We start from the raw sequence: 57671 nt of genomic DNA, 5'->3' as shown, positions 1-57671 counted from the left end.
ACCAGCAAGTCGACATGAAAGCGCGACTTCCCTGCCTCTGTAAACGATGTGGACGCCTCGCCGCGTTTCATGGCAGGGACCGGCACGAAGTTAATTCCAGTCTCCTTGAGCATCGCGAGCAGTCCGCCTTCGGGAAGATTGACGAGCGCGAGCTGATGCCGGCGCGCGATATCGATATCCTCGGTCTCGTATGAGACGGCCTTGATGCCGAGCGAGTTGAGAATCACGGCGTAAGCGTGCGAGCCGACCAGCACAGCCCCGGCCTCGAAAAGGCCGTAATTGTAAAGAACGCCGACGGTAGCGTAGGTTTTGTTGTCTGCCAGTTGAAAACCCAGCTTGCCGAGATCGCGGATTCGCGAGATGAGATCCTTGCTCAGATCGATGCGTTGCCGCACCTCCTCCACCCGGCTATCCACCTCTGGATCGCCCTTTGGACCGCCAAGGCTCTCCTCCTGCTTCTTGCCTTCCGGCCCCATGTACTGACGGGCGTAGTAGATAGCCCCGCCCCGTTTATGTTCGATAACCGTTCCGGGCGCGCCCATCAGGACCTTGTCCTGAGTGGCCGCGGCCTGTTCGATGTTGGCGAACTGGGAGCAGTAGGCTTGCTCTTGCTGCTCGTAGAGAGGAAAAGGCGGCATGGGACCTTTCAGTAATTTTTTATATTTTACTGAAAAATGCCCGTCTGTGGTTTTTTCAGTACTTTTTCACGAATTACTGAAAAACGGAGGCCAGGCGACCAGCCAGACTCCGAATGACGAAAGCCCCTGTTCGTCATAGACAAACAGGGGCTTCGGACACATCAGAAAACCAGCCTCCACGCGACAAGGCCGAGCGAACTCAAACCCTTATCGCCGGCGGCACATACTTACACTCATACCGCTTCCTCACCGTGCCATTCTCATCGACGCTTTCCAGGTAGACGTCGAACTGCCACAAGCGCGCCATGTGCTTGAGCACTTCATCGCTGTCGCCGGACAGATGCCGGTTGTCGCTCATGAAATGCCGCAGCGTCAGACTCCGGTCGCCCCGCGTATTCACCGCCCACACCTGGATATTCGGCTCCCGATGATGCATGTCGTACTGCCGCGACAACGCCTGACGCACGTACTGATACCCGCTGTCGTCATGAATCGCGGACACTTCGAGCGCATCGCGCATGTCGTCGTCGAGCACCGAGAACAGACGCATCTCACGGATCAGATGCGGCGACAGATACTGCGCGACGAAACTCTCGTCCTTGAAGTTGCGCATCGCATAGTGCATTGCCTGCAGCCACGGGCTGCCCGCCAGTTCGGGGAACCACTTGCGGTCCTCCTCCGTCGGCGATTCGCAGATCCGGCGGATATCGCTCATCATCGAAAAGCCGAGCGCATACGGGTTAATGCCGCTGTAGTACGGTTTCGTGACCGGCGGCTGGTAGACCACGTTGCTGTGCGAATGGAGAAACTCCATCATGAAGCCGTCTTCCAGCTTGCCCTGGGCATACATCGTGTTGAGCAAGGTGTAATGCCAGAACGTCGCCCAGCCTTCGTTCATGACCTGGGTTTGCCGCTGCGGATAGAAATACTGGCCGACCTTGCGCACGATGCGGATCACTTCCCGCTCCCACGGCTCGAGCAGCGGTGCGTTCTTCTCCGCGAAATACAGCAGGTTTTCCTGCGGCTCCGGCGGATAACGCTCCTCGATTTCCTCCGGCAACGGCGTATGCCGGGTCGGCAAGGTGCGCCACAGTTCGTTGACCTGCGATTGCAGATAAGCCTCACGTTCGCGGCGCGCCGCAAACTCCTTTTCCAGCGACAGTTTCTGCGGACGTTTGTAGCGGTCCACGCCGTAATTCATCAACGCATGGCACGAGTCGAGCAGCTCCTCCACCCGGTCAAGCCCGAAGCGTTCTTCGCACTCCGCGATGTAATTCTTCGCGTAGACGAGGTAATCGATGATCGCGTGTGCATCCGTCCACAGCTTGAACAGATAGTTGCCCTTGAAAAACGAATTGTGGCCATAGGCCGCGTGCGCGATGACGAGCGCCTGCATCGTCATCGTGTTCTCTTCCATCAGGTAAGCGATGCAAGGGTTCGAATTGATGACGATCTCGTACGCCAGCCCCATCTGCCCGCGACGGTAGCTCTTTTCGGTGGAGAGAAAGTGTTTGCCGAACGACCAGTGACGGTAGTTCACCGGCATGCCGACGGACGCGTAAGCGTCCATCATCTGTTCGGCGCTGATGAGTTCGAGCTGGATCGGATACACGTCGAGTTCATATTGCTCTGCAACACGGGCAATATGCGAGTCGTACTCTTCGATCAATTCGAAGGTCCAGTCGGACGGGCACGGCAGAGGCCGTCTATCGGCTACGTTCATACGGACTTCCCTTTGCCCCTCAGTGGGCGTTCCGGTGTGTCCCCGTGCTGCAGCGGCGTCGACTGCTCCGGCTGCGGCGGCTCCCGTATCGTCCGCCTTCGCCTCGGCATGCCCCGACTGTTGCTGCTGCGGCACGCCTTTCCCGCGCGCCGGCTGATCGCCGCGCGCTTCGTTGTGCAGGGGCTTTGCCGTCATGAAGACGCCACCTGCTTTTCAAACAACTCCCGAAACACCGGATAAATGTCAGCCGCGGTCTCGACCTTCTTCATCGCCATGTGCGGCTGGCTCAGCGCCAACTGTGCATATTCGAGCCACAAGTTCTGCTCTTCCGGCGTAACCTGGATATACGCAAAATAGCGCACCTTCTCCAGGATGTCATCCGAAAGTATCTTGCGGCACTTGGGCGAATCGTCGGTCCAATTGTCGCCGTCAGAAGCCTGAGCGCCGTAAATATTCCATTCAGTCGGCGAATAGCGCTCGTCCATCACCTTCTGCATCAGCTCCAGCGCGCTCGACACCACCGTGCCGCCGCTTTCCGTCGAATGAAAGAACGTGTCTTCGTCGACCTCTTCGGCGCGGGTGTGGTGGCGAATGAACACCACTTCGATCTTTTCGTAGTTACGCTTGAGGAACAGATACAGCAGGATGAAAAAGCGCTTGGCGAGATCCTTGCGCTGCTCGTCCATGGAACCGGACACATCCATCAGACAGAACATCACCGCCTGGCTGGACGGCGTGGGCTGCTTCACCCGGTTCACGTAGCGCAGATCGAACGGATCGATAAACGGAATGCGCCAGATGCGCCCGCGCAAATGGTGGATTTCCTCTTCGAGCAGTTTGATCTCCTCGCGCCGGTCGTCCGGATCGGCCTTCATCACTTCGAGTTGCCGTTCCATCTCGTGCAACTGATTGACGAGCGGCGCACCAAGCGCAATCCGGCGGCCGAGCGCGCTGCGCAGCGAACGGACCACGTCGATATTGTTTGGCGTGCCTTCGGCCGCCCAGCCGGCGCGGATGCTTTTCCACGTGGGCACGGCCATCAGATGGGTTTTGACGAGACGCGGCAGTTCGAGGTCGTCGAAGAAATACTGCATGAATTCTTCGCGGCTCAGCTCGAACACGAAGTCGTCCTGACCCTCGCCCTCGTTGCTCGCCTGGTTGCCCCCGCCTCCGCCGCCGCCCCCTTGCGGGCGCTGGATCTTGTCGCCGCGGATGTAGTCGGAATTGCCCGGATGCACCATTTCCCGCTTGCCGCCGGGACCATGCCGGAACGACGGTTCCGCGATGTCCTTGCGCGGGATGGTGATGCTCTGGGTGTTCTGAATATCCTTGATGCTGCGATCGCGAACCGCTTCCGAGACGGCGCGACGAATGTAGTTTTTAACGCGACGTAAAAAACGCTCGCGGTTTGCAATGCTCTTGTTCTTACCAGCTAACCTGCGGTCGATGATTTGATGAAGCACGCCCGGTCTCCAGTATCGACCGGAGTTGGCGCTTCAGCGCTTACTCCGGTCCTATGCAGTCGCAATTTCCGCTGCGCGAGACGCACGTTGCAATAGGCATGTCCGCAAACACAACGCTATGTCCATGCAACTTGCGCTTCGCAAGGTGCCCGCGCGGTCGGACCGCGCGGGCGGCACGCAGTGCGTATCATGACGACTTGCGCACGCGCAGATACCAATCACACAGCAAGCGCACCTGCTTCGGCGTATAGCCCTTCGTCACCATGCGATTGACGAAGTCTTCGTGCTTGCGTTGCTCTTCCGCCGAACCCTTGGCGTTGAACGAAATCACCGGCAACAGCTCTTCCGTGTTCGAGAACATCTTCTTTTCGATCACGACGCGCAGCTTCTCGTAGCTGATCCACGCGGGATTCTTCCCCGCATTCGCAGCCCGCGCACGCAGCACGAAGTTCACGATCTCGTTGCGGAAGTCCTTCGGGTTGCTGATGCCCGCAGGTTTCTCGATCTTCTCCAGTTCGGCGTTCAGCGCCGCGCGGTCGAAACTCTCGCCGGTGTCGTGGTCGCGGAACTCCTGATCCTGAATCCAGAAGTCTGCATACGTCACGTAGCGATCGAAAATATTCTGACCATACTCGGAATACGACTCCAGATACGCGGTCTGAATCTCCTTGCCGATGAACTCGGCATAGCGCGATGCCAACACGTCCTTGATGAACGACAGGTACTTCTGTTCGGTTTCCGGTGGGAACTGCTCGCGCTCGATCTGCTGTTCGAGCACGTACATCAAATGCACAGGGTTCGCCGCGACTTCCGTCGAATCGAAGTTGAATACGCGTGACAGGATCTTGAACGCGAAGCGGGTCGACACGCCGGTCATCCCTTCATCCACGCCCGCGAAATCACGATACTCCTGATACGACTTGGCCTTCGGATCGGTGTCCTTGAGATTCTCGCCGTCGTACACCTGCATCTTCGAGAACAGGCTGGAATTTTCCGGCTCCTGCAAGCGCGTGAGCACCGACATCTGCGCCATCATCTTCAACGTACCCGGCGCGCATATCGCACTGGCCAGCGACGAATTGCGCAGCAGCTTCTCGTAGATCTTGACCTCTTCACCGTAGCGCAGGCAGTACGGCACCTTCACAACGAAGATCCGGTCGAGTAGTGCTTCGTTGTTGCGGTTATTTCGGAACGCCTTCCATTCCGACTCGTTCGAGTGAGCGAGGATGATGCCATCGAACGGGATCGCGCCGAAGCCCTCCGTGCCCTTGAAGTTGCCTTCCTGAGTCGCGGTGAGCAGCGGGTGCAAGACCTTGATCGGTGCCTTGAACATTTCGACGAACTCGAGCAGGCCCTGGTTCGCAAGGCACAGGCCACCGGAGTAGCTATATGCGTCCGCATCGTCCTGCGCATACTGTTCAAGTTTGCGGATGTCGACCTTACCGACCAGCGACGAAATGTCCTGATTGTTTTCGTCACCCGGTTCGGTCTTGGCGATACCGATCTGACGAAGGATCGACGGGTAGCGGCGCACCACGCGGAATTTGCGGATGTCGCCGTTGTATTCGTGCAGGCGCTTCACCGCCCACGGGCTCAGAATGTTTTTCAGGTAGCGGCGTGGAATACCGTATTGCTCTTCGAGGATCGGACCGTCCTCGTCGTAATCGAACAGACCGAGCGGCGACTCGTTCACGGGCGAGCCCTTGATCGAGTAGAACGGCACGCGTTCCATGAGTTGCTTCAGACGTTCCGCGATCGACGATTTACCGCCGCCGACCGGTCCCAGCAGATACAGAATCTGTTTCTTTTCTTCGAGCCCCTGGGCCGAGTGCCGGAAGTAGGCGACCACCTGCTCGATCACTTCTTCCATTCCGTAGAACTCACGGAATGCGGGGTATACCTTGATGACCTTGTTCGCGAAGATACGCGACATGCGCGGATCGTTGCGAGTGTCGATCTGTTCTGGTTCACCGATTGCCGTCAACATGCGTTCGCCAGCCGTAGCGTACGCGGCGGGATTGTCTTTGCAGAGCGCGAGATACTCCTCGAGCGAGAGCTCATCTTCTCGCGTTTTCTCGAAGCGGGTCGCGAAACTGCTGTAGATATCCATGCTACCTCCTCGCCGAAGTCTAGACCGATGTCGTGCGCGGCGCGCTATTCGGAAACGACATCGCTCGAATTCATCCTAAACCCTTTTAAATTTTTTTTCACGAACTACGTTGCGAAAATCGCGCCGTACCCGCCTCCCAACATTCCTCACTTGGAAACACAGATTCGCTCACCTACAATCTTCCGCTCACATCACAGCGAATGTGCAGCGATCTCCGGCTCACGTTACTGCCTCTCCTGCGCCCTCTGCTCGCCATGATGACCAGCACGGCTCGCTATGCTCCGTTACACGAATCGTCTCGTTCATCGAACGATCCCACTGCTCTACCAGACGGCCTGTCTGCATGCGCACACTTTCTTGCATTGAGCACGGACGTCATGCGTTTTCTATGCCCGGAACCTTTTTTCATCAACGCGCGGCATCGCCATTTGGTCTACAGCGACATGCGCTGTGTTACATGTTCGTTCGCCGCGCTGACCTGAGACGCTGTTCACCGACGCATCTGCAAGCAGTTCGTCAACGCGCTGGCGGTATTGTTCCGCACTATTTCGCTTGAAGCGGGGTGTGTTGCCGCCCGCTTGCTGCCCATGCCTGCCTCGCGTAGTAACCGCGTCGGCGATATGGTTAGCCGCATGTATAACTGGATCACAGCAGCGCATCGGGTCGCTTCATAGGTGTATACGGCTAAGCGCGCAGTGCGGATGCTGCGGCAAATGTAAAACGGCCGCCCGTGGGCAGCCGTTTGCCTGATACTTCGTAATCAGCGGTTACAAGCGGACCATGACGAGCGCGCCGTTACAAGTACACGACGACACGCTCAGGTCAGTTCAATCTCCACTTCCCCAAGGCCGTCGATGTGGCCGCGCACGATGCCCGGTTTGTCCACATTGTGCGCACCGACGTATGAACCGGTGGTGAGCGTCCATTCCGGCTCGATTGTGATGCCCATGGCGGCGCAATGGTTGACGAACCACACCAGCAGTTCACGCGGGTCGCCGGCCGGATTACCCGTGGCTTCGTGCACCAGCGAGTTGCCGTCGAAACTCAGCTCGAGCTCGGGCGATACGAAATCGAAGCTGCGTGCAAGGCCCGCATAGGCAACCGGATGACCGGTGATCAACGCGCCGTTGTTCTGTGCGTCGGCCAGTTGCGCGAGCGGCGCGACATTGGGCCACTCGGCAAAGCGGCTATCGACGATCTCGATGGTCGGCAGCACGACGCCGACCTTCGACAGCACCTCGTCGCGCGCATAAGCCCGGCCGCGCGGCTCGATCGCCTCGGCGAAACGAAAGGCGACCTCCAGCTCCACCAACACCCGGAAAAAGCCGGTATGGGCCACCCGTCCGGGCGACGGCAGCACCAGCGAAGCCGGGATCGGCGCGCCCGCGGCGGCCCCGCCAGGCGCTCTGGCGCCGATCTTCCACGCGCCCGTCGAGTCGCCGAGGCCCACGATGACGGCCTGCTGGATCGCGTACGCGGTTGCCGCGTCAGGCGGCAGGCTGTCGGGTGGGGGCGCATCGATCGGGCGATGCTGCCGGCGGGCTTCGACGAGGCGGTGCGCGAGGTCGTATGGCGTCATGTCGGTCCTTTATGGCTGGCGCGTTGAGCGTTGGGTTGCCGCGCTGAGTTGCAGCAGTTGGGAAAAGCGGGCTCACGGTCCGCGCGCTGACTGCCTGTCGCGGCAAGGTTGCCGGTACAAGCGGTAGTCGCGCCCGTCAATGTACCGGATCACGACGCTTGCCAGGGTGTAGACAACGCTTGTGAACGTTACTTAGTCCGCAGACCATGAAAAAAGACCGCGGTTGCAGGCGCAATCGCGGTCTTTGTCGTCATGCGGCCGATCCGCACAAGCGTCGTTCCGTCTGATGCATCATCGGGAACGAATGTTGCAACGCTCAGAAGGTTTCCCAATCCTGATCGCTTCCGGCGCTCGCCGTTGCCCGGGCCGGTGTCTTCGCCGGCGCGGCGGCAGCCGGTGCCGGTGTCGCTGCGGGCGCAGCAGGTGTCCTGGCTACCGGGGTGGCTTGTGAGGCGGAATGTGACACCTTCCGTGCCGCCATTGGGCGAACCGGCGCAGTCACGCGCTTCGGCGCCGCGCTCACCGGCGCCTTGAAGCCGCTTTCTTCGAGCTGGAACACCGCGACCGCGGTACGCAGCTTGCCGGCCTGATCTTCGAGCGAAGACGCTGCTGCAGCGGCTTCCTCGACCAGCGCGGCGTTCTGCTGTGTCACCTCGTCCATCTGCGTGACGGCGCGCGCCACCTGGTCGATGCCGCTGCTTTGCTCTTCCGAGGCCGCCGCGATCTCACCCATGATGTCGGTCACGCGCTGCACCGCACCGATGATCTCGGTCATGGTGCGGCCGGCTTCGTCGACCAGCGCCGAGCCGGACTGCACACGTTCCACCGAGGTGTCGATCAGTTCCTTGATTTCCTTGGCCGCCGCCGACGAGCGCTGCGCGAGGCTGCGCACTTCGCCTGCCACCACGGCGAATCCGCGCCCTTCTTCGCCGGCCCGCGCCGCTTCCACTGCCGCATTCAGGGCCAGGATGTTGGTCTGGAACGCAATCCCTTCGATGATCGAGATGATGTCGGCGATCTTCGCCGAACTCTGATTGATGTCGCCCATCGTGCCGACCACCTGGCCGACCACCGCGCTGCCCTTGTTGGCAATCTCGGACGCATTGGCCGCCAGCGAGCTCGCCTGGCGAGCGTTGTCGGCGTTCTGCTTGACCGTGCCGGTCAGCTCTTCCATGCTCGACGCGGTTTCCTGCAGCGCCGAAGCCTGCTCTTCCGTTCGCGAGGACAGGTCGATATTGCCGGCCGCGATCTGGCGCGTGGCCGTCGCAATCGATTCACTGCCGCTGCGCACCGTACGCACCGTTTCGGTGAGGCTGCGCTGCATTTTGGCGATACCTTCGAGCAACTGCCCCATTTCGTCGCGCGAGGTGACCACGACCGGGCGGCGCAGATCGCCAGCGGAGATCGCGTCGAAATGGCCGAGGGCTGCGTCGAGCGGGCGGCCAATCGCGCGGCTGAGCGTCAGGTAGGACAGCGCGGCGGCAAGCACGCCGACCAGCAGCGCACCGGCGCTCACCATACGGAACACCTCGAAACTGCTTTGCGCGGAGTCGAAACCTTGCCTGGCCGAGACGAACTGGAACTTGCGCAGCGCGTCATCCGAGGTGGAGAGGTCGTTGTATGCCGCCTGCAAGCGCTTGGCACCGTCGACGATCTTGCTCTGGTCGTTCGCCGTGACGATTGCCGCAAACGAGTCCAATTGCTGATGCAGCGCGTCGCGTTTGGAGACGACGTCCTGCGCAAGACGGTCTTCCTCGGTGTCGCGCGGCAGATCCATATACTTTTTCCACCACATGTCGGACTCCACGCGCATCGCACGCGCGCGCTCCATCGTCGACGCCACCTCCGGCGTGCCGAGCATGAACGCGGCCCGGTCGAGCGCCAGCCGTTCGCGCGCCGCATAGAGCTCGGCGTTGCCGATATCGACCGCGCCCGGCATTGCGTTGGTGAACGTGTCCTTGTAAGCGTCATTCGAACGGCTCATGCCGAACAAACCGAAAACGCCGATGGCGACTAGCAGCGCGGCGAGAAAAGCCATCGTGAGGCCAATCCGCGCCTTGATCGTGATGCCTTTGTTCAACATGCTCGTTCCTGTACTTAACAAATGAGAAGCTGCGTGCGCAGCGCGGGGTAGCGTGTGGCTCTGCGTACATGGCGCCGATTTGAGGCCGCGCTCTAATAGTCGTGTTTACGGCATCTGATCTGCATACTTGAAGGATTTATATGGTATGAAGAAAGACGTTGTAAGCAATTGGAAGAAATTACAAAGCGCTGACAGGCCGCGCTCATGCGGATGTCACGCAGCGCTTCTGACATTCAGGGAATTGAATTCAGGCGGCTCGGAAGACCGAACGCGGATAGGCGAGACGGATTCAGGCGGGGTTCAAACGAGATTCAAGCGGGGTTCAAAACGGAACCCTCGACCTGCGGAGCGCAACGGCGCGCTTGAAAACGGGCACGAAGCACTCGCGCCCGAATCTGTGCCCAACTCCCGCGCACGATCCATGCATGGCGGAAAAGCGGCATCAAAACCGAACGCGAGGCTTTTCGGCTCGCGCCCGGCAACGCAATCATCGATATCAGGCCGCCAGATCGCGCCTCGCCACGCCGGCCCATGTCGAGGTCGATTCGCGCACGATCAGGCGCGGCGACACGACGCGCCGGCGCCCCAGCGCGCGCGGACTGCCCGACGACGTCCCGGCAATGCGTTCGATCAGCGTCTGCGCGGCCATGTCGCCAAGCGCGCGGACCGACTGGCCGACCGTCGAGAGCGCCGGATAGGTGAATCGTCCCAGTTCGATATCGTCGAAACCGATGATCGAGCAATCGCGCGGCACGCTGATATTGCGCTCCGCCGCGGCGCGCAGCGCGCCGATGCCCATCATGTCGTTGCCGGCAAAAATCGCCGACGGCTTCACCGTGTCGAACAGTTGTCCCGCCGCGCGATGGCCGCCCATCCCCGAAAAATCGCTTTCGACAATCGCCCCGGCCGGAATCTCGATACCGCGCTCGGTCATGGCGCGGATGAAGCCGTGTACCCGCATGGCGCTCACCGCCGTCTTCACGGGCCCGGTGATGCAGCCGATCCGCACGTGCCCCAGTTCGAGCAGATGCCGCGTTGCAAGATAGCCGCCCTTCTCGTGGTCGATCTGCACCAGATCCGCGTTCACACCCTCGATATTGCGGTCCACGACGACCAGCGGCTCGCGGGCGTCGGCAAGCGTCTGCGCCAGCACCGCGTCGTCGCCCGCGGAGGCGACGATCAGTCCGTCGATACGCTTTTCCTGCAGTACGCGCAGATAGTTACGCTGCTTGGCCGGATCGTCGTCGGAATTGCAGAAGAACAGGCAGTAGCCGTTGCGCGAGCAACCATCTTCGATACCACGCGCCATCTCCGCGAAATACGGGTTCGTACTGTTCGGCACCACCAGACCGATCGTCGCCGTCGCCCGCGCCTTGAGCGAGCGGGCCACCGCCGACGGTACATAGTGAAGCTGACGGATCGCGTGTTCGACCTTCGCGCGCACGTCGGCCGACACCGGCCGTGAGTTGTTCACCACGTGCGATACCGTCGTGAACGACACGCCTGCCACGGCCGCTACATCCTTGATCGTCGCCATAACCTGTTGCTCTCCTGCCTGTTGTTCCCGCCGGCCACGCCATCTGGCAACCCACCGGACGTCTTCCTCGAAGACAGACCACACCCATGAATACTTGCCTTACCGCACTGATTGGCGATCGCGCCGAACGTCTCGTACGTCAGAAAGGCGATCCGGCAGCGAGAACAGCACGATCATCGCCAGCAGTCCGCCGGCGAGGCTCAGGTAATTCGAAAAGCCGAGCCGCGTGCCGGCCGCCTTGTCGCTTACCTCTGGATTTAACGGCGGCTCAGCAGGTTTCTTGAGCGGTTATTGAATTGACGCGGATTCGCCTGTCTTGTGCCATGCATTCAGCAGGCAGCGGCGTGAGCGCGAGCCCGCGTGCCTCGGCGTGTTGCGGTGCTTCTTGCGAAGCGTATTTCGGTACTGACTGCCCGACGCTTACTTTGTCACGAGGTCGCACGGCGTTTCCACCACGCCGGACAGCTGCGACTGCTTCTTGCGCTCGCTGATCGCCTTCAGTGCGGTGTCGATACCGAACACGGCCTGCTTGGCGGCGTACTGGTCCGCGGTGGCGAGCACGCGACCGTCCTTGAGCATCGGCTTGATCGCGTTGATGTTGTCGTAGCCGACCACCAGCACCTTGCCCTGCTTGCCGGCCGCGCGTACGGCCGAGACCGCGCCGATCGCCATGTTGTCGTTGCCGGCGAGGAGCGCCTTCAGGTTGGGATACTCATTGAGCATGGCCGACGCCACCGCGTTGCCCTTGTCGATTTCCCATTCGCCCGATTGCACCGACACGACCTTCGCGCCGACGGTCTGCATGGCGTCCTTGAAACCCGCGGTGCGTTGCTGCGCGTTGGTGGTGGTCGACACGCCTTCGATAATGCCGACTTCATCGCCCGCCTTCAGCTTTTTGGCCAGATAGTCGCCGACCTTCTGCGCGCCCTTGCGGTTATCCGGGCCGACGAACGGCACGTTCAGGTCTTTCGACTTGAGCACGTCCGGGTCGAGCCGGTTGTCGATATTCACGACGATGATGCCCGCGTCGATGGCCTTCTTGACGACCGGCACCAGCGCCTTCGAATCAGCCGGGGCCAGCACGATCGCATCGACCTTCGAGACGATCATCTGTTCGACGATGCGGATCTGGTTCGCCGTATCCGTCTCGTCCTTGATACCGTTGGTGATCAGGTCGAACTGCGAGGCATTGTGTTTCTGGTAGTCCTTCGCGCCGGTTTCCATGGTCAGGAAGAACTCGTTGGCGAGCGACTTCATCACCAGCGCGACCTTCGGCTTATGGGCCGGCGTAGTTTGCGCGTAAGCGGAGGAAAACGGCAAAGCGGCGGTGGCGGTGACGAGAACAGCGGCCGCCAGCATGCGGCGGCGAATGCGATGGCTCATGCTTATCTCCAGGGTTTGTCGGGCTCGCGGGCGAGCCGTATTTTTAGTGACGCGCAAACGTTTGCGAGGCCTATTCTCAGCGTGCCCTTCTAGGAATGTCAACGATTCGCAGTGTTGCGGGGCACCGGCCCGCAGAAAGTGCGTCGATGCGATGCGCTCGATGGCTTCGGCGTAGTGTCGCGAATAGGCGCACCGGCAGGCTGTGTTCTGGCAACGGTTCCTCGCTCAGTTTGTGCGTGGCAGATTTACCGCCGGCTGCAAGCTTAGCGGCCGGCGGGCCGCCTATGCTGGACTTTTATTGCGCACGGTGCAAGCGGGAATTAAGCGCAGCGATGGGCTAACGGTGTGTCAAAGCCAGCCGGACTTGCGAAAGCGCCAGTACAGGATCAGATCCACGGTCGCCATCACGGCAAGACAGACTGGATAGCCGAACTTGTAGTGCAACTCGGGGATCGTCTGGAAGTTCATCCCGTAGATACCGGCGATCATGGTCGGCACCGCGAACAATGCGGCAAACGAGCCGAGCCGCTTGGTCACCTCGTTTTCGACAAGCGAGATCATCCCCAGATTGACCTGCACCGCGGTCACAACCAGTTCGCGCCGGCCATCGATGATTCTGACGATCCGCTCGAGATGGTCGTAGACGTCGCGGAAATAGGCTTGCATGCCTTCGCAGACGCTCGGAATCCGGCCGCCCGTCAATTTGCCGATCGCTTCCTGAAGCGGCGCGATGTGGTGCTGCAGGATCACGAGACGACGTTTCAGCGAATACAGATCCTCGATGATTGCCCGCGACGCCACCGAATTGTTGCGCTCGAAGATGCGGTCTTCGAGCGCCTCGATCTCGGTGTTCATCGCCTCGACGATCGGAAAATAACGATCGACGATGTCGTCCGCCAGCGCGTACAGCACGAACGCCGAGCCCTCCTTGAGCAATTGCGGCTCGCGCTCGCAACGGGCGCGAACGTTCTGGAACCCGGCGCGCGTACCGCGGCGCACCGACAACACATAGTTGTGCCCCACGAACACGTCGACCTCGCCGATCAGCAGCTCGCCCTCTTCGTCCATTTCCACGGTATGCATGACGGCGAATAGCGACTCGCCGTACTCCTCGATTTTCGGACGCTGATGGCCGTTTTGCGCATCTTCGATCGCGAGTTCGTGCAGGCCGAACTCGTGCTGCATCACGGCCAGTTCTTCGGGCCCCGGGTCTTTGAGCGCAACCCAGACGAAGCACTCGGGCCGCGCCACGTAGTCGCTGATGCTATCGATATCGATATCGGCCAGCTTCCGGCCGTCCTGATAGGCGGCGCAATTGATTAGCATGTTGGATTACCTTGAAAACGGAACAGATCGGCCGGCTTCGCACTATGCGTAGGCCTCACACCAAGTCTGCATAAACGGATACACGATGCCCGCCATGTTAAGGGCTCTGCGTGACTGTCATGTATCCAATTGTTAAACGGTCAGACTGGAAACATAGCTAAAGCTTGCTTGCGGCAGCGGGCACTGTTCGCCACTGTTCAACACGCGCCTGCCGCAATCCCGCGTTGTCAGACCCGGCCCTGCGCTATTGCGCAACCCTGCGCAAAGCGATGCCGTGATCGTCGCCGAAGGTGACCGACGCGCGGTTCGTGTAGCGTGTATCGGCCGTGACCGTAAAGCGCATTTCCACGACCGGATCGAATTGCGTGGAGACACCGATGCGATGCACCCCCGGGCTCAGATAGAAGACCACATGTTCGCCGTTCATCAGATCGGTGACCTGCTCGCCGTCGATATACACCAAGGCATCGCGGAACCGGACGATAACGTCGCGGGAACGCTCGCGCCGCACGTCCACGGCGACCAGTCCGGTTCCCGGCTCCGTGTAACCGGGCTGGACGATGCGCGCTTGCGGCACCTCCTTGAACGGGACGGGCTCGGCCGGTGTCGAGGCGCAACCGGCGAGCAACGCGATGGCCAGCGCAAGCAGCGCGGCCTTGCAGCGGAAGTGCGGACGCATCGGCATGCTGGGTCTCCCGTGTTGTTGGTGGTGTTGCTCCTGTTATAGGCGCATTGCGAGATCCTGGCCGAACGGCCAACCGTCTTTGCGCCCTCTTGCGCGCTGCCGCGTTCTTCTTCATGATCGCTGCAAAGCGCTGCGCTGTGGGCGCCGCGCGCTGCGGATTTACCCTCGGATCCGCCGCGCACTATCTTTATCCGCCTGCATGTTTGCTTCTCTGTACCGACTATGCGTACTGCCTCACCGGCTACCTCGCCGGACATACGATCAAGGAGACCGCGATGTGGTATTTCACCTGGATTCTTGGCATCGGCGTGGCATTGGGCTTCGGCATCATCAATGTGATGTGGCTGGAGGCCAGCGGCAAATTCGCGCGTGACCCGCAGCACGCCGGCAGCCCGGCCGCCGCGCCCGAGGACACGTCTTCGTGACCCACCTGGTTTTCTTCTGCGGTCACGCCGGCACCGGCAAAACCACCCTGGCGAAGAAGCTGATCGGCCCGCTGATGCAGGCGAGCGCGACGCCCTTCTGCCTGCTCGACAAAGATACGCTGTTCGGCGGCTACAGCGCGGCCGCCATGGCCATGCTGACCGGCGATCCGAACGACCGCGACAGTCCGCTCTTTCTGCAACATCTGCGCGATCCCGAGTATCGCGGCCTGCTCGATACCGCCCGCGACAATCTCGAGCTCGGCGTCAGCGCGCTGGTGGTCGGGCCGCTCTCGCGCGAAGTGCGCGAGCGGCGCCTCTTCGATCGCGCCTGGCTTGGTATCGGCGCGGACGTGACGCTGCGGGTCGTATGGGTCTACACGTCCGAAGAGATGGCACATCAGCGCATCGTCGCGCGTGGCAATCCAAACGATGCCTACAAACTCGCGCATTGGGACGAGTATCGGCAGCGCCGCTTCGTGCCGAGCGGTGACATTTGCGAAGACCTGTTGATGTTCGACAACACCGCGCCAACCCGCGCGGATTACGAAGCGTTGCTCGCATGCCTCGTAGACGAGCCGCCTGTGGCGCCTGCGATGCTGCCGCCGCTGCCTGTGTAGCAGCCTATGTCACAGCCAGTGCCGCTGCCTGTATGGCTCGGGCGTTTCAAACTAGCAGCGGCGTTTCAAACGCAAAACGCCCCGCATGGCGGGGCGTTCATCAAACGGCCTTCTGCGAGGCCTGCTTCGTTGCTCGCGGCAATCACTACCGCGTCGTCGCACGGCCCTCGGTATTGAGCCTCTTTTGCAAACTCAACGCGACAGCCGCGGTTTACACCGTTGCCATCGCATCCAGCGACTGCCCTTCGTACAACTGGCCAAAGCGGTTCGCGAGGAAGTCGCGCAGCGACACCTGTTCCTGACGCACGAAACCGCTTTGCGGCAGCTTCTGCTCACGGAACAGATCAAGCACCGCGCACATCGCGCCGGCCGTGGTGATCTGAATGGCGCTCATCGGCACGCCGCACACCGTCTTCGCGAAGATCTTGCGGGTGAAGACTTCCTGCACCAGTTGACCGTCACGCATACCGCTCACGGTGATGAACACCAGCACGACGTCTTGCGCGGTCGCAGGCACCGAGCGGCGCATGATGGTCTTGAGCGTATCGCGGTCGCTCGAAAGACGCAGGTCTTCCAGCAGGAACTGCATCAGGTTGCGGTGGCCCGGATAGCGCACCGACTTGTAGTCGAGCGATTCGACGCGGCCTGCCAGCGTTTCGCATAGCGTACCCAGCCCGCCGGATGTATTGAAGGCTTCGTATTCGGTACCGTCGAGCGAGAAGTGTTCGAGGCCTTCCAGCGGCTGCACCCACTGCGTGCGGCTGTCGCGGATCGCTTCGCACGGCTGGCAGTACTCGTTGATGAGACCGTCGACGCTCCACGTCAGGTTGTACTTCAGCGCGTTGGTCGGGAACTCCGGCAGCGCACCGACGCGCATTTTCACGTCGCGGATTTCGGTGAAGCGGTTCGCCAGTTCATGCGCGGCGATGCCGATGAAGCCCGGTGCGAGACCGCACTGCGGCATGAAGGCGTGATCGGCGTCGTCGGCGATTGCACGAATCGCGCTGGTGGCGCGCACGTCTTCAGTCAGGTCGAAGTAATGAACGCCCGCACCCTTGGCGGCCGAGGCCACGTTCACCGCCAGGTAATACGGCAGCGCGTTGATGAGCGCGTCGAAGCCTTGAATGGCGGCACGCAGCGCGGCGGCATCGGCGGAATCGACACGGCGGGTCGGGATACCCTGGGCGGCGAGCTTGTCGAGCGCGTTCTGGTCGCGGTCGAACGCGACGACGTCGTAGTCGCCAGTTTCGCGCAACATATGGGCGATGGTGTGCCCGATCAAACCTGCGCCAACGATGGCTACTTTCATGCGCTTCTCCTTGTTCTGTGTATGCTGTCTCCAGCTTTGGAAGTGCGCTGCGCTTAGGCGCTGCGCCCGGCGGGCTGAACCCTTGAGACACAGTTTAGGGAGAAGCAAAAACAGTTCATACACGCAAAATGCTGCGCTATGACTATGAACTTCGACGTTATGACGACACAATTAGTCGATATGTCGAAAACATGTCAAAACGGCGTAAAAATTGGGCAGCGGGATCACACCATGCCGCGGTCGATCTTGCGCGCAAGAATGATCGACGTGGTGGTTCGCTCCACCCCTTCCAGGCCGCCGATCTCGTCGAGCAGATCGTTGAGGCGGTCGGGCGAATCGGCGCGCAGCCACGCGACATAGTCGAACTCGCCGCTGACCGCGCATAGCAGTTGCACCTCGGGCATCTTGCCGAGACGTTTCTGCACCGCCGGGCCGTACTTCGGCGCAATGATGATGCCGACGTACGCCTGGATGCTCGAGTCGAGCACATCCTGGCCGAGCCGCACGCTATAGCCGCCAATCACGTTGCTGCGCTCAAGCCGGGCGATCCGGGCGATCACGGTGGTACGCGCCACATCCAGTTGACGTGCGAGGTTGGCGACGCTCTCACGGGCGTTGGCTTGCAACAGCGCAACGAGGTTGCGGTCGAGGTCGTCGAGTTGGTCGAGGCGCGGAGGTCTCATCGAGGGCGAAAGAAGTTGGTCGGTAGTGAAGGATTATCGCGCGTCCTGGGCATCGGGCGGCAGGCAGAGGAACCCCGAACCATGGCAACGCGATGACGAGCGGCTAACAGCGAGCGGGAAGCGGCACGCAGGAAGCAGGAAATGCGGCGTAACAAGGCAAGCGGCAAGATCACGCCCCGAATCGCTCGATCACGAAATCGATGAAGCTGGTGAGCTTGGGTGTGGCGCGGCGGTCGCGTGAGTAGAGCAGATGGACGGGCGCGCCTTCGGGCAGATAGTCCTCCAGCACCGACACCAGTTCGCCACTGGCGATCTCTCTCGCAAGCAGCGCCTCCGGCTGCAACACCAGCCCGAAGCCGCGCAATGCCGCAACCTTGAGCGCCTGGCCGTTGTTCGCCCGGAACCGTCCGGCGCGCAACTGGTTTTCGTCCGCGCCCTCGCCGCCTAGCCGCCACAAGCCCTCGCGGCCCCAATGCAGAAAGCCGAGGCATTCGTGCTGCATGAGATCGGCCGGCGTGCGCGGTATGCCGGCCCGCTCCAGATAGGCCGGCGACGCGCATGCGCGCATCCGGTAAGGCTTCAACGGCCGCGCGACGAAACTGGAATCCGGCAAGCGACCGATGCGCACCGACGCATCGAAGCCTTCCTCCACGAGATCGATCACGCGATTCGACAGATCCAGTTCGAGGCTCACGTCCGGCCACGCACTCAGGTAGTCGGTCATCGCCGGGGCAAAGACTTCGACGCCGTAGGTCAGCGGCACCGTCACCTTCAGCACCCCGCGCGGCGCGGCCGCCATGGCCTCGGCGAGCGACTCCGCCTGCTTGACGTCGGCCAGAATGCGCCGGCACTGCTCGTAATATTGCCGGCCGATTTCAGTCAGGCTCTGACGCCGCGTGGTGCGTGTCAGAAGCCGCGTCGCGAGCCGCGTTTCGAGCGAGCGGATGTGCTTGCCCACCATCGCCGACGAAATGTCAAAGCGCTCGGCGGCCGCCGTGAGACTGCCCGCCTCGACCACCGCAACGAAAATTTCCATGCTGACGAATTTGTCCACCCGCTATTTCCTGTTCGTTTCGGTTGTAAGCGTTTGTCGCACAAGAGCCGCATTGTAGGGATATCGTGATACTAATAGCGGCGACGGCGAAGTGGGCAGCCGGCCGCCTTGCGTCGCTATGCGAACGCGCGTTTGGCCGCTCGCCATGCTCGCCTTGTCATAATTCGAACAGACATCAGGAGTTTCGATGAAAAAAGCACTCGTAATGCTGGCCACCGCAGTCGCCATGAGCGGCGCGTTCGCACAAACTTCCGCACCGGCCTCGGCACCGATGGGCGCCCCGGCTTCGGCGCCGGCCGCCAAAGCAGGCCACGAGCGCAATGTCGAAGACCGCATCGCCTACCTGCACACGCAGTTGAAGATCACGTCGGCGCAGGAATCGCAATGGAACGCGTTCGCCGATGTCATGCGCAGCAATGGCGAGACGATGGGGCAGTTGTTCCAGCAGCGCAAGGCCAACACGAATCTGTCAGCGATCGACGACATGAAGCAATACGCGACGATCGCGCAAGCGCATGCGGACGGCATGAAGAAACTGGTCGATGCGTTCGATCCGCTGTACAGCAGCTTCTCGCCTGAGCAGAAGAAACTGGCCGACGTGACGTTCCATCAGGGCGGCCCTGAAGGCGGTCATCGTCACCATGGCAAGGGCGACGCCAAGAAGGCACCGGCCGCTGCCGAGTGATGCGACTCTGAAGCCGTAAGAGATTAGTTACGCGGTTGGTGGCGCGCGGCGCGGGTTTCCGCGCTGCGCGCGCGGTTCTTTTGCCAATGGCAAAAGAAACCGATCTTCAAGTGCATCTGGCATGATTGCGAGTACGCAGCGTCGGGGCGCAAGGTCCCGGCCAGGCTGTCCATATCTCCACTCCCACTCGCGTCATGACCGAACTCAAAAATCTCGATCTGAGTCACGATGCCGACGCCCAGCGCGTCGTCAAAAACGAAACCGTGCGCGTTGAATTCGCCGCTGCCGAAGGCGAACTGATGAGCCTGGAAGGCCCGAACCGCTATGCCCGCGGCGACGCGCTGATCACCGGCTCGACCGGCGACCGCTGGGTCGTCTCGCGTGAACGTTTCGATGCCAAATACCTGCCGGAAGACACCGCCCTCGCTCACGGCGAACCGGGCGCATACCGCAACCGTCCCGCCGTCGTGCTGGCCAAACAGATGAATGAAGTGTTTTCACTGGCCCGCTCGGCGAGTGGCGGCGACGTGCTGCACGGCGCGGCCGGCGACTGGATCATGCAGTACGCCCCCGGCGACTACGGCGTGGTGCAGGCCGCCCGCTTCGCGAAGGTTTATCGGCTCGCGGACTGAGTCACGGCCCATGACTCACAGCCTGTGATTTACAGCCTGTGACCCACTGCCGGTGGGTCGTGGCCGGCTGGGCGCGCTAAGCCCAGCGGCACTCAAGCCCGCCTTCTACCCAGGGTCTTGAGTCAATCGCTTCAGGCAAACTCGTCGCCGAGATCCACCGTCACATCGCGCGGCACCGCCTCGCCGTTCGCGTACTGTTCTTCAAGCGAGCCAATGCTCGCTTCGACATATGCACGCAGCACGGCGAAACTCCGACCTCGCAGCCGCGCCGGCAACGCGCGATAACGCGCCAACGCCGTCGGCGCAATCACCACGGTCATCACGATACGGCGCGCGGTTGCACCGAAACGCATGGCCACCCAGTGAATCGCCAGCGCAGGCGTGCTGTCTTCGCCCGCACGCTGGATGAACTGCGTCTGCTCGGGAAACAGATCGCTGATAACGCGCGCCAATTCCTCGAACTCGGGATTCGCGCAGTCGTATTGGTAAGCTTCTTCCATGAAATGTGCCGAAAGGATGAGCCTGAACGGCGTACCGCAAGGGTACGCCGAAAGTTAGAGAATCACGGATGGCCGGTGTAACAAGCGACCCACAAGCGGCTCACGCGGCAAGCGCCGGGCGACGGAACGCTCTGAACAACAGGCCCGCGACGATCACCGCCCCCAGCGCATACACGCCGTCCACGGCAGCGAGCGGCACGAGCTGCGCCTGGAACAACGCAGCCGGCACGTCGACCAGCGCATGCAACACAATCGCGAGCGGCAGGATTCCACGCCAGCCCGCCCGCAGCCCACGCCACATCAGCACCGACAAACCGATCTGGAACACCAGCGCGGCCACCCGTTCGAGCGCGAAAATGCCGGCCGTCTGCGGCGTCAGGCTGGCGAGGATCAGGTGGATGCGCATCACCGAGTCGGTCGGCAGATTGCTCAGATAGCCATCCAGCTCGCCGCGATTTTCGAAGATGGCGAACAGGATCCATTGAATCTGCACCAGCACGCCGACCAGCCAGGCTTCAGCGCCGCCGTGGCCGAGGCCATAGGTCAGCGCCGTGCCGTCACCCGTGCCCGCGGCGGACGCGGACTTCGCTGCCGCACGCTTGAGCAGCAGCCGCATTCCGATGAACCGCCCCACTTCCTCGCAGATCCCCGCCGCCAGCGCGCCATACACTACGAAGGCCAGCGGATTGGACAGGAAGGTCGCGGTCGCTTCGTTCCGATGCAGCACGTAGTCGTTCAGCGCGCGCTCGATCACCATCGCGAACAGCGCGAACACGGCGATGCCGGTGATCGCGTCGCGGGGGTTCAGCGCGAGCGGCCGGCGCAGACGGCGGTAGATCAGGAACGGTAAGGCGGCGATGAACAGCGTCGCGACGGCGAGGCTCGAGAGGGTAAGCGGTGCAACAACCATGGGTTTCCTTGCGAAGACCGGCGCGCACCCGCTGCGCGCCGCAGCCCGAATGATCGCAGATCAGCGCGAAGTTGACGCGCGGACGATCAATTCGCCTGGCAAGAGGCAGTCGCGCGCGGTGGTCTGGATCCCTTCGATGCGCTCATGGAGGAACTCGACCGCGCGGTAGCCGATCTCGTAGGTCGGCTGGCGGATCGCGGTGATGCCCGTCAATTCGGCCCATTCGGGATCGTCGATCGACAGCAGCGCGACGCGCGCCTGCCAATCCGCACCGTAGCGCGCTTTCAGATGCAGGGCGAGACACAGCGCGACGGGGGCGTTGGCCGCGAACAAGGCGATGCGCCTGCCTTTGCCGCCGGTGCGATCTATGGCGCTGCGTGTTGCGTTATCTGTCACGCTGGCCGCGGCGCCGCCAAGGTCGCCAGCCGCGTCAATTGCGCGGTCGAGTTCGGCGAGAGCGCGCTCGACGGCTGCCGGCTCCGCAAGATTCAGTACCAGCGTATGCCCGCGCGCGCCGCCCTTGCCGCCTTCGTCTTTGCCGCTAGGGCCGTGCGCGCCACTCGCGCCGCCCACGCCGCTCATCACCTCGCGAAACGCCGCCTCGCGCAGTTGCCGCGAACTGACTTGCTCGAAGGGCTGCACGACAAACCAGATATCGTCGAAACCGTTGTCGAGCAGATGCCGCGTGCCGAGTTCGGCAGCCGCCCGGTTGTCCAGCCCAACCATGTCGGCGACGAGCCCATCCACCAAACGGTCGACCAGCACCGCCGGAATCCCCCCACCGCCCACCGGCCGCAGCGTTTCCTCGCGCACGCCGAGCGCGTTGACGATCACGCCTTCCACGCGATACGTGGTCAGCAGTTGCAGATAGCGCCGCTCCATTTCGACTTCGTTGGCCGCGTGACAGATGAGCGGCATCAACCCGAGCGCATGGCAAGCGGCTTCCACGCCTTGCAGTACTTCGACGGAATACGGGTTGGTCAGATCGGCGAGCAACATGCCGATCAGGCGATTGCGGCCACGCTTGAGGCCGCGCGCCATCTGGTTCGGCTGATAGTTGAGGCGCTCGATGGCCGCCTCGATGCGCGCGCGCAATTCCGGCGACAGCACACTCATCTCGCCGTTCAGATAGCGCGAGATACTGGTCTTGCCCGTACCGGCTTCGCGCGCGACGTCGGTAATCGTCGCGCGGCGCGGGGCGGCAAGCGGCGTCGTGCTCATTTCTTCAACACTTCGCGGTTGACGATGTTGGTCGCGAGCGTTCCGTCGAGCGCGGCAGCGAGGTTTTCCGCCGCGTTGAGCGCCATCGCATGACGAGTCTCGTGCGTCGCTGAGCCGATATGCGGCAGCGCGACCACGTTGGCCATTTTCAGAAGCGGCGAATCGGTCGGCAGCGGCTCGGTCTCGAACACGTCCAGACCCGCACCGTGAATCGTGCCGTTTTGCAGGGCTTCGATCAGCGCCTGTTCATCGACCGTGGCGCCGCGCGACGCGTTAATCAGAATCGCGCTCTTCTTCATCGACTTGAATTCGGCCGCACCGATCATGTGCTTCGTCTCGGGCGTAAGCGGCACTTGCAGGCAGACGAAGTCAGCGGTGGCGAGCAACTCCGCCAACTCGACGCGGCGCGCGCCGTATGCCTGTTCCGCCTGCGCGTTCGCACTGCGGTTCGTGTAGAGCACCTTCATGTTGAAACCGAGCGCCGCACGCCGCGCGACCGCGCCGCCGATCCGTCCCAGCCCGACGATGCCGAGCGTCTTGCCCTGCACGTCGACGCCGAAATGCGCGGGTCCGATGCTTTGCTTCCACTCGCCCGCCTTCACCCAATCCGCGAGCTCGACCACGCGCCGCGCCGACGCGAGGATCAGCGAGAACACCGTATCCGCCGTGGACTCGGTCAGCACGTCCGGCGTGTGCGCGAGCACGATGCCGCGGCGCGTGAGGTCGGCAACATCGAACTGGTCGAAGCCCACCGAGATGGTCGACAAAGCCTTCAGCCGGCTTGCGCCTTCAAGCATCGCCGGCGTGATTTTCACGCTCGAACCGATGCCGCCATCCGCGTCCTTCAATGCGGCGACGAACGTGTCGTGCTGCGCGGGATCGACCTGCACGACTTCCGCATGCTGTTGCAGATACGCGAGCACATCCTCGGGCAGCGACTTCCAGGCGACGATCTTCTTCATCAGCTTATTTTCCTTGCAACGGTGTAGCGAGCGTGGCGCCCTTGCTCAGCGGCTGTGCTTGTGCCTGCGGTTTGACGATCAACGTCAGAATCACCGCGGCGATCAGGGCCACGCTCATGAACGCATAGGATGCCGCAGGCGTTCCGGTCGCGCCGTTCAAATAGCCGACTACGTACGAACCGACGAACGAACCGAGTGCGCCCATGCTATTGATCAGCGCCATCGCGCCGCCCGCGACGTTCTTCGGCAGCAACTCCGGCACGATCGCGAAGAACGGCCCATACGGCGCATACATTGCGCCGCCGGCAATCACCAGCAACGCGTACGACATCCAGAAGTGCGTGGAGCCGAGCGCGTACGACGCGGCGAACGCGATCGCGCCGACCAGCAGGAACGGCCACACGAACACTTTGCGGCGGTTGAGTTTATCCGATGCCCACGAAGCCGCAAGCATGGCGATCGTTGCCGCCAGATACGGCAGCGCCGAAAGCCAGCCGGTTTCGACCATGCCGAGCGTCGAACCGTTCTTCAGGATCGACGGCAGCCACAACACGAAACCATACACGCCGATGCTCCAGCAAAAATATTGCGCGCACAGTTTGATCACCGCGGGCGTGCGGAACGCTTCGCTGTAATTGCGCATCGGTTTGATGGCGGCCTGTTCGGCGCGCAAGGTTTCCGCGAGGTCGTCCTTCTGTTGCTGCGTGAGCCACGATACCTGTTGCGGCTTGTCCTGCACGATGAACCACCAGCACACCGCCCAGAGAATCGCGGGCGCGCCTTCGGCGATGAACATGTGCCGCCAGCCGAACGAGTGCACCAGATAGCCGGATACCACCGACATCCACAGCACCGTCACCGGATTGCCGAGAATCAGGAAGGTGTTGGCGCGGGAACGCTCGCTCTTCGTGAACCAGTTGCTGATGAAAATCAGCATCGCCGGCATCACCGCGGCCTCGACCACACCGAGCACGAAGCGGATCACCATCAGTGAGGGAATATTGCTGACCATACCGGTCAGCGCCGCGCAACCGCCCCACAGGATCAGGCTCCAGAACACGAGCTTTTTCACGCTGCGGCGTTCCGCGTATATCGCGCCGGGAATCTGGAAGAAGAAATACCCGAGGAAGAACAACGCGCCGATTAGCGACGACAAGCCCTTACTGATGCCGAGATCCTGGTTGATGCCGGCGGCCGATGCGAAACCGTAGTTCGCGCGGTCGAGATAAGCCAAGCTGTACGTGATGAATACGATCGGCATGATCGTCCACCAACGGCGAATCGCAAGCGATGAAGTCATGGGAGTCTCCTTTGTCGACCAGAGTTGGCGCTTTAGCGCTTACTCTGGTCCCATGCAGTTGCGGTCGACCAGAGTTGGCGCTTTAGCACTTACTCTGGTCCCATGCAGTTGCGGTCGACCAGAGTTGGTGCAAAGCACTTACTCTGGTCCCATACAAGAAAGTTGCTAACGGCTTCCCGAAGCAATGATGGGCGGTCATGGGGCGCTGTTCGAGCGCTCTTGCTGTTATCGAGCCAGCTAATACCGAATCCGGCTGAGTGCGCCGGGCGCGGCTCATCCGCAGTCAGGCCGCGGTGGCGACGCGCGGCACGTCGGCGCGTTCGAGCGCGTCGAGTTCGGCGCGGCTCGGCAGGCCTTCCGAATCACCGATCACCTGAATCGCCAGGGCGCCAATGCGGTTGCCGCGCGCGACTGCTTGCGGCAATGTCCTGCCTTCGAGCAACGCACTGACCACGCCGACGGCGAAACCATCGCCCGCGCCGACCGTGTCCACCACCTTCGCAACCGGCTGACCGGCGATCACGGCGGCATCGTCGGCGGTGCGGAAGTACGCGCCTTCTGCGCCGAGCTTGATGATCACGCCAAGCGCGCCCTGGTCGAGATAAAACCTGGCGATGTCATCCGGCTGTGTGTAACCGGTCAGAATCTCGCCTTCGCCGATGCCCGGCAGCACCCAGTCGGCCAGTGCGGCGAGCGCATTCAAACCTTCGACCATCGCGGCGCGCGAGGGCCACAGCGTCGGGCGCAGATTCGGGTCGAACGAGATCGTCTTGCCAGCGGCACGCATTTCACGCGCCAGATGGAACGCGAGTTCGCACGAACTGGCTGAGATGGCCGGCGCCACACCTGTCAGATGCAAGTGACGCGCGGACAGCACGTAATCAGCCACGTAGTCAGCCAAGGACAGATGGCTCGCCGCCGACCCTTTGCGGAAATACTCGATGGCCGGATCACTGCCGTCGTCGTTCTTCGACTTCAACTGGAAACCGGTCGGGTAGCGATCGTCGGTGGTCACGCAGCGCTGGTCGATGCCTTCTTTCGTCAGCGTGTCGCGCACGTACTGGCCGAACGAATCGTTGCCGACGCGGCTCATCCAGCCCACCTTGAAACCGAGGCGCGACAGGCCGATCGCCACGTTCAGATCGGCGCCCGCGACGCGCTTGGTAAATTGCCCGACACCGGCGAGCGCGCCTGTTTCGGCGGCCACGAACATGGCCATCGCTTCGCCGTAGGTGATGACGTCGAGTGCTGCGTTTGTGTTGCTCATCCTTCGCTCCTGCGTGTTTCTGCGTGTTCCTGTTTGCTGCCTGTTTTTTGCGTGTGCCGCCTTGCGTGTGCTGCTTTGCTTGCGCTTCTCTGCATGCTTCCACCCGTACCGCGTGTACTTCTCCACACGCGCTTTTTGCCGGACGTTTTTTGGGTACCGCTCTCTCAGGTCCTGCGCGCCGCTTACGCAGCGGCCAGCCATGCGACGTAGTGCGCTGCGTCCGCATCGATACGGTTCGCATCGAACGGAAATTCAATGCCGCGCGGCACGTGGCGCGGCAGCTTGTCGAGCACCGCGGCGAACTGCGTGTCGCCGGCGGCCGGCGCGGCCGGAAAGCGCCGCGCGCCCTCGCCCACCGTCGTCTTGCAATGGATGTATTCGACATGCGCAGCCAGCGGCCCGGCGGCATCGAGCGGCGCGACATCGCGCCAGGCCCAGTTGCCGATGTCGAAGGTCATGCCAAGCAGACCAGCGTGGCCTTCACGCTCCAACGCATCGAACAGGCCGGTGAATTGCGCCAGCGAACCGCCTTCAGCCAGTTGACCGTTTTCGACGACGAGCCGCACGTCCGCGCAGCGCACGCAATCGGCGATCACTGCGGCGTTAGCCTCGGCGCCAAACCCGCCGAGTTGCAGCTTCACGAAGCGCGCGCCCAGCGCGATCGCTTCTTCAATCGAGACGCGCAGTGCGTCGGCGTCGAGCCTGCCATCCGGCGTGTACAGCGACGCGGGTGTCGAGTAGACGGACCACAGCCCGAGGGCCGCAATCTCCTTGCCGAGCGCGCGTAACGCCTGCGGCGCGGCGTCGGCTTCGTCCGCGAACAGTTCGCGACGCACTTCGAAGCCCGTGGCGCCGGCCTGTTTGCTCGCGTCGGCCCACTTCAGATGACCGTGCGTGCGAACCGCGTCCATCCCGAATGCGCTTGCGACGATCACCACGTCCACCGCGTCAGTCATGTCGAATTTACTCAAATCTGTCTCATGATCGGCATTTGGAACCGGTTCCAAACACGTTTCGAAAAAAAGCGCCGAGGCGCTTGCGATGCCCGAATAGTGCGCCGGACGAGGTGTCATGCACCATAGTGGAAATCCCCAGGAAACCTTGATCAGGGTCCGTCCGCAAGGCACAGCGCGAGGAACTGTTCGACCACCCGCGATGGCGCACTCGCATGCGGCACCAGAATCGACAGCCGCCGTGTCAGCGGTTCCGGGCTCAACGAGAACAGGCACAGCGCGCCGTCCTCATGCCGCATCGACATCGCCGAGACGAAACCGATGCCCATGCCTGCCCGCACCGCCTCCTTGACGCCTTCGACCCCGGCAATCTCCAGCGCCACGCGCATCGGCACGCCCGCCCGGGCAAAGGCTCGCTCGACGATCTGCCGCACGCCCGACCCGGCTTCGCGCAGCACCAGCGGATGCGGGCCGAACGCCGCCAGCTCCGCCCGGCCGCCGTTGATATCCGCTCGTTTTTCTACCGCCCCCGGCGCTGCGCCTTCTAGCGCTCCTGCCGTTCCGCTTTCTACCGCTCCTGACACTCCGACCCCGTCCGCCCCATCTGCCGCAACAGCCCTGCCCGCGCCACCCGCCAACGCCAACGCCACCGCCACCGCCAGCGGATGCGTGCGCGGCATGATCGCGACGATCTCATCCTCACGCCACGCGTGCACCGCGGTATCCGGTGGCAGATCCGAGCCGACCGGACCTTCGATCATCGCGATATCCACCGAGCCCAGCGCACCGACGATCTCCGTGGTGTTGCCATCGGCGGTATGCAGCGTCACGTCGGGGTAGTGGCGATGAAAATCCGCGATCAGGTACGGCAGCAGATAGCTCGCCGGCGTGGTGCTTGCGCCGATGCGCAAGGTGCCCTGCTCGAGGCCGCGCAGCGCGTCGCGATACGCATGCGCCTGTCGCCACGTATCGCGCAGCCGGGTCGCATAGCTGGCGAGTTGCTCGCCGGCGGGTGTCAGGCGCACGCCGCGCCCATCGCGCAGGTAAAGCGGCTCGCCGAATTCGTCCTGCAACTGGCGCAATTGGCCGGATACCGCCGGCTGCGATAGATGCAACGCCACAGCCGCCCGGCTGATGTTGCGATGCTCTGCGACAGCTGCAAACGTTATAAGTTGGTCCGGGGTCATGGCGGGCTAAATATCCGTTGAACTGATACTTCACATTCTAAATCACGATTTTTCATATCGATATATCTAATTTAGGATTGGGCCTATCGAATCAAGACAGTCATAGGAAGGCGCTACGCCATGTCCACCGCTCATCTCACCGCTTCCGCCGCACCCGCGGGGTCATCCACCCGCGGCCAACTCAACGGCATTCTGTTCGTTGCGCTGTTCGCCGCGGCCGTGACCCGCATCGCCTCGATCCCGGCCATCGCCGGCCTGGGCCTGAGCCCGCTGATCGTCGGCATCGTGGCCGGCGCCATTTACGGCAACGCGCTGCGTGACGGCATGCCCGAAAGCTGGGCGGCCGGAGTCAACTTCTCGGCGCGCAAACTCCTGCGCATCGCCGTGGCGTTTTTCGGGCTGCGTGTCAGCCTGCAGGAAATCGCCCAGGTCGGTTTGCCCGGTCTCGCTGAATCGGTGCTGATCGTCGTGAGCACGCTGGTGATCGGCACGTGGGCCGGGATGAAGATCATGAAGCTCGACCGCGACACGGCGCTGCTGACGGCTGCGGGCAGCGCGATCTGCGGCGCGGCTGCCGTGCTCGCGTTCGAGTCGACGCTGCAATCCAAGCCGCATAAGAGTGCGATGGCGGTAGGCAGCGTGGTGCTGTTCGGCACCCTCTCGATGTTCCTTTACCCGGTGCTGTTCAAGGCGGGCTGGCTGCATCTCGACACGGTTGGCGCGGGTCTGTTCTTCGGCGGCACGATTCACGAAGTGGCGCAGGTGGTCGGCGCAGCCAGTAACGTGAGCCCGGAAGCGACCCACATCGCGACCATCGTCAAGATGACCCGTGTGATGCTGCTGGTGCCGGTGCTGCTGGTCGTCGGCATGTGGGTGAACCGCTCGGCACGCAACGCAGCCGCCTCCGCAACGGCCGAAGACGGCAAGCAACACGCCCCGCGCAAGCTGGCGATTCCCTGGTTCGCGCTCGGTTTCCTGGCCTTCGTCGTGATCAACTCGCTGCACGTTCTGCCGGAAAGCACGACCAGCACGCTGAACATGCTCGACACCTTCGCGCTCACCATGGCCATGACCGCGCTCGGTATCGAAACCCGCATCGCGCAGATCCGTCAGGCCGGCCCCCGCGCCTTGACCACCGGCTTCATCCTGTATGTGTGGTTGATTGCCGGCGGACTGGGTATCACATGGACTGTCCAGCACCTGTTCGGCTAAGCCGTCCCCGCCTCGTCGCCAACCCCGCCGCGTGCGGGGTTTTGTGCGTTCAGGAGAACCAGCCGTCACTCATGCGCGGCATACTGGTTGCTGACGTTATCCGTTCACGCAAACCTGTTCATGCAACTGGAATGAGGACTGATCGATGAGCCTGGAACTTTACTATTGGGACGGCCTGCAAGGTCGTGGCGAATTCGTGCGGCTGGCCCTGGAAGAAGCCGGCGCAGACTACGTGGAAGTGGCGCGCGGCGAACCATCCGATGGCCTCGGCACAAACGCGATGATGACGCTGATGAAGAGCAAGGACGCGCCCTATCCACCGTTCGCGCCGCCGTTTCTGAAGGACGGCGATCTGGTGATCGCGCAGACCGCCAACATCCTGTTCTACCTCGGCCCGAAGCTCAATCTCGCGCCATCGGTTGAAAGCCTGCGCTATGTCGCCAACGGACTGCAACTGACGATCGCCGACATGGTGACCGAAGCGCACGACACGCATCATCCGCTCGCCAGTGCGTTGTATTACGAAGACCAGAAAGACGCGGCCAAAGTGCGCGCGCACGACTTCATCGACCACCGGATTCCGAAGTTCATGAAGTACTTCGAGCGCGTGCTGAAACAGAACCCTGCCGGCGACACGTTCATGGTGGACGACGCGCTCACTTACGTCGACCTGTCGATGTTCCAGTTGATCGACGGTCTGCTGTACGCGTTTCCGCGCGCGCTCAAGCGTTTCGGCGAACACTATCCGCGTCTTGCGGCCTTGCACGACGCGGTGATCGAGCGGCCGAACATCGCCGCTTATCTCCAGTCCGACCGGCGCATCGCGCACAACGAGGCCTGCATCTTCCGGCACTACCCGGAACTCGACAAGGCGGCGACTTGATCCGCGCCGCGCTCCTTCGCGACCCTTCCGCATCGCACCCGCTTCCGCCACCGGGCGCGATGCTGTTACCGTACGCGCATTCCATCCACCCATCACGCCCTCTCCTGCCGACGTGCTTTCATTCCTGCTGAAGCTGCGCACCCGCGCCCAAACCCTGTTCCGTCTCTCCGACGCCCATACGATGCTGGTCTGGTCGGTGGTGGTCGGCGTCGCGGGCGCGTTCGCGACGATTGCCTTTCGCGAAGGCATCGCGTTGCTGCAACTGGCGACGGTCGGCAAGTCCGGCAGTTTCGTCGAAATGGCGCGCAGCTTGCCGTGGACGGTGCGCGTGTGGCTGCCCGCCGCGGGCGGCCTGATCGCCGGCTTCTTTCTGCTGATCGCGCAGCGTCACGTCGACAAGTGCAATCACATCGACTACATGGAAGCGGTCGCGATCGGCGACGGCGTGGTGCCGGTGAAGTTGAGCTTCTGGCGCAGCGTGTCCTCGCTGTTCACGATTTCGAGCGGCGGCTCGATCGGCCGCGAAGGTCCGATGGTGCAACTGGCGGCGCTGGCCGCGTCGTTGATCGGCCGCTGGGTGCATTTCGACCCGCCGCGTCTGCGCCTGCTCGTCGCCTGCGGCGCGGCGGCCGGGATTACCTCCGCGTACAGTGCGCCGATTGCCGGCGCGTTTTTCGTCACTGAAATCGTGCTCGGCTCGATCGTGATGGAAAGCTTCGGCCCCGTGGTCGTTTCAGCGGTGGTCGCCAACATCACCATGCGCGAGTTCACCAGCTACAAGCCGCCGTACGAAATGCCGGTGTTTCCGCCCGTGGCGGGCGCCGAAGTCCTGTTGTTCGTTGGGCTCGGGCTGCTGTGCGGTGCAGCCGCGCCGCAGTTTCTGCGGCTGATGGACTTCTCGAAAGCAAACTTTCGCAAACTGCCCGTGCCGTTGCCCATCCGGCTGGCGCTGGGCGGTCTGATCGTCGGCATTCTGTCGGTATGGACGCCCGAGGTGTGGGGCAACGGTTACAGCGTCGTCAATTCCATTCTGCATTCGCCGTGGACGTGGAGCGCGCTCGTCCTCGTGCTGGTGTTCAAGATCGTCGCGACGTCGGCGACTGTGGGTTCAGGCGCGATCGGCGGGGTGTTCACGCCGACGCTCTTCGTCGGCGCGGTGGTTGGCTCGCTGTTCGGCCTCGGCATGCACGCGTTGTGGCCGCACGGCACCTCGGCGCCGTTCGCCTATGCGATGGTCGGCATGGGCGCGTTTCTGGCCGGCGCCACACAGGCGCCGCTGATGGCGATCCTGATGATCTTCGAAATGACGCTCAGCTATCAGGTGGTGCTGCCGCTGATGCTGTCGTGCGTGGTCGCGTATTTCGTGTCGCGCGCGATCGGCAAGACGTCGATGTACGAAATCACGCTACGCCGCAATCAGGAGGAACAGGAACGCACGCGTCTACGCGCGACGCAGATGCGCGAACTGATCCGTCCCGCCGAAACCGTCGTGCCCCCGAACGCGACCGTGCAGGATATGACGCGCGTGTTCCTCGAATATCCGGTGAAGTATCTGTACGTTGCCAACGAGTCCGGTGCGTTTCTCGGCGTGGTCGCGCTCAAGGACATCACCTCCGATCTGCTCGACAAGCGCGACACCTCAGCAAAAACCGCCGCGGATTACCTGCAGCCGCATTTCGATGTGCTCACGCCGGATATGCCGCTCGGCGTTGCGTTGCAGCACTTTATGGCGTTCCAGGGAGAGCGCTTGCCGGTCGTCGAAAGCACCGCGGACCCGAAGCTGGCCGGGGTGGTGTACAAGACTTCGCTGCTCGATGCGTACTTCCGAATGAATCCGACGCGCTGAGGCCGGGGGTCGGGCTTTCGGGCTTTCGGGCACTCCGGCTATCGGGCTATCGGGCTATCGGGCTATCGGGTGCGAAGTCGCTCGGTCGATTGCCGAGTCATTGGCCGAACCCGCGCGGCAATGCGCGGCGCCTCACCCACGCCGCCTTCTCAGCCCGTGCAAAGCGCGGCAGATTCTCTACAATGAGGAAACCGCTGCAGCGCTTGCGAGCAGCGCGCGTTACGCCAAGACGGGCGCACCGAGACGCCCGCCCTTCGATCGGAGCGAAGATGAGCGAACCGTCCCTCGATGCCGTCCGCCGTGATCAGGCCGGCTGGATTTTTCTGCATATCGAAGGCGAGCCGTACGATCGCGGCGAGCAGCATGGCCAGTTGCTCGCCACCGAAATCCAGAACGCGATCCGCACCGCCCGCTACCTGGCGAAATGGGATACCGGTGAAGACTTCGACACCTTTGTCGACGCCGCCGTGTCCCAGTTCGCCAACAAACTCGACACCGAATTCGCCGACGAAATCCAGGGCATCGCCGACGGCGCGAAGCTGCCGTTCGCCGAAGTGCTAGCCTGGAACGGCTACATGGATCTGCTGCAAAGCTGGTGGCCGAGCCACGCGGCGGCCCAGAAACCGCAACTCGGCCTGAAACCCTGGCGCGGACGCCGCGGCCATCACTGCAGCGCGTTCATCGCCACCGGCAACGCCACCCGCGACGGCCGCATCGTCATGGCACATAACTCGTGGGACCGCTACGCCGCGGGCGACGCGTTCAACGTCGTGTTCGACATCGTGCCCGATCGCGGCAACCGCATCCTGATGCAAGGCCTGCCGGGCTGCATCTCCAGCCTCACCGATTTCTGGGTCACCGAAGCCGGCCTGATGGTCACCGAAACCACCATCTCCAACTTTATCGGCTACAACGCAGCGGGTGCGCCGGAGTTCTATCGCTCGCGGCGCGCGTCGCAGTACGCCAACAACATCGGCGAATGGTGCGAGATGTTCGCGGTCGCCAACAACGGCGGCTATGCGAACAGTTGGCTGCTCGGCGACACCAAGACCGGCGAGATCGCGCGCTACGAACTGGGGCTGCACTATTCCGGCTTCGAGAGTACGAAAGACGGCTTCTATAGCGGTTACAACACCGCGACCGATCTGAAGATCCGCAACCAGGAATGCATCGGCGAAGGCGAAGACTATACGGACGTGCGCAAGAACGGCGCGCGCCGCTTGCGCTTCATGCAGCTCGAAGAAATGCATCACGGCAAGATCGACGTCGAACTCGCCAAAGAGATGATCGCCGACCATCACGACGTCTATCTCGACCGCAACGACAATCCCTGCTCGCGCACCATCTGCGGGCATCTTGAACTGGACGACGCGCGCTTCGGCGGTTCCGATCAAGGGCCGTTCAATCCGTGGGGCGCCAACGACGGCAAGGTGGTCGACAGCGAGATGGCGCGCAAGATGGCGTTCACCGCACGCTGGGGGCACCCGTGCGGCAAGCCGTTCGACGCCCAGGCGTTCATGAAGCGCCACCCGCAGTGGAACTGGCTCAACGGCTATATGCGCGACCGGCCGTCGTGGCCGTGGACGCGGTTCGACGTGCTGCGTTAGAAGCTCGCTCTTAACGGTCGCTGAACCGTTGTTCGCCCAGGCTGTTACCAGGCAGATTGAGGTTCGCACGCGATTCGGGCATCAGCCGCTTCCGCATCGCAACATAGACGCAGCACGACCGTTCGCGACTGCTCTGCCTTTTTCCTGCCATCATGTGAAATCTACAATTAGGTTTTGTTTCATTTGCGCGCGCGTCGCAGCCGTTTGCCATCTAAGATGGTAGATGCACGCCGCCCGCCTGTATCAACGCCGCGTGTAGGTTGCGCCGTCCTTACGACGCGGGGACAGCGTAACGCTTGCTCAACTGTCAGCGCCGCATGAGCTTAGGAGGTCGGGCGATGAAAACCTCGACACTGTTGACCATGGTGACGCTGTCAGCCTCGTGTTTTGCCGCGCCAGTTCATACCGCGCCGGACAGCACGGCCGCCAATAGTCTTGCCGAACGCGCCAACGCCGCACCGGTCGCTCCCGCGGCGCCGGACGTCGCTGCCACGGACGACACTCGTCCGCAACAATGGCAACACATCGCGCTGCCCAAGTCGCGGCATCTGGAGCGAAGCTTCACGGGCCAGAACGAGCACCTGCAGACCTGAAAACCTGAAAACCGCCCCCTTGGAGCGCTTGCATGACCGCATCGGCTATTCCCGGCGAATCGATTGATCTGCAGATCGCCGACGTTCTGCGCGAAGTCCGTTTCCCGACCTACAAGGACGCGCTAGTCGACGCCGCGCGCGAAGCCGGCGCGAGCAACGAAGTCGTGTCGATGCTCGACGGTTTGCCGGAGCAGGACTATGCCGACGTGGCGTCGGTCACGCGCCTCGTCGGCGGCAACTATGGGCCGGGTCTGGGGGCATGAGCGGAAAGCAGGTCTTGACGCCGAGTTCACTTTCGTCCGATCCGAAGCCCGCTGCCGACTGGATCCATCGCTCGCCGCATTCGGGCGGCACGAGCGGCATCGAGCGAATCGAAGCCTTCTTTCATCATGCCGGCTATGCGATGCACCGGCACGATACCTATGCGATCGGCCGCACGCTTGCTGGCGTGCAGAGCTTCCGCTATCGGGGCAGCACGCGTAACAGCTTGCCGGGCGGCACGATGGTGCTGCATCCCGATGAGCCGCACGATGGCCAGGCCGGCACCCGCGACGGCTTTCACTACCGGATGATCTATGTCGACCCGGCGCTGTTTCAACAGGCGCTCGGCGGCAAGCCGTTGCCGTTCATTGAAGGCGGACTCTCGAACGACCCGCGTCTGTTTGCTGCGACCGAGAGCCTGCTGCGCACGATGGATTGTGCGATCGATTCGCTCGAACAGGACGATGCGCTCTACGAACTGGCCATCGCGCTCGACGCCGTGGCAGGGGGCGCGGCGACGCGCCGTCCGGTGGATTACCTCGCGGCCGAACGGGCGCGCGAGTATATGCTTGGTTCGCTCGATAGCGCAGTGACACTCGACGAACTGGCGGCAGCCGCCGGCCGCGACCGCTGGAGTTTGTCGCGGGATTTTCGTGCGCTGTTCGGCACGAGTCCGCATCGCTATCTGACCATGCGCCGGCTCGATCTCGTGCGCCGACTCGCGATTCAGGGCGTGTCGCTCGCCGACGCGTCGGCGGCGGCCGGCTTTACCGATCAGAGCCATATGACACGGCACTTCAAGCGCGCGTGGGGCGTTGCGCCGGCGCATTGGCTCAAGATGCTGGGGCCTTCGACCCGCGGCGCGCGTTAACGGTAGCTCGACGGATATCCCACCGTCCATCGCCCGCCGCCCCCGCGCACAAACGTACAAGACCCGCTAGCGCCTCCCGCCCTACGCTCCTGCCTGACACACACCTACCCCTCAGGAGGGAGCACCGCGATGTCCACCCATCAAACGATTCAACGGCCCTACCGCGCCATCAATTTCGCTGAGAAGCTGGAGCTCTTCAGCGACCAGTGGCAAGCACGCGTGGTCGCGGAAATGAACGACTATCAGTTCAAGCTGGTGCGCATCGAAGGCGACTTTGTCTGGCACGAACATGCCGACACGGACGAAACGTTTATCGTGCTGGACGGACAGTTGCGCATCGACATGCGCGATGGCTCCGTGCTGCTCTCGGCCGGAGAAATGTTCGTGGTGCCCAAAGGCACGGAACACAAACCGTATGCCGAACGCGAGGTCAAGCTGCTGCTGATCGAACCGCGCGGCGTGAAGAACACCGGCGAAGAAAGCAACGAACGCACCGCCGCGAACGACGTGTGGATCTAGGTTTACCGCGCGCTCGTCAAAGCGACGACGATGCTACGATCCGCGCGCGCGAAACCGGGAGCGTCGGCCGCGCCGCGTCGCCCTGCAAAGCGGACACCGGCAGATCGTCGGCATAAACCGGCGAGCCGGCCACGGCACGCCGCGGCATCCTGGCACGGGGATCGCGCGCGTGCTCGTCGGTGCGCTGGAAATGCGCGACAAGGTGATCGATAAAGGTGCGTACTTTCGCCGGCAAATGAAGGCGGCTTGGATACGCGATCGTGATTTCGATTTGCGGCAGGCGGTAATCGCCGAGCAACGGCACAAGCCGCCCGGACGCCAGATCGCGGCCGATCAGGTAGCTCGGCAAAATCGCCACGCCCATGCCCAGCAAAGCGAACTGCCTCAGCATCTCAGTGTTGTTAGCCGCGATCGCGTTGGTGGGTCTCACACGGACCTCACCCAGCGGTCCGGTAAAGACCTTTTCGTCGCCGCCCTGCTCCGCAGGCCGGCTCAGACACGGATGCTTCAACAGATCCTCGGGACGGGTCGGCGTACCGTGCTGCTGCAGATAGGCGGGCGTCGCGCAAACCGTCATATAGCCGGTGGTCAATCGCCGCGTGACAATGCTCGCGCTGCGCATGTGCCGCGCGACCATAATGCCGACGTCAAAACCCTCTTCCACCAGATCGACATGACGATCCGCCAGCGTGACGTCAGGCATGACTTCCGGATAACGCTCGGCGTAAGACTGCACCACCGGCGCGAGGCTATGCAGCCCGAACACCACTGGCGCGACGATGCGCAGCGTCCCGACCGGTTCGTGATTACGCGCCACCACCATCTGCTCGACGCCTTCCAGGTCGTCGAGAATATGGCGCACGCGTTCCAGATAAGTCGTGCCGGATTCGGTCAGCGAGAGGCGCCGCGTCGTGCGATTGAGCAGCCGGGTACCAAGGCGCGCTTCCAGATCCGCGACGTGGCGCGTGACAACGGCAGTGGAAAGATCCAGCGCGCCGGCCGCGCGGACGAAACTGCCAAGGTCGGCCACCTTGACGAATACGCGCATCGACTGCAATTGATTCATGGGACGACTCCTGCCTCGATAAAGCCGGGCCGGCGCAACGCTGCCGCCTGTGTCGACCCGCGCGACAAGGCGCGCGCGGATTTGCCCAACGATTCGATTGTATCGACCCGATCATGTCCCAACCCTGACCTGAACATGACAATCCGGTCAGGTTTCTGAGGCGCTCGCGACGCTATTGCGAGGTTTATTGCGGATATTTGGTAGGTATAAACCCTTAGATGCTGGTAACATAGCGCCCGAAAGGAACACATCGCTATGCCACATCGTTTTCAGCTTTTCGAAAAAATCGCGTTTTCACTGGTTTGCTGGTCCGCGGCGGCCTGTTCGGCCTTCATCGCTTACGAGCGGTGCCCGGAAATCAAGGTTGTCCTGCACGTCGGTGAAGAAGTCCTGCGCTACAGCGGGCAGTATTCGTTCGTCTGCGCCACGCCGGTTGCTAACGCCTGCGCGCAGTTGCCGGCGAGCTGATCCGCCGGCACTCGTATTACGCGTCGCGCCCGAACACCACGCGCGCGAAAAATCCCGCCAGCACCGTTTCAGCCATCTCCGACGAGACGTTCTGCGGGTCGACCGCATAAAAGAACTGCACGCCGTCGCACAAGCCCATCAAGCCCATCGCTAGTGTCTCCGCCGGTAACGGCAGAGGCGTGCCGACCCGCGTCGAAAACTCGCGGATGTACGCACTCAACTGTTCGAGCTTTTCGTGCAGGAACGCGTTAAAGCGTATGCGGAAGCGGCCGTCGCGCACGGCCAGCAGCTTCGCCTCTACCCACAGCAGGAAACATTTGTTCTCGCGATGCAGGTTGCTGTAGTAGCGCAGCACGCGCTCTTCCATTTCCTCGCGCGAAGTCGCGTCTTCGAAAATGGCATGCAACCCCATCTGCATGGTCTCGTGGTCGCGCCGCAGTAGTTCGAGGAACAACTCGTTCTTGCTGCGGAAGTTCGAATAGAACGCGCCGCGTGTATAACCCGCCGCCCCGGCGATGTCTTCGACACTCGCCGCGACAAAGCCTTTCTTCATAAAAATTGCTTGCGCAGCGTCGAGCAGGCGCTGGCGCGTCTGGTCTTTGCTCTGCTCGCGTGTAAGTCGTTGCCGTTTCATGGGCGCAAGTCTAGCACCGAAAAGAATTCCAATTCACGTCAACATTCAAATACAGGTGTGTATTAGAATGCGACCAATCATTCGAAGTCAGATGCGTATGCCGATCGCATGTTTCGACCCTCGTGTCTTCGCTGGCGAGCCGCTGCGGCTTGCCGTGTTCGTTCGCTGTCTCCAGTTGGGGTAATTGTGAAGCGTCCCGGTCCTCCCGCATCGTCTGCGATGCGCCAGCAGTCCCATCGGTATGCCCGTTCTGCGCGTCTGCGCCGCGCAGCATTTGCCCTCGCGCTCGCCGGTATGGTCACGCTCGCCGCGTGCTCGAAGAAGGAAGCGGTTGCGCCCGCGCCGCGTCCGGTGGTCGCCGTCGCCGTGCATGCGGACGGCAGCGCGACAGCCGCGGCCTCGTTGCCCGGCGAAGTGCAGGCGCGCTATTCCACCCCGCTGTCGTTTCGCGTCGGCGGCAAAATCATCGAGCGGCGCGTACGCTTGGGCGACGTCGTGAAGAACGGGCAGATCGTCGCCCGGCTCGATCCGGCAGATGCGCAAAAGAATGCCGCCAGCGCGCAGGCTCAACTCGAAGCCGCGCAACACAGTCTCGTGTATGCGAAGCAGCAACTCGATCGCGACCAGGCACAGGCGAAAGAAAACCTGATCGCGCCCGCTCAGCTCGAACAGACCACCAACGCGTACGCCTCAGCCGCCGCGCAGCGCGACCAGGCCGCGCAGCAGGCGGCGCTGTCGAAAGACCAGTTGCAGTACACCACGCTCAGTGCCGATCACGCCGGCGTGATCACGGCCGAACAGGCCGACACCGGCCAGAATGTGTCCGCGGGGCAAGCCGTCTATAACCTCGCATGGAGCGGCGATATCGACGTCGTCTGCGACGTGCCGGAAAGTGCGCTCGCCGCGCTCTCGGTCGGGCAGACCGCGCAGGTCACGCTGGCCGCGCTGCCGGGCCGCAGCTTCAAGGCGCGCGTGCGCGAACTGTCGCCCGCCGCCGATCCGCAAAGCCGCACTTACCGCGCCAAGCTCACGCTCGACAATCCCGGTCCGGACGTACGCCTCGGCATGACCGCCGACATCGCGCTCGCCGCGCCGTCGCCCTCGGACTCATCTGCCGACGCAACTGGCAACTCAGCTGCCAACGCCTCGGCGAGCCAGAACGGTTCCTTTACTGTGCCCGCCACCGCCCTGTTCCACGACGGCGCGCGGCCGGCCGTGTGGGTCGTGCGCGCCGCGGACAACGCGCTGGAACTGCGCCGCGTGACGGTCACGCGCTATAACGAGCGCACGATTGTGATCGGCCAGGGGCTCAAGGATGGTGAGCGCGTCGTACTGCAAGGCGTGCATACCGTGACCGCCGGCGAAAAAGTCCACGTGATCCCGCCGCTGCATCCCGAGGACTTCGCTTCATGAGCACCACGCCTGAAGAAGGACGCTTCAACCTGTCCGCATGGGCGCTGCGCCATCAGGCGCTGGTCGTTTTCCTGATCGCGCTCGCTACCGCATTCGGCGTTCTCGCCTATACACGTCTTGCCCAATCCGAAGATCCGCCCTTCACGTTTCGCGTGATGGTGATCCGCACCTTCTGGCCCGGCGCGACCGCACGCCAGGTGCAGGAACAGGTCACCGACCGCATCGGCCGCAAATTGCAGGAAACACCCGCCATCGATTTCGTGCGCAGCTACTCGCGCCCCGGCGAATCATTGATGTTCTTCTCGATGAAAGACTCGGCGCCGGTCAAGGACGTGCCCGAAACCTGGTATCAGGTGCGCAAGAAAGTCGGCGATATCGCCACGACCTTGCCGCCAGGCATTCAGGGGCCGTTCTTCAACGACGAATTCGGCGACGTCTACACCAACATCTGGACGCTCGAAGGCGACGGCTTTTCCGCCGCACAACTGCACGATTACGCGGACCAGTTGCGCACGGTGCTGCTGCGTGTGCCGGGCGTCGGCAAGGTCGATTATTTCGGTGATCCGGACCAGCACATCTACATCGAGATCGCCAACACGCAACTCACGCGTCTTGGCATCTCGCCGCAGCAACTCGGCCAGGCGATCAATTCGCAGAACAGCGTCTCGCCGGCAGGCACGCTGACCACCACCGACGACCGCGTGTTCGTGCGCCCCACCGGCCAGTTCAAAGACGTCAATGCGCTCGCCGACACGCTGATCCGCATCAACAACCGCTCGTTCCGTCTCGGCGACATCGCCACCATCAAGCGCGGTTACGACGATCCAGTCGCCACGCAGATGCGCTCCGGCGGCAAGGCGGTGCTCGGCATCGGCGTGACGATGCAGCCGGGCGGCGATGTGATTCGTCTGGGCAAGGCGCTCGATCAGCAGATGGTCACGCTGCGGGCCTACCTGCCCGCCGGTTTGCACCTGGTCGAAGTGTCGAGCATGCCGAACGCGGTGGCGCGTTCGGTCGACGATTTTCTCGAAGCCGTCGCCGAGGCGATCGCGATCGTGCTGGTGGTCAGCCTGCTGTCGTTGGGCGTGCGCACCGGCATGGTGGTCGTGATCTCGATACCTGTCGTGCTCGCCGTCACGGCGCTGTGCATGTATCTGTTTGACATCGGACTGCACAAGGTGTCGTTGGGCACGCTGGTGCTCGCTTTGGGGCTATTGGTCGACGACGCGATCATCGCCGTCGAGATGATGTCGGTGAAGCTGGAGCAAGGCTGGACCCGCGCGCGCGCGGCTGCCTATGCGTACACCAGCACCGCTTTCCCAATGCTGACCGGAACGCTCGTAACCGTCTCCGGCTTCCTGCCGATTGCCCTCGCCAAGTCGAGCACCGGTGAATACACGCGTTCGATTTTCGAAGTGTCGGCAATCGCGTTGATTGCGTCGTGGCTCGCGGCGGTTGTGCTGATTCCATTGCTCGGCTATCACATGCTGCCGGAGCGCAAACGCCAGGCACACGAAGCGGAAGATCACGAGCACGACATCTACGACACGCGGTTTTACAAGCGCCTGCGTGGCTGGATCAGCTGGTGCATCGAACGGCGTTTCGTCGTGCTGGCGATCACCGTCGTGCTGTTCATTCTGGCCATGGCAGGCTTCACGCTGGTGCCGCAACAGTTCTTCCCGAGCTCCGACCGGCCCGAGTTGCTGGTGGACGTGCGCCTGCCCGAAGGCGCGTCGTTCGAAGCGACATTGCGCCAGGCAGAGCGGCTCGAAAAGGCGCTGGTGGGCCGTCCGGAAATCGATCATACGGTGAACTTTGTCGGCACCGGTGCGCCGCGTTTCTATTTGCCGCTCGATCAGCAATTGCCGCAGCCGAATTTCGCGCAGTTCGTGATCACCGCGAAATCCGTGAAAGATCGCGAGAAGCTCGCGCAATGGCTCGAACCGGAATTGCGCAACAACTTTCCGGCGATCCGCACACGCCTGTCGCGCCTCGAGAATGGTCCGCCGGTCGGCTACCCTGTGCAGTTCCGCGTGAGCGGCGACGATATCGCCACCGTGCGCTCGATCGCCGAGCGCGTCGCCGCGACCATGCGCGCCGACCGCCGCACCAGCAACGTCCAGTTCGACTGGGACGAACCCGCCGAGCGCTCGGTGCGCTTCGAAGTCGATCAGAAGAAGGCCCGCGAACTCGGCGTGACCTCCGAAGACATCTCGAGCTTCCTCGCGATGACACTGTCCGGCTATACCGTCACGCAATATCGCGAGCGCGACAAGCTGATCAGCGTCGATCTGCGCGCCCCGAAAGCGGAACGCGTCGACCCCGCGAAGCTCGTCACGCTGGCGATGCCGACGCCGAATGGCCCGGTGCCGCTCGGCACGCTCGGTCATCTGCGCAACGACCTCGAATACGGTGTGATCTGGGAACGCGACCGGCAACCTACCATCACCGTGCAGTCCGACGTCGCGCCTGGCGCGCAAGGGATCGACGTCACGCATGCCGTCGATAAATCCCTCAGCCAGATTCGCAGCACGCTGCCGGTCGGCTACCGGATCGAGATCGGCGGCTCGGTCGAAGAAAGCGGCAAGGGGCAGACGTCGATCAACGCCCAGATGCCGATCATGATCATCGCCGTACTGGTGCTCCTGATGGTCCAGTTGCAGAGTTTCGCGCGCGTGCTGATGGTGGTGCTGACCGCGCCGCTCGGCCTGATCGGCGTGGTGTTGACGCTGCTGCTGTTCGGCCAGCCGTTCGGCTTCGTCGCGATGCTCGGGGTGATCGCCATGTTCGGCATCATCATGCGCAACTCGGTGATTCTGGTCGATCAAATCGAGCAGGACATTGCCGCGGGACATAAGCGCTTCGACGCGATCGTTGGCGCGACGGTGCGGCGCTTCCGACCGATCACGCTGACCGCGGCCGCCGCCGTCCTCGCGCTGATTCCGCTGTTGCGCTCGAACTTCTTCGGCCCGATGGCGACCGCGTTGATGGGCGGCATTACGAGCGCGACCATCCTCACGCTGTTCTATCTGCCGGCCCTGTACGCCATGTCGTTCAGAGTACGCACCGACGAGCGCGAGCCGCCGGCGCCGTCCGCCACGACGCATTCGGGGAACTGAGATCATGGCTATCCTTGCATTCCCTCGACACGTGCGCCTCACGCTTCTCGGCGGTGCTGCGCTGACGCTGGCCGCCTGCTCGTTCGGCCCGAACGGCGAGCCGCCCGCCATGCCGCAACCGGCGCACTACGGCGCCGAAGCGCAGCCGACGCAAACCGTGCCCGCACAAGGCATCACCCAGCAATTCGTGGTCGGCGCGAAGCCCGTGCCCGAATGGTGGAAGCTGTATCAATCGGAGGCGCTGAACGCCCTGGTCGACGAAGGCTTGCGCAACAGCCCAACGCTCGCCGCCACCGACAAGAGTCTCGCGGCCGCGCGCGAGCAACTGCGCGCGCAAATCGGCAGTTCGATGCTGCCAACCATCGACGCGGGCGGCCAGATGACCCGCAATCGTGCGCTGGCGATCCCCGAGGCCGGTCCGAATACGTTCCTGTACAACATCTTCGTCGGTCAATTGCAGGCGCACTACACGTTCGACCTGTTCGGCGCCGCGCGTCTCGCCGATGCCGCGCTCGCCGCCCGCGTCAACGTACAGGCTTATCAGTTCGACGCCGCGCGCCGCGCGCTGGCCGCCAACATCGTGACGGCGGCGATCACGAGTGCTGCGTTGCGCGCGCAGATCGACACAACCGAGCGGCTCGTGACGCTTGCCAACGATCAGGCCCGCGACACGCAGCGGCGCTACGTACTGGGCGCGGTCTCACACGCCGACCAGTTGAGCGCGCAACAAAGTGCCGCGAGTCTGTCGGCGAGTTTGCCGGGCTTGAAGCAGCAATGGCTGACGACGCGTCATGCTTTGGCCGTACTACTTGGCCGCACACCGGACGCGGCCCCGGACGACCTCGATCTTGCGCAACTGCACGTGCCTGAACAGGTGCCTGTCGTGGTGCCGTCCGAGCTGCTGAGCACCCGCCCCGACATTCAGGCCGCGGACGCCGCCCTGAAGGCCGCGGCGGCCGATGTCGGCGTGGCGACGGCACAGATGTTCCCGAGTCTCTCGCTGAGCGCCTCGATGGGACAAGGCGGCTTTAGCTGGCCGGTGGCCCTGTCCGGCGCGGGGGCGATATGGAGCATAGGGGCATCCTTGTCACAACCGCTGTTTCACGGCGGCGCCCTGTTCGCGCAGCGCCGCGCGGCCGTCGACACGTATGACGCCACGGTTTCGCAATACAAGCAGACGGTACTGACCGCATTCCAGAACGTCGCCGACACGCTCGCAGCGCTGCAGCACGACGCGCAAGCGCTCGACGCCGCGAACATTGCAGCGCGTTCGGCGCAGGGAATTTTCGACGAAACGTCGGGACGCTACCGACTGGGCGCGTTGCCGATCGCCTCGACGCGCTCGAGCGAGCAGCAGTTTCGCAACGCGCAGCTCGATGAGATCCGCTATACCAGCGCGCGGCTAACGGACACGGCAGCCCTGTTCCAGGCGATGGGGAATCCGCCATTGGGGGCGGGGCAGGCTACATCTGCGTCTGCGTCTGCGTCTACGTCCACGGCGACCTCGGCGGTGCCAGGGGTTTCCACGGCGACCGTGGGCGGGTCGAACTAAACCTGGGATTCCGTAGTTATGGCTGCGGACTTATCCCCAGTTTATGTTGAAGAGGCTGTTGAAAACTATCTGACAAGCGGGCTAACACGTTGAACGCGCTGTAGTTTTTGGGTGCGGTGCGGAATGAACCAGGGGGCGCTGAATGTACCTTTGATTCCGGCCGAAGCCATTGGGACGCCTCACCACGCCACAACGTTATCCCCAGTTTATGTTGACAGGGCTGTTGATAACTACGGGGCTACGCGCTTAAGTGCTTGATGCAGATCGGTTTGTTGCTTGGGGTGCAGGCTGATGCAGGGGGTGATCGACTACGCGCCACGCAACGGCGGCCGTTTGCGGAGAGAGGCCTTATCCACAGATTTTGTTGAAAGGCATGTTGATAACACTTGGACATCCGGAGTAAGTGCTTGAGCGCGCAACGAAATCGGACGTAGATCTTTCAGGCGCCGCCCAAACAGCGAGTGGATTTAAGAACTACTCTTCGGCGCGCGCAGCGCCGCCGGAAGTATGACGCCCTTGTCACAAGCGCAAGCAGGTGCACGAACCCAGATTCCAGATGCACCACTACCCGTAGCAGACCACGGTGCCCACTTAGCAGGAGTGGTTTGAGCCGCTTTCTTTTGCCTACTTTTCTTTGCGGCATGCAAAGAAAAGTAGGTGCCGCCCCGCACAGGGGCAACGCTAATAGACCACTAGCAAATCAAGGAAAGGCCAAAGCCCCAAGAACACGGCCAATGCCGCGCACAGGCAAAAAACTCAATAAACCCCAGCCTCCCCAGCAGGCCGATGCTTAAACCTCTTATGCACCCAATAATACTGATCAGGAATCCGACGCACCTGCGTCTCAAGAAATTCGGTAATCCGCCGAGCATCGACAGCAACATCCTCCGAAGGAAAATCCTTTAACGCTTCGAAGATAGTCAATTTATAGCCCCGATAATCCGGCAAAACCTCAGTCACAAAAGGCACAACCCGAGCATTCCCAGCCTTGGCCATCCGCGAAACGGAAGTAAGCGTACACGCAGGCACACCAAAAAACGGCACAAACACCGAATCCCGCAACCCAAAATCCATATCAGCAGCCAGCATGACAGGCTTGCCATCCCGCAGCACACGCAAAGCCCGCCGCACACTATCGCTACGCGGAATCATCTCCGTACCAAAGCGCCCACGCTGCCGCTTAGCCATCGCATCAAGCAACAAATTCGACATCGGCGTATACAAAGACGCAACCGGATGCCGCGTCGAATACATCATGCAACCCGCCTCGATACCGACAAAATGGAAGCCGACAAAAATCGTCGGCTGCCCCTCCATGTCGGTCAGATCGATCGCGCTCTCCACTTCGACCAGGCGCGCCAACGCCTGCGCATTGCCGAACCATTGGGGACCGCGCTCGACATAACTGCGGATCACATGACAGAAATGCGCGCGCGCGAGACGCTCGCGCGCTTCGTCGCTCATGTCGGGAAAGCACAGTTTCAGATTGGTATGCACGACGCGCCGGCGCGCGCTGGGAATCCGGTACAGCAACGCACCGATGCCGGTGCCGATGCGCGCGACAACGCCATATGGCAGGAAAGCAAACGCGCGCAGCAGACCTGTCATCAGACAGATGAGTATTCGACTTTTCACGAGGCAACGACCCGGTGGATGCTGTGTAACAAACACGCCGGCCGCGGCAACCTGACGGTTGCCCACGGACGAAGTGGCAGGCGCGCGCGTCAAACGGGTCTTGCGCGGCGGGACTTTCGAAGATGGGTGTCTCGCTCGCGGCGAGACACAGCAGTGCTGGAGGCCGAAACCGCTTAGGAATCGGGCGTCCGTATAGGACCCAATATAAAAAGCATCGCAGGCGTGATTAAAACACACTGCACAGCGCAGGCACAAAATCTGCGGGCGGAGCTTACCCGAATACCGCCACTCAATCCGCGGCAGGCAACGGTTTCCCCGCCCTTTCAAAAACTTGCGCGTGCGGCCCCGGACAGGCCGCACACACTCGCTACGCCCCTAAGCGAGCCTCTAAGAAAGTCCCCTTGGGGGGACTGGCGAACATCAAGGCTTGTTCGTCTCGAACAGATCCATGATCTGCTTCTTCTCATTCGACGAGACATTCGGCGGCGGCACCGCCGGCGGCGTCATACCCGCCGGCCCCACGCCACCCACCGCGTCGCTCACACCGGCGGTCGGATTCGCGGAATCCAGACCGATGCTGGCCACGAAACCATTGCCCGGCGTCATGTCCGTATAGAACAGCTCGCCGTCGACCGCGGTCACGCCGTCCGGTTGCGCCGGCTCGCTTTGCGGTATGCCGCGCAGCGCACGCTGCATGTACTCGACCCAGATCGGCAACGCGAGCTGTGCACCGAACTCGCGGCTGCCGAGACTCTTCGGCTGGTCGTAACCCATCCACGCCACCGCCACCAGCGATTGCTGATAACCGGCGAACCAGCCGTCCTTGGCGTCGTTGGTCGTACCCGTCTTACCCTGCAGGTCCGAACGATGCAGCACGTTGGAGCCCGCACCCGTGCCGGCCGTGGCCACCGAGTGCAGCAGGCTGTTCATGATGTAAGCGTTACGCGGTTCGAGCGTACGCGGCGCATCCTGGCCAGCGGTCAACGGCTGTGCCTTCGAGAGCGGTACGCCACGTGCATCCGTCACTTCGTTGATCAGATACGGATTGATGCGGTAGCCACCGTTCGCGAACACCGAGTATGCGCCCGCCGATTGCAGCGGCGTGACGAGGCCGGCGCCGAGCGCCATCGGCAGATACGGCGGGGTCTTGTCGGCGTCGAAACCAAAACGCTGCGTGACAAAATCTTGCGCGTACTTGGTGCCGATGAACGACAGGATACGGATCGACACCAGGTTCTTCGATTTCTGCAGCGCGAGGCGCAGCGGCATCGGACCGTCCGGCTGGTCGTCGTCCTTCGGCTCCCACGCGTCACCACCCGGCGTGCTCGGCGGGAAGTACAGCGGCGCGTCGTTAATGATCGTGGCCGGTCCGAGACCCTTGTCGAGCGCTGCCGAATAGATGAACGGCTTGAAGCTCGAACCCGGCTGACGCCACGCCTGCGTGACGTGGTTGAACTTGTTCTTGTTGAAGTCGAAGCCGCCCACCAGCGCACGAATCGCACCGTCCTGCGGCGTGAGCGAAACTAGCGCGCCTTCCACTTGCGGCAGTTGCGTGATCTGCCAGTTGCCCTTGTCGTCGGCGACGAGGCGCACGATCGAACCCGGCTTGATCTTCGTGGCGGCCGCCGCGCGCGCGGAGAGCGCACCGGCTGCAAAGCGCAGACCGTCGCCGCTGATGGTCACTTCCGTGCCGTCGACCAGCTGCGCCTTCACCTGCTTCGGATTCGCGTCCGTCACCACGGCGGCGATGATTTCGCCGTTGTCGGGGTGATCGGTGAGCGCGTCGTCGATGGTCTGATCGCGGTCGTCGCCCGGTGCGGGCAGTTGCACGAAGCCTTCCGGCCCGCGGTAGCCGTGGCGCCGCTCGTAGTCCATCACGCCCTTGCGCACTGCGCGATAGGCGGCGTCCTGGTCGGCGGAATCGATCGTGGTGGTGACGTTCAGGCCGCGCGTATAGGTTTCGTCCTTGTACTGCGCGTACATCATCTGGCGAACCATTTCGGCGATGTACTCAGCATGCACGCTGTATTCGTTGCCTGGGTTCTTGGTGTGAATCTCTTCCTTGACGGCCTGGTCGTACTGATCCTGACTGATGTATTTCAGCTCGAGCATGCGCTTCAGAATGTATTCCTGGCGGATCTTCGCGCGCTTCGGATTGACCACCGGGTTATACGCGGAAGGCGCCTTCGGCAAGCCGGCCAGCATCGCGGCTTCAGCCAGCGTGATGTCTTTCAGATCCTTGCCGAAGTACACGCGCGCGGCCGCGGCAAAACCGTACGAGCGCTCGCCCAGATAAATCTGGTTCATGTAGACCTCGAGGATCTGATCCTTGGTCAGCGCGCGTTCGATCTTGTACGCCAGCATCATTTCGTAAATCTTGCGCGTGTAAGTCTTCTCGCTCGAAAGGAAGAAGTTGCGCGCCACCTGCATCGTGATCGTGCTCGCACCCTGCGAGGCGCCGCCATGCGTGATGTCGGAAATGCCCGCGCGCAAAATGCCCACGAAGTCGACGCCGCCGTGCTCGTAGAAGCGATAGTCTTCGATCGCGAGCACCGCCTTCTTCATCTGGTCCGGAATGTCCTGGAAGCGCACGATGCTGCGCCGTTCTTCACCGAACTCGCCGATCAGCACGTGATCCGCGGTGTACACCCGCAACGGCACTTTCGGGCGATAGTCGGTCAGCGCATCGAGCGACGGCAGTTGCGGCCCCATCACCACGAGCGCATAACCGACGATCAGTGCACCCACCACGGCAATGGTCGCCAGCAGACTGACAAACCAGATGGTGATGCTCGCACCGATCGAACGGCGGCCGGGCTCAGCGTCGCGCGAAGCAGCGTTGCGTCCTGGAGTGCGGTGGTAGGCGTCCCGGTCGTCACCAGCCGGAGAATTTGAAGAATGCGGTCGTTTGATGATTGGCATGACTGGAATAGTGGGCGCGTAACTGAACGCGTGAGGCGCAAAACACCGCGCGGCCCTATGCCCCCGGGCGACCGCACGGCACGCCCGTGACATCGTCCGGCGCAACGCAACAGCGCATTTTAAAGAAATCAAGCGCCGTCCAAGACAGTTTTTTTGTAAGAATTCCCTTCGCGCGGCGCCATGCCGGTAGATCGCGGCAATGGCACGCGCTCCCGGCGCCACTTGCCCAGGTTATCAACAGAAATTGTTGAAAGGCCTGTGGACAAGCCCGCCGCAAACGCTACAACCCGTTGATGTCACGGGATTTTCATGTCGCGCCCGTTCCGCATCGGTGCAACTCGTCATATGATGGACACGGCGCGGGGGTCGACACCGACACGCGCGACGGCGTACGCCAGATTCACGCCTTGATTCGCCAATGCCAACAAGTATGCGAGCCGACCATGAACAAGCCCAGCGAACGCATCGTCGTATTCGTCACGACCGCACAGAAACGCGCGATCGCCGCCACCGCCGAAAACCTGGGCATTAGCGTCAGCGAACTGATGCGGCGCGCGGTGTTGAGCTTCGGCGCGACCAGCGAACAGGTGAAAGCGGCCAGCATCGTCGACCGGCTGCGTGCGCCGCGCGCGCCGGACGCGCTCGACGCGGCGCTGCAACGGGTCGCGCGCGGTACGCGCCACGCACGGGCAGCGCTTCCGGAGGCCTTTCAGACTCACGGTGACAACGAAACCGCTGTGCCGGCGGAAAGCGCGGCGGCATCGCACGCGGATGAATTGTTGGGCACGGCCGCAGGCGCGGGCCCAGCGCCGTTGCTGCCGGCCGGTGTATTGGCCGCCCTCACCGCCACCGCCGAGGAAATAGAAGCCGCCGCGGCAGCCGAAGCCGTGGCGCGCGTCGCCGCGGCCGAAGCGGCGTCCATTGCCGGTTCGGCGCAAAAACCGGGCGACGTGGACACGCCTTTGCGCCACGTGCTTAAACGCCCTCGCCTCGACGCCACGCGCGACGAAGACGATCCACAAAGCGATCCGAGCACGGAAGGCGGCCGCTTCGCCTGAATCGGAAGTGCCACCACGGTCAAGCGCCCCAACCCACCGCGCATTGATGCGCTGTTGAAGCGCAAGCACGCCGTCGATACACCACGCCTGTTCACATCCGCGACACTCGCCGCGCCGACACTCGCCGTGCCTATGCACGTCGCGGATGCCCGCCGCACGGTGCCCGCCGCGCACAAAGTTGGCGATTGTGTCATCGCGCCCTTTAAGGCGGTTTTAAGAGAATGCGTGGTGTAATATCCGCCGACGGCTGAATAAGCCACCGCGCGTTTTAACCACTGAGGCTGTTGGCCATTCGGTTTCAAAACGTAAATTTGTGGCACCACTATTGCAATTGGCGAGTGTGCCCCGAACTCCGGTCCGAACGCTGCGCAGCTTCTCGCGCAGCGGCGTAAAGTAGCATTTGAAAGCAGTTAAAGCGCGTGGGAATTATTCAGCGCCGATTTCATTCTTTGGAGGTTTTCATGTCGCTTTTTGACAGCATTTCGCGCACGCTTAAAGGTCTCCTGAACGACGCAGCCGATTCCGTGCAGGATCCGTCGCGCGATTCGCGCCAGATCGTGCGCGAACTCGACGAGAGCATCGCTAAAGCCGAGAACTCGCTGATCGAGATTCAGGCACAGGTCGCCACGCAGCAAAGCAAGCGCGATGTCGCCGCCGACAAGGCAAAGAAGTACGAAGACGGCGCGAAGCGCGCGCTGCAATCCGGCGACGAAGCGCTCGCACGCGAAGCCCTCGGCGCGCAAGCCACGGCCGAAGCTGAACGCGATGCGCTGGCGAGAGAACTGACCACGCTGGAGCCGTCCGTTGCCCAGTTGAAGAGTCAGATCGACGACATGCGTGGCCGTCGTAACGACCTGAACGCGCGCTCGAACATTCTGCAAGCCAAGCAGCAGATCGCTCAGGCCAAAGATGTTGCCGCTACTGCGTTGGGCGGTATCGGCGGCAAGAATCTCTCCGAGGATTTCCAGAAGCTGGAAGACAAGGTTGCGTTATCGAACGCCCGTTCCGACGCACGCCTGAATTCGGCCGACGTTAAGACCGGCAAGGCGCTCGACGACAAGCTCGCGGATCTGAACCGCGGCCCGTCAGTCGAAGATCGTCTCGAAGCGTTGAAGAAGCAGATCAACACGCCGGCTCAGTAATTGCGTCAGCAGTGCATACCGGTGGCCGTTACGAGCGCCATCGGAATCGACTGAAGGAGACGGGTGCATCGCACCCGGTCCGTAAATGAAAAAATTTCTCGCAAGCGCATTCGCCTCACTGCTGTTCGTGTCGGCCGCGGCGTTCGCTGTGCCGACGGTCCAGCAGATCGAATCCGCCATGTCGCAAGGCAACTGGCAGCAGGCCGATGCCGGTTTGAGCGAAGTACTGCAGGCGCATCCGAACAATGCGCGCGCGCACTACCTGTACAGCCAGGTGCTCGATCGCGAAGGCCGTTATGCCGACGCCCTCGCCCAGATCCAACAGGCCAAGACGCTCGATCCGCAAATCCGCTTCACCGACCCGACCCGTTTCGCGCAAACCGAAGCGCGCATCCGTAAGGACGCGGAACGTGCTGGCGGCGCCGGCGGCAACACCACGAGCCGCGCGGCCAACCCGTTCGTACAGCAGAATTCGCCGGCGGTGCAGCAGCAGTCGGCGATAGCGCCGCAAGCGCCGCAACGGCATGGTCCCGGCATCGGCATGTGGGTTGGCATCATTCTCCTGATCGGCGTGATCGCGCTGGTGTTGCGCTGGACCTTGCGCCGCGCCCGCACGCAAGACGATTCGCGCGCCGACGACGATCGTCGCGTGCAGCTCAAGCGCGCAACCGAAATGCTCAACGCCGTGCGCTCGTTGAAGCTCGACGTGAAGCTCTCCACCGTGCAAGGTCATGAGGCGCTGGAGAAGGAAGTCGAATCGACCGAAGACCAGTTGCGCGGTCTCGTCGAAACGCTGTCGAACAGCAAGAATCCGGTGCCGCCGTATCAGCTCGACGAACTGGAACAGCGCATCGGCAGCCTGCGCGCCCGCGCCGAAGGGCGGCCCGATCCGTATGCCGCGCCGGCCGGCACGCAGCAGTCGCCGTATGCGCAGGAAGCAGAGCGTTTCGGCAACCCGCCGCAGCCGTATCCGCAACAAGGACCGTATCAGCAGCAGCCGCAGGTCATCGTGCAACAAGGTGGTGGCGGTTTCGGCGGCGGCATGGGCGGTCTGCTGACCGGCGTGTTGCTCGGCGAGGCGCTGAATTCCGGGCGTGAACGCGTCGTGGAGCGCGACGTGATTGTCGATGACGAAACGCGTCGCCGCGGCGGCGACGGGGGCAATGGCGGCGGCCTCGACTTCGGCCAGGGCTCGAACGACTGGAACGACAACAGCGGCGGCGGCGTCGACATGGGCAGCAACGACGATTCCGGCGGCTGGAGCGATACCTGAGAAACACCGCGCTGGATGAGATGCAGTCAATCAAACGCTAATCGATCAAGCTGCAATGAAAACAGGCTCCTGCACGGAGCCTGTTTTTTTATGTCGATTCCCTTCATTCATGCGGGCGCCCTGACCGGCTCATGCTGCGCTAGCAGCACCGAACCAGCAAACAGCCGGACGATGAAACGCTCCGCATACGCGACCAGCGCGTCCCGGCGCGCGGCATTCCCGTCGATGTACTCCGCCGAAAGATGAAACAGCAGCAGCACGATCTGCGTGCAGACTTCGTCGACGGTTGCGCGGGCGAGCGTCGGCATCAGTTGCAGTTGCACGACGTCGTCCGCCATTTCCGCCGACACCTCGTGGAGGTTTGCCCGCACCGCTTCGCGCAGCGCCGGCGACGTGCCGTGATACTCGGCCAGCGCGCTCAGAAATGCCTCGCGATTCTCCAACGCAAACGCGAAGAACGCCATGCACGCGCGACGCGGCACGCTCTGCGGCTCGTCGTGCGCGGCCAGCCAGCGCTCGCGCCGCAGCATCGGCCGCAAGCGGCGGCTCACCGATTCGACCGCTTCGCGCGCCAGCGCGTCGAGCGTGTCGAAATGGCGGTAGAACGTGTTGGGATTCAACCCTGCCTCGCGCGCCAGTTCGCGCAGACCCAGGCTTGCAAAGCTGCGCCCGCCCGCGGTCAAACGCAACGCGGCTTCGATCAGCTTGCGCTTGCCGGGCGGGAGGTCCTGCCCGGCAACAGCGCCATGGTCGGCAGCGAGCGCCGCTTCGGGTACGGGTTTCATGAGCTTTCAGTCGGAGCACGGCTCGCGCGTTTGATAGTCGTACTCTAAACGATCTTGACGCGAAGTGTACAGTTGTCTACCCTGCGCGTTATACGGCTGTAGACATATGTAGACACCCGAATTTTGCTCACCTCCGGAGACCCGCCGTGACGCCTGCTTCAACTGCCCAACCCGCCGCGCCACGCATTGCCATTGTGGGCAGCGGCTTTGCGGGCATCGGCATGGCGATCCGCCTTCAGCAGATGGGCATCACGTCGTTCACGATTTACGAGGCGGCCGGCGATGTTGGCGGCACGTGGCGCGACAACACCTATCCCGGCGCGGCCTGCGATGTGCCGTCTCATCTGTATTCGTTTTCGTTCGAGGCGAATCCGGCGTGGTCGCGTGCGTTCGGCAGCCAGGCGGAGATATTCGCTTACCTCAAGCATTGCGCGCGCAAATACGGCGTCGATCGTTACGTGCGTTGCAATGCACGCGTGGCCTCGGCGCGTTTCGACGAAGCGCGGCAGATATGGCAGGTCGAGATCGATTCGAACGGTACGCGTGAAAGCATCGAGGCCGATGTCGTGATCGCCGCGAGCGGTCCGCTCTCGCGGCCGGCCATGCCGCAGATCGCCGGGCTCGAGCGCTTCGAAGGCAAGCTGTTTCATTCCGCCCGCTGGGATCACGACTATCCGCTCGAAGGCAAGCGCGTAGCGGTAATCGGCACCGGTGCCAGCGCGATCCAGTTCGTGCCGCAGATCCAGCCACGCGTCGCGCAACTCGAACTGTTCCAGCGCACCGCACCGTGGATCATGCCCAAGCCCAACAAGCCGGTCGGCCCGCGCGCACATTGGCTGTTCCGCCATCTGCCGTTCACGCAGCGCTTCGTGCGCAATGCGATCTACTGGCAGCTCGAATCGCGTGCGATTGCGTTCGTCGTCAATCCGAAACTGATGAAGTTGCCGATGAAATTCGGCTTGAGCTACCTCGAACGGCGCGTCAAGGACCCGGCGCTGCGCGCCAAGCTGACGCCGAACTACCGGCTCGGCTGCAAGCGCGTGCTGCTGTCGAGCGATTACTATCCGGCGCTCAACCAGCCCAACGTCGACGTGGTGACGACCGGTATCCGCGAAATCGTCGCCGACGGCATCGTCACTAACGACGGCGCGCATCACCAGGCCGATGCGATCATCTGCGGCACGGGCTTCCAGGTCAACGACGTGGGTGCACCGTTCAACGTGACCGGTCTCGACGGCGCCGACCTCGGCGCGATGTGGCTGCGCGATGGACCGGAGGCCTACCTCGGCACCAGCATCGCCAACTTCCCGAACTTCTTCATGATCGTCGGCCCGAACACCGGGCTCGGCCACAACTCGATGATCTACATGATCGAGTCGCAAGTGCAGTACATCGCCGATTGCCTGCGCGTATTGCGCCGACGCAAGGCACGCACGATGAACCTGCGGCCCGACGTTCAGCACGATTTCAATGCGCGTCTGCAGAAGGAGATGCAGCACTCCGTGTGGGTCAGCGGCTGCCATAGCTGGTATCAGACAAAGAGCGGCAAGGTCACAGCGTTGTGGCCGGGCTTCACATTCAGCTTTCGCAAACGCACGCGGCGTGTGCGGCCGCACGATTATCGCTTCGTGCCATAGAAGCATGCGGCGGCTGAGGGGCTGCTCGCGATGCGGAGGTGGGGGCCGATACCGGCTCAGATGCTGAGTCCGTGGCAGACGCAGAAACAATCTAATTCAAACAAAAGGGAGACAACAACCATGGCAAGCATCGAATCCGCAACGCCCGCATCCACCGTGCCGCTGCGCCCCCGCTCGCTCGCCGCGCGCCTCGGCATTACCAGCGTGCCGCGTGCCGAATTGCAGCGGCGCTACACGCAGAGCGGCTCGAAGTTCGTCAAGATCATGGGTGCCGACGTGCACTACGTCGACGAAGGCAGCGGCGACACAATCGTGATGATTCACGGTTTCGCGTCTTCATTGCACACGTGGAATCGTCTGGCCGATGAACTCAAGCACGAGCATCGCGTGATCCGTCTCGATCTGCCGCCGTTCGGCGTGACCGGACCGCTGCGCTCGAGCTCCGGCGAGATCGAAACCATGAACCTGCCGACCTACCGGCGATTTATCGACACCTTCATGCAGGCTCTAGGCATCTCGCGTGCGACGCTGATCGGCAACTCGCTCGGTGGCCTGATTTCGTGGGATTACGCAGTACGTCATCGCGAGGCCGTCGAAAAGCTCGTACTGATCGACTCAGCCGGTTTTCCGATGAAGCTGCCGATTTACATCGGCCTCTTCAATAGCGCGCTGGTGCGGGTCAGTTCGCCGTGGTGGCTGCCAGAAGTCATTATCAAGAGCGCGGTGCGCAACGTGTATGGCGATTCGCACAAGATCGATGCGGTGACGCTGCGGCGTTACGTCGAGTTCTTCCACGGCGAAGGCACGCGCACGGCGATCGGCAAGATGGTGCCGACGCTCGACTTCAAGGACGTCGATACCGACGTGCTGAAGACGCTGAAGGTGCCGTCGCTGGTGCTGTGGGGGGCGAAGGATCGCTGGATTCCGCCTGCGCATGCTGCCGAATTTGCGAGCCGCATTCCGGGCGCGAAATCGGTGATGTACCCGGGACTCGGCCATATTCCGATGGAAGAAGCCCCTGAGCGCGTAATGACCGATCTGCGCGCGTTTCTCGGCACGAACGACGCCACTGCTCCAGCAGTTGAAGGCGTGCGCGGCGAGCCGGTCTGACCCTTCCTGGCCGCACGATGCGACGGTCGTATCGTCGCATCGTCTGGCGGCCCCGCCGATTCATCCATCCACCGATCCGCACCCAGGCGCGCATGGCCGCGCTGTTGACGCACCGCCGACACGCGACGTTGCGCTCTCAACCACCTCCGAGCAACCGCAACAGTCCCCAGAGAAACTTGCAGAGCATCGCGATCAGCTCCCACAGGTGGTAGAGCTGCTGCCAGCCTGAGACGCGTGCGAAGGAGTCGATCATGGTCCGCTGGTGAGTGGGAGGGCTGCGAGAAATGGCAGGCGCAGTCGCTTGCGGGGCCAGGCCTCTCGCGGGTCTGGGCGTCTCACGCGCGCTGTGCACTGGGCCGTGCCAGCGCCCTGCCGGATCCCACATCATAACGACCGCGGGATACCCCGTATCAAGTTGTTTGCAAGTTTGCCGTCAATACTTCGGGAAGACGCGGCATCCGTGCTGGATGAGCGCACGAATTGACTCAGCAAACCGCGCCATCAAGGAGACACGACCATGACGCGCTTCAGCTTCCGCCGGGCTGCCCGTTCGCAGACTGTGGTCGGCGATATTGCCGCCCACGCCGGCAAACTGGGTATTGAAATCTGCGACGTATCTGGCCACGTCGAAGAAGTGGCTGCGCGCGTGCAGCGCCAGGCACAGGTATGCCGCGCGCTGCGCGAATCCGCTGCCGTCACGCTGGCGGGCAACCACCGCATCGCCGCCGCTGCGCGCGAAATGCGCAGCGTGTCGGCTGAAGCCGCAACCGGCGTGCAGGCGTCGCAACAGACGCTCGAGGCGTCGCTCGCCGATATCCACGGGCTGGTGGAAGGCGTGACGGTAATCGAGAGCCAGATTGGCGCGCTGCGCAGCGCGTTGGCCCATGTGAGCCGCGTCTCCGAGGAGATTTCGCTGATCGCCCGCCAGACGCATTTGCTGGCGCTGAATGCCGCGATTGAAGCCGCGCGCGCCGGCGACTCCGGCAAGAGTTTCGCGGTGGTGGCCGCCGAGGTGAAGAACCTGTCGGCGAAGACCGCGCACGCGACCGGCCAGATCGAGACGACGCTCGCGCAACTTACTCAGCAGACCGAGCAGTTGATCAGCGAGGGCTCGGTGAACACGGCGCGCGCCCATCGGGTACGCGAAGGCACCCGCAAGATCGGCGACGTCGTCCATGCGACGGGCGATGCGATTACGCAGCTCAACGACGAGGCTGGACAGATCGCCGCGTTGACCGGCGAGATTGAAACGCAATGCAACGGGCTCGAAGCGCAGGTGCTGGAGATGGCGAGCGGCGTCGAAGATTCGAGTGAAAACTTCGTCCAGGCGAAGGACCGGCTGGGGAATCTGCTCAGCGTATCCGAGACGTTGATCGAGCTGACCGCGGCCACGGGGGTCGAGACGACGGATACGCGGTTTATCGAAGCCGTGCAGCGGGCTGCGGCCGAGGTGAGCAAGGTATTCGAAGCGGCTGTCGCTCGGGGCGAAGTGTCGATTGAGGATCTGTTCGATCAGCACTACGTGCCTGTTGCCGGGAGCAATCCGGCTCAGTTCATTACGCGGTTCACTGCGTTTACCGATCGGGTTTTGCCGGCTATTCAGGAGCCGTTACTCGGGCTGGATCCACGCGTGGCGTTTTGCGCTGCTGTGGATGTGCGTGGGTATCTGCCTACGCATAATCTGAAGTTTTCTTTGCCGCAGCGCGAGGATGTGGTGTGGAATATGGCGAATTGCCGGAATCGGCGGATGTTCGATGATCGCACTGGGATTGCGGCTGCTTCGCATGTTAAGAAATTTTTGCTGCAGACGTATCGGCGTGATATGGGCGGTGG

The 57671-nt window shown here is 62.5% G+C and carries 47 protein-coding genes and 1 pseudogene (1 of these 48 running past the window's edge); 22 read left to right on the top strand and 26 right to left on the bottom strand.

Going from position 1 to position 57671, the window contains the following annotated elements:
* The 10 genes from FSO04_RS25785 to FSO04_RS25735 all read right to left on the bottom strand — a co-directional run.
* A protein-coding gene (locus tag FSO04_RS25785; protein WP_154563803.1) for a GSU2403 family nucleotidyltransferase fold protein crosses the window boundary here: on the bottom strand, positions 1-638 show its 5' portion. 415 nt of this gene lie to the left of the window's left edge; only the first 638 of its 1053 coding nucleotides appear in the window; its start codon is at positions 636-638; its stop codon lies off the left edge, out of view.
* A 199-nt stretch (positions 639-837) separates the two neighbouring features.
* Positions 838-2556 (bottom strand): SpoVR family protein, encoded by a 1719-nt coding sequence (locus FSO04_RS25780; protein WP_154563801.1) that lies wholly within the window; start codon positions 2554-2556, stop codon positions 838-840.
* The gene (locus FSO04_RS25775) at positions 2553-3824 is read right to left on the bottom strand and encodes a YeaH/YhbH family protein (RefSeq protein WP_168435845.1); all 1272 of its coding nucleotides are present in this window, start codon (positions 3822-3824) and stop codon (positions 2553-2555) included. Before FSO04_RS25775 ends, FSO04_RS25780 begins: the two co-directional genes overlap by 4 nt.
* A gap of 187 nt (positions 3825-4011) precedes the next feature.
* Positions 4012-5934, bottom strand: a complete 1923-nt coding sequence (locus FSO04_RS25770) for a PrkA family serine protein kinase (RefSeq protein ID WP_154563799.1) — start codon at positions 5932-5934, stop codon at positions 4012-4014.
* An 817-nt stretch (positions 5935-6751) separates the two neighbouring features.
* Positions 6752-7513, bottom strand: a complete 762-nt coding sequence (locus FSO04_RS25760) for a hydratase (RefSeq protein ID WP_154563795.1) — start codon at positions 7511-7513, stop codon at positions 6752-6754.
* Between the two features lie 316 nt (positions 7514-7829).
* On the bottom strand, positions 7830-9596 hold the full coding sequence (locus FSO04_RS25755; protein ID WP_154563793.1) for a methyl-accepting chemotaxis protein: 1767 nt from the start codon (positions 9594-9596) through the stop codon (positions 7830-7832).
* A 496-nt stretch (positions 9597-10092) separates the two neighbouring features.
* Positions 10093-11133, bottom strand: a complete 1041-nt coding sequence (locus tag FSO04_RS25750) for a LacI family DNA-binding transcriptional regulator (RefSeq protein WP_154563791.1) — start codon at positions 11131-11133, stop codon at positions 10093-10095.
* A 420-nt stretch (positions 11134-11553) separates the two neighbouring features.
* Positions 11554-12516, bottom strand: a complete 963-nt coding sequence (locus tag FSO04_RS25745; RefSeq protein ID WP_154563789.1) for a sugar ABC transporter substrate-binding protein — start codon at positions 12514-12516, stop codon at positions 11554-11556.
* Between the two features lie 348 nt (positions 12517-12864).
* Positions 12865-13842 (bottom strand): magnesium/cobalt transporter CorA, encoded by a 978-nt coding sequence (gene corA, locus FSO04_RS25740; protein ID WP_154563787.1) that lies wholly within the window; start codon positions 13840-13842, stop codon positions 12865-12867.
* A gap of 244 nt (positions 13843-14086) precedes the next feature.
* Complete coding sequence (locus tag FSO04_RS25735) at positions 14087-14527, bottom strand: hypothetical protein (RefSeq protein WP_154563785.1); 441 nt, start codon at positions 14525-14527, stop codon at positions 14087-14089.
* A 275-nt stretch (positions 14528-14802) separates the two neighbouring features.
* On the opposite strand from FSO04_RS25735, the gene cydX reads away from it, so the two are divergent.
* Both cydX and FSO04_RS25725 read left to right on the top strand, forming a co-directional pair.
* Complete coding sequence (cydX, locus tag FSO04_RS25730) at positions 14803-14952, top strand: cytochrome bd-I oxidase subunit CydX (protein WP_154563835.1); 150 nt, start codon at positions 14803-14805, stop codon at positions 14950-14952.
* Positions 14949-15569, top strand: coding sequence for a P-loop nucleotide/nucleoside kinase family protein (locus FSO04_RS25725; RefSeq protein WP_168435844.1), 621 nt, complete (start codon positions 14949-14951; stop codon positions 15567-15569). Before cydX ends, FSO04_RS25725 begins: the two co-directional genes overlap by 4 nt.
* A 211-nt stretch (positions 15570-15780) precedes the next feature.
* Here the strand turns inward: FSO04_RS25725 and FSO04_RS25720 are convergent, their stop codons facing one another.
* The 3 genes from FSO04_RS25720 to FSO04_RS25710 form a co-directional block, all read right to left on the bottom strand.
* A complete protein-coding gene (locus FSO04_RS25720; RefSeq protein WP_154563783.1) occupies positions 15781-16878 on the bottom strand; it encodes a saccharopine dehydrogenase family protein in 1098 nt (365 codons plus the stop codon).
* Between the two features lie 224 nt (positions 16879-17102).
* Entirely contained in the window at positions 17103-17561 is a 459-nt protein-coding gene (locus tag FSO04_RS25715) for an Lrp/AsnC family transcriptional regulator (RefSeq protein WP_054039581.1), read from the bottom strand.
* A 169-nt stretch (positions 17562-17730) separates the two neighbouring features.
* Positions 17731-18615 (bottom strand): LysR family transcriptional regulator, encoded by an 885-nt coding sequence (locus FSO04_RS25710; RefSeq protein WP_168435843.1) that lies wholly within the window; start codon positions 18613-18615, stop codon positions 17731-17733.
* Between the two features lie 187 nt (positions 18616-18802).
* On the opposite strand from FSO04_RS25710, the pseudogene FSO04_RS25705 reads away from it, so the two are divergent.
* A pseudogene (locus FSO04_RS25705) lies at positions 18803-19319 on the top strand (Spy/CpxP family protein refolding chaperone).
* Positions 19320-19494: 175 nt separating this feature from the next.
* A complete protein-coding gene (locus tag FSO04_RS25700; protein ID WP_154563781.1) occupies positions 19495-19932 on the top strand; it encodes a PGDYG domain-containing protein in 438 nt (145 codons plus the stop codon).
* Positions 19933-20063: 131 nt separating this feature from the next.
* On the opposite strand, the gene FSO04_RS25695 is transcribed toward FSO04_RS25700, so the two are convergent.
* The 8 genes from FSO04_RS25695 to FSO04_RS25660 all read right to left on the bottom strand — a co-directional run bounded on the left by FSO04_RS25695 (position 20064) and on the right by FSO04_RS25660 (position 28232).
* Positions 20064-20432 (bottom strand): DUF3022 domain-containing protein, encoded by a 369-nt coding sequence (locus tag FSO04_RS25695; RefSeq protein WP_154563779.1) that lies wholly within the window; start codon positions 20430-20432, stop codon positions 20064-20066.
* A gap of 100 nt (positions 20433-20532) precedes the next feature.
* Complete coding sequence (locus FSO04_RS25690; protein ID WP_154563777.1) at positions 20533-21342, bottom strand: YhfC family intramembrane metalloprotease; 810 nt, start codon at positions 21340-21342, stop codon at positions 20533-20535.
* Positions 21343-21402: 60 nt separating this feature from the next.
* Complete coding sequence (locus FSO04_RS25685; protein ID WP_154563775.1) at positions 21403-22563, bottom strand: LacI family DNA-binding transcriptional regulator; 1161 nt, start codon at positions 22561-22563, stop codon at positions 21403-21405.
* Positions 22560-23525, bottom strand: a complete 966-nt coding sequence (locus FSO04_RS25680; protein ID WP_154563773.1) for a 2-hydroxyacid dehydrogenase — start codon at positions 23523-23525, stop codon at positions 22560-22562. Before FSO04_RS25680 ends, FSO04_RS25685 begins: the two co-directional genes overlap by 4 nt.
* A gap of 4 nt (positions 23526-23529) precedes the next feature.
* A complete protein-coding gene (locus tag FSO04_RS25675; protein ID WP_154563771.1) occupies positions 23530-24825 on the bottom strand; it encodes an MFS transporter in 1296 nt (431 codons plus the stop codon).
* Positions 24826-25108: 283 nt separating this feature from the next.
* Positions 25109-26092 carry a sugar kinase gene (locus tag FSO04_RS25670; protein ID WP_154563769.1) on the bottom strand — a complete coding sequence of 328 codons (984 nt, stop codon included), beginning with the start codon at positions 26090-26092 and terminating at the stop codon, positions 25109-25111.
* A 182-nt stretch (positions 26093-26274) separates the two neighbouring features.
* Positions 26275-27048 carry a sugar phosphate isomerase/epimerase family protein gene (locus tag FSO04_RS25665; RefSeq protein WP_154563831.1) on the bottom strand — a complete coding sequence of 258 codons (774 nt, stop codon included), beginning with the start codon at positions 27046-27048 and terminating at the stop codon, positions 26275-26277.
* A 149-nt stretch (positions 27049-27197) separates the two neighbouring features.
* Positions 27198-28232, bottom strand: coding sequence for a LysR family transcriptional regulator (locus FSO04_RS25660; RefSeq protein WP_154563767.1), 1035 nt, complete (start codon positions 28230-28232; stop codon positions 27198-27200).
* 120 nt (positions 28233-28352) lie between these two features.
* On the opposite strand from FSO04_RS25660, the gene FSO04_RS25655 reads away from it, so the two are divergent.
* The 8 genes from FSO04_RS25655 (at position 28353) to FSO04_RS25620 (ending at position 36024) form a co-directional block, all read left to right on the top strand.
* Positions 28353-29444: a YeiH family protein gene (locus FSO04_RS25655; protein ID WP_093644989.1), complete on the top strand. Its 1092-nt coding sequence runs from the start codon at positions 28353-28355 to the stop codon at positions 29442-29444.
* Between the two features lie 145 nt (positions 29445-29589).
* Complete coding sequence (locus tag FSO04_RS25650) at positions 29590-30327, top strand: glutathione S-transferase (RefSeq protein WP_154563765.1); 738 nt, start codon at positions 29590-29592, stop codon at positions 30325-30327.
* Positions 30328-30439: 112 nt separating this feature from the next.
* Positions 30440-32173 (top strand): ClcB-like voltage-gated chloride channel protein, encoded by a 1734-nt coding sequence (locus FSO04_RS25645; RefSeq protein WP_168435842.1) that lies wholly within the window; start codon positions 30440-30442, stop codon positions 32171-32173.
* 269 nt (positions 32174-32442) lie between these two features.
* Positions 32443-33780 (top strand): C45 family autoproteolytic acyltransferase/hydrolase, encoded by a 1338-nt coding sequence (locus tag FSO04_RS25640; protein ID WP_154563763.1) that lies wholly within the window; start codon positions 32443-32445, stop codon positions 33778-33780.
* Between the two features lie 338 nt (positions 33781-34118).
* The gene (locus FSO04_RS25635; protein ID WP_115780011.1) at positions 34119-34373 is read left to right on the top strand and encodes a hypothetical protein; all 255 of its coding nucleotides are present in this window, start codon (positions 34119-34121) and stop codon (positions 34371-34373) included.
* Positions 34374-34405: 32 nt separating this feature from the next.
* Entirely contained in the window at positions 34406-34636 is a 231-nt protein-coding gene (locus FSO04_RS25630; protein ID WP_093644998.1) for a DUF2795 domain-containing protein, read from the top strand.
* Complete coding sequence (locus FSO04_RS25625) at positions 34633-35505, top strand: AraC family transcriptional regulator (RefSeq protein WP_154563761.1); 873 nt, start codon at positions 34633-34635, stop codon at positions 35503-35505. The genes FSO04_RS25630 and FSO04_RS25625 overlap by 4 nt, the downstream gene beginning before the upstream one ends.
* 129 nt (positions 35506-35634) lie before the next feature.
* Positions 35635-36024 (top strand): cupin domain-containing protein, encoded by a 390-nt coding sequence (locus FSO04_RS25620; RefSeq protein ID WP_154563759.1) that lies wholly within the window; start codon positions 35635-35637, stop codon positions 36022-36024.
* Positions 36025-36040: 16 nt separating this feature from the next.
* Here the strand turns inward: FSO04_RS25620 and FSO04_RS25615 are convergent, their stop codons facing one another.
* Positions 36041-37090, bottom strand: coding sequence for a LysR family transcriptional regulator (locus FSO04_RS25615; protein ID WP_154563757.1), 1050 nt, complete (start codon positions 37088-37090; stop codon positions 36041-36043).
* Positions 37091-37345: 255 nt separating this feature from the next.
* On the opposite strand from FSO04_RS25615, the gene FSO04_RS25610 reads away from it, so the two are divergent.
* Entirely contained in the window at positions 37346-37558 is a 213-nt protein-coding gene (locus FSO04_RS25610; RefSeq protein WP_154563755.1) for a hypothetical protein, read from the top strand.
* Between the two features lie 16 nt (positions 37559-37574).
* On the opposite strand, the gene FSO04_RS25605 is transcribed toward FSO04_RS25610, so the two are convergent.
* The gene (locus tag FSO04_RS25605) at positions 37575-38192 is read right to left on the bottom strand and encodes a TetR/AcrR family transcriptional regulator (protein WP_154563753.1); all 618 of its coding nucleotides are present in this window, start codon (positions 38190-38192) and stop codon (positions 37575-37577) included.
* Positions 38193-38411: 219 nt separating this feature from the next.
* Between FSO04_RS25605 and FSO04_RS25600 the strand changes: the two genes are divergently transcribed.
* Genes FSO04_RS25600 through FSO04_RS25590 form a run of 3 tightly spaced genes read left to right on the top strand, consistent with a single transcriptional unit; the run spans position 38412 to position 44276 of the window.
* Entirely contained in the window at positions 38412-39605 is a 1194-nt protein-coding gene (locus FSO04_RS25600) for an efflux RND transporter periplasmic adaptor subunit (RefSeq protein ID WP_154563751.1), read from the top strand.
* Positions 39602-42724, top strand: a complete 3123-nt coding sequence (locus tag FSO04_RS25595; RefSeq protein WP_154563749.1) for an efflux RND transporter permease subunit — start codon at positions 39602-39604, stop codon at positions 42722-42724. The genes FSO04_RS25600 and FSO04_RS25595 overlap by 4 nt, the downstream gene beginning before the upstream one ends.
* Before the next feature lie 4 nt (positions 42725-42728).
* A complete protein-coding gene (locus tag FSO04_RS25590; protein ID WP_154563747.1) occupies positions 42729-44276 on the top strand; it encodes an efflux transporter outer membrane subunit in 1548 nt (515 codons plus the stop codon).
* Positions 44277-45032: 756 nt separating this feature from the next.
* Here the strand turns inward: FSO04_RS25590 and FSO04_RS25585 are convergent.
* Positions 45033-45911, bottom strand: a complete 879-nt coding sequence (locus FSO04_RS25585; RefSeq protein ID WP_168435847.1) for a lipid A biosynthesis lauroyl acyltransferase — start codon at positions 45909-45911, stop codon at positions 45033-45035.
* Between the two features lie 420 nt (positions 45912-46331).
* Positions 46332-48833, bottom strand: a complete 2502-nt coding sequence (locus tag FSO04_RS25580) for a penicillin-binding protein 1A (protein WP_154563743.1) — start codon at positions 48831-48833, stop codon at positions 46332-46334.
* A 443-nt stretch (positions 48834-49276) separates the two neighbouring features.
* On the opposite strand from FSO04_RS25580, the gene FSO04_RS25575 reads away from it, so the two are divergent.
* The 3 genes from FSO04_RS25575 to FSO04_RS25565 all read left to right on the top strand — a co-directional run bounded on the left by FSO04_RS25575 (position 49277) and on the right by FSO04_RS25565 (position 52306).
* Positions 49277-49891: a hypothetical protein gene (locus tag FSO04_RS25575; RefSeq protein ID WP_154563741.1), complete on the top strand. Its 615-nt coding sequence runs from the start codon at positions 49277-49279 to the stop codon at positions 49889-49891.
* A gap of 461 nt (positions 49892-50352) precedes the next feature.
* Complete coding sequence (locus FSO04_RS25570) at positions 50353-51033, top strand: PspA/IM30 family protein (protein ID WP_097392886.1); 681 nt, start codon at positions 50353-50355, stop codon at positions 51031-51033.
* A gap of 85 nt (positions 51034-51118) precedes the next feature.
* Complete coding sequence (locus FSO04_RS25565) at positions 51119-52306, top strand: tetratricopeptide repeat protein (protein WP_154563739.1); 1188 nt, start codon at positions 51119-51121, stop codon at positions 52304-52306.
* A 107-nt stretch (positions 52307-52413) separates the two neighbouring features.
* Here FSO04_RS25565 and FSO04_RS25560 read toward each other — a convergent pair whose 3' ends face one another.
* Entirely contained in the window at positions 52414-53091 is a 678-nt protein-coding gene (locus FSO04_RS25560; protein ID WP_154563737.1) for a TetR family transcriptional regulator, read from the bottom strand.
* Between the two features lie 146 nt (positions 53092-53237).
* On the opposite strand from FSO04_RS25560, the gene FSO04_RS25555 reads away from it, so the two are divergent.
* The 3 genes from FSO04_RS25555 to FSO04_RS25545 form a co-directional block, all read left to right on the top strand.
* Complete coding sequence (locus tag FSO04_RS25555; RefSeq protein ID WP_168435841.1) at positions 53238-54728, top strand: flavin-containing monooxygenase; 1491 nt, start codon at positions 53238-53240, stop codon at positions 54726-54728.
* Between the two features lie 120 nt (positions 54729-54848).
* On the top strand, positions 54849-55838 hold the full coding sequence (locus FSO04_RS25550) for an alpha/beta fold hydrolase (RefSeq protein ID WP_154563735.1): 990 nt from the start codon (positions 54849-54851) through the stop codon (positions 55836-55838).
* 517 nt (positions 55839-56355) lie between these two features.
* Positions 56356-57671, top strand: a 1316-nt coding sequence (locus FSO04_RS25545) for a methyl-accepting chemotaxis protein (RefSeq protein WP_154563733.1), incomplete at its 3' end; no start/stop codon positions are given.

Source organism: Paraburkholderia madseniana, assembly GCF_009690905.1.
Taxonomy (GTDB): domain Bacteria; phylum Pseudomonadota; class Gammaproteobacteria; order Burkholderiales; family Burkholderiaceae; genus Paraburkholderia; species Paraburkholderia madseniana.
Note: the sequence above shows the minus strand (reverse complement) of the source record. Positions and strands in the feature narration are given on the sequence as shown.

Coding starts and splice junctions, on each gene's coding strand:
- FSO04_RS25780 (WP_154563801.1), bottom strand. CDS start 2,556: ATGACGGCAAAGCCCCTGCACAACGAAGCGCGCGGCGATCAGCCGGCG.
- FSO04_RS25770 (WP_154563799.1), bottom strand. CDS start 5,934: ATGGATATCTACAGCAGTTTCGCGACCCGCTTCGAGAAAACGCGAGAA.
- FSO04_RS25760 (WP_154563795.1), bottom strand. CDS start 7,513: ATGACGCCATACGACCTCGCGCACCGCCTCGTCGAAGCCCGCCGGCAG.
- FSO04_RS25755 (WP_154563793.1), bottom strand. CDS start 9,596: ATGTTGAACAAAGGCATCACGATCAAGGCGCGGATTGGCCTCACGATG.
- FSO04_RS25750 (WP_154563791.1), bottom strand. CDS start 11,133: ATGGCGACGATCAAGGATGTAGCGGCCGTGGCAGGCGTGTCGTTCACG.
- FSO04_RS25745 (WP_154563789.1), bottom strand. CDS start 12,516: ATGAGCCATCGCATTCGCCGCCGCATGCTGGCGGCCGCTGTTCTCGTC.
- corA (WP_154563787.1), bottom strand. CDS start 13,842: ATGCTAATCAATTGCGCCGCCTATCAGGACGGCCGGAAGCTGGCCGAT.
- FSO04_RS25735 (WP_154563785.1), bottom strand. CDS start 14,527: ATGCCGATGCGTCCGCACTTCCGCTGCAAGGCCGCGCTGCTTGCGCTG.
- cydX (WP_154563835.1), top strand. CDS start 14,803: ATGTGGTATTTCACCTGGATTCTTGGCATCGGCGTGGCATTGGGCTTC.
- FSO04_RS25720 (WP_154563783.1), bottom strand. CDS start 16,878: ATGAAAGTAGCCATCGTTGGCGCAGGTTTGATCGGGCACACCATCGCC.
- FSO04_RS25715 (WP_054039581.1), bottom strand. CDS start 17,561: ATGAGACCTCCGCGCCTCGACCAACTCGACGACCTCGACCGCAACCTC.
- FSO04_RS25700 (WP_154563781.1), top strand. CDS start 19,495: ATGACCGAACTCAAAAATCTCGATCTGAGTCACGATGCCGACGCCCAG.
- FSO04_RS25695 (WP_154563779.1), bottom strand. CDS start 20,432: ATGGAAGAAGCTTACCAATACGACTGCGCGAATCCCGAGTTCGAGGAA.
- FSO04_RS25690 (WP_154563777.1), bottom strand. CDS start 21,342: ATGGTTGTTGCACCGCTTACCCTCTCGAGCCTCGCCGTCGCGACGCTG.
- FSO04_RS25685 (WP_154563775.1), bottom strand. CDS start 22,563: ATGAGCACGACGCCGCTTGCCGCCCCGCGCCGCGCGACGATTACCGAC.
- FSO04_RS25680 (WP_154563773.1), bottom strand. CDS start 23,525: ATGAAGAAGATCGTCGCCTGGAAGTCGCTGCCCGAGGATGTGCTCGCG.
- FSO04_RS25675 (WP_154563771.1), bottom strand. CDS start 24,825: ATGACTTCATCGCTTGCGATTCGCCGTTGGTGGACGATCATGCCGATC.
- FSO04_RS25670 (WP_154563769.1), bottom strand. CDS start 26,092: ATGAGCAACACAAACGCAGCACTCGACGTCATCACCTACGGCGAAGCG.
- FSO04_RS25665 (WP_154563831.1), bottom strand. CDS start 27,048: ATGACTGACGCGGTGGACGTGGTGATCGTCGCAAGCGCATTCGGGATG.
- FSO04_RS25660 (WP_154563767.1), bottom strand. CDS start 28,232: ATGACCCCGGACCAACTTATAACGTTTGCAGCTGTCGCAGAGCATCGC.
- FSO04_RS25655 (WP_093644989.1), top strand. CDS start 28,353: ATGTCCACCGCTCATCTCACCGCTTCCGCCGCACCCGCGGGGTCATCC.
- FSO04_RS25650 (WP_154563765.1), top strand. CDS start 29,590: ATGAGCCTGGAACTTTACTATTGGGACGGCCTGCAAGGTCGTGGCGAA.
- FSO04_RS25640 (WP_154563763.1), top strand. CDS start 32,443: ATGAGCGAACCGTCCCTCGATGCCGTCCGCCGTGATCAGGCCGGCTGG.
- FSO04_RS25635 (WP_115780011.1), top strand. CDS start 34,119: ATGAAAACCTCGACACTGTTGACCATGGTGACGCTGTCAGCCTCGTGT.
- FSO04_RS25630 (WP_093644998.1), top strand. CDS start 34,406: ATGACCGCATCGGCTATTCCCGGCGAATCGATTGATCTGCAGATCGCC.
- FSO04_RS25625 (WP_154563761.1), top strand. CDS start 34,633: ATGAGCGGAAAGCAGGTCTTGACGCCGAGTTCACTTTCGTCCGATCCG.
- FSO04_RS25620 (WP_154563759.1), top strand. CDS start 35,635: ATGTCCACCCATCAAACGATTCAACGGCCCTACCGCGCCATCAATTTC.
- FSO04_RS25615 (WP_154563757.1), bottom strand. CDS start 37,090: ATGAATCAATTGCAGTCGATGCGCGTATTCGTCAAGGTGGCCGACCTT.
- FSO04_RS25610 (WP_154563755.1), top strand. CDS start 37,346: ATGCCACATCGTTTTCAGCTTTTCGAAAAAATCGCGTTTTCACTGGTT.
- FSO04_RS25605 (WP_154563753.1), bottom strand. CDS start 38,192: ATGAAACGGCAACGACTTACACGCGAGCAGAGCAAAGACCAGACGCGC.
- FSO04_RS25600 (WP_154563751.1), top strand. CDS start 38,412: ATGCGCCAGCAGTCCCATCGGTATGCCCGTTCTGCGCGTCTGCGCCGC.
- FSO04_RS25595 (WP_154563749.1), top strand. CDS start 39,602: ATGAGCACCACGCCTGAAGAAGGACGCTTCAACCTGTCCGCATGGGCG.
- FSO04_RS25590 (WP_154563747.1), top strand. CDS start 42,729: ATGGCTATCCTTGCATTCCCTCGACACGTGCGCCTCACGCTTCTCGGC.
- FSO04_RS25580 (WP_154563743.1), bottom strand. CDS start 48,833: ATGCCAATCATCAAACGACCGCATTCTTCAAATTCTCCGGCTGGTGAC.
- FSO04_RS25575 (WP_154563741.1), top strand. CDS start 49,277: ATGAACAAGCCCAGCGAACGCATCGTCGTATTCGTCACGACCGCACAG.
- FSO04_RS25570 (WP_097392886.1), top strand. CDS start 50,353: ATGTCGCTTTTTGACAGCATTTCGCGCACGCTTAAAGGTCTCCTGAAC.
- FSO04_RS25565 (WP_154563739.1), top strand. CDS start 51,119: ATGAAAAAATTTCTCGCAAGCGCATTCGCCTCACTGCTGTTCGTGTCG.
- FSO04_RS25560 (WP_154563737.1), bottom strand. CDS start 53,091: ATGAAACCCGTACCCGAAGCGGCGCTCGCTGCCGACCATGGCGCTGTT.
- FSO04_RS25550 (WP_154563735.1), top strand. CDS start 54,849: ATGGCAAGCATCGAATCCGCAACGCCCGCATCCACCGTGCCGCTGCGC.